Annotated in this window: 33 protein-coding genes and 1 pseudogene; 13 read left to right on the forward strand and 21 right to left on the reverse strand. The window is 56.1% G+C overall.

The annotated features are described in order from the left end of the window. From L6639_RS43395 to L6639_RS40295, 10 genes are all read right to left on the reverse strand, one after another. Positions 1–2,288, reverse strand: a 2,288-nt coding sequence (locus tag L6639_RS43395; protein ID WP_237867010.1) for an Ig-like domain-containing protein, incomplete at its 3' end; no start/stop codon positions are given. Between the two features lie 725 nt (positions 2,289–3,013). Next, complete coding sequence (locus L6639_RS40255) at positions 3,014–3,796, reverse strand: YdcF family protein (protein ID WP_237867012.1); 783 nt, start codon at positions 3,794–3,796, stop codon at positions 3,014–3,016. 61 nt (positions 3,797–3,857) lie between these two features. Beyond that, positions 3,858–5,153, reverse strand: a complete 1,296-nt coding sequence (locus tag L6639_RS40260; RefSeq protein ID WP_237867014.1) for a hypothetical protein — start codon at positions 5,151–5,153, stop codon at positions 3,858–3,860. Between the two features lie 400 nt (positions 5,154–5,553). Beyond that, the gene (locus L6639_RS40265; protein ID WP_237867016.1) at positions 5,554–6,591 is read right to left on the reverse strand and encodes a hypothetical protein; all 1,038 of its coding nucleotides are present in this window, start codon (positions 6,589–6,591) and stop codon (positions 5,554–5,556) included. A 221-nt stretch (positions 6,592–6,812) separates the two neighbouring features. Further along, positions 6,813–7,475, reverse strand: a complete 663-nt coding sequence (locus L6639_RS40270; RefSeq protein ID WP_237867018.1) for a class I SAM-dependent methyltransferase — start codon at positions 7,473–7,475, stop codon at positions 6,813–6,815. Positions 7,476–7,506: 31 nt separating this feature from the next. After that, a complete protein-coding gene (locus tag L6639_RS40275) occupies positions 7,507–8,622 on the reverse strand; it encodes an acyltransferase family protein (protein WP_237867019.1) in 1,116 nt (371 codons plus the stop codon). 88 nt (positions 8,623–8,710) lie between these two features. Then, positions 8,711–10,168, reverse strand: coding sequence for an oligosaccharide flippase family protein (locus tag L6639_RS40280; RefSeq protein ID WP_237867020.1), 1,458 nt, complete (start codon positions 10,166–10,168; stop codon positions 8,711–8,713). Positions 10,169–10,216: 48 nt separating this feature from the next. Beyond that, the gene (gene wecC, locus L6639_RS40285) at positions 10,217–11,494 is read right to left on the reverse strand and encodes a UDP-N-acetyl-D-mannosamine dehydrogenase (RefSeq protein WP_237867021.1); all 1,278 of its coding nucleotides are present in this window, start codon (positions 11,492–11,494) and stop codon (positions 10,217–10,219) included. Then, the gene (gene wecB / locus L6639_RS40290; protein WP_237867022.1) at positions 11,487–12,605 is read right to left on the reverse strand and encodes a non-hydrolyzing UDP-N-acetylglucosamine 2-epimerase; all 1,119 of its coding nucleotides are present in this window, start codon (positions 12,603–12,605) and stop codon (positions 11,487–11,489) included. The genes wecC and wecB overlap by 8 nt, the downstream gene beginning before the upstream one ends. A 13-nt stretch (positions 12,606–12,618) precedes the next feature. After that, a complete protein-coding gene (locus L6639_RS40295) occupies positions 12,619–13,386 on the reverse strand; it encodes a WecB/TagA/CpsF family glycosyltransferase (RefSeq protein WP_237867023.1) in 768 nt (255 codons plus the stop codon). A gap of 180 nt (positions 13,387–13,566) precedes the next feature. Between L6639_RS40295 and L6639_RS40300 the strand changes: the two genes are divergently transcribed. Further along, on the forward strand, positions 13,567–14,487 hold the full coding sequence (locus L6639_RS40300; protein WP_237867024.1) for a glycosyltransferase family 2 protein: 921 nt from the start codon (positions 13,567–13,569) through the stop codon (positions 14,485–14,487). A gap of 19 nt (positions 14,488–14,506) precedes the next feature. Here L6639_RS40300 and L6639_RS40305 read toward each other — a convergent pair whose 3' ends face one another. Next, positions 14,507–15,649: a hypothetical protein gene (locus L6639_RS40305; protein WP_237867025.1), complete on the reverse strand. Its 1,143-nt coding sequence runs from the start codon at positions 15,647–15,649 to the stop codon at positions 14,507–14,509. 468 nt (positions 15,650–16,117) lie between these two features. On the opposite strand from L6639_RS40305, the gene L6639_RS40310 reads away from it, so the two are divergent. Beyond that, positions 16,118–17,155, forward strand: a complete 1,038-nt coding sequence (locus L6639_RS40310; RefSeq protein ID WP_237867027.1) for a glycosyltransferase family 2 protein — start codon at positions 16,118–16,120, stop codon at positions 17,153–17,155. A 53-nt stretch (positions 17,156–17,208) separates the two neighbouring features. On the opposite strand, the gene L6639_RS40315 is transcribed toward L6639_RS40310, so the two are convergent. The 3 genes from L6639_RS40315 to L6639_RS40325 all read right to left on the reverse strand — a co-directional run bounded on the left by L6639_RS40315 (position 17,209) and on the right by L6639_RS40325 (position 19,479). After that, positions 17,209–18,066 (reverse strand): polysaccharide deacetylase family protein, encoded by an 858-nt coding sequence (locus L6639_RS40315; protein ID WP_237867029.1) that lies wholly within the window; start codon positions 18,064–18,066, stop codon positions 17,209–17,211. A gap of 215 nt (positions 18,067–18,281) precedes the next feature. After that, positions 18,282–18,686 (reverse strand): hypothetical protein, encoded by a 405-nt coding sequence (locus tag L6639_RS40320; RefSeq protein ID WP_237867031.1) that lies wholly within the window; start codon positions 18,684–18,686, stop codon positions 18,282–18,284. A 46-nt stretch (positions 18,687–18,732) separates the two neighbouring features. After that, positions 18,733–19,479 carry a hypothetical protein gene (locus L6639_RS40325; protein WP_237867032.1) on the reverse strand — a complete coding sequence of 249 codons (747 nt, stop codon included), beginning with the start codon at positions 19,477–19,479 and terminating at the stop codon, positions 18,733–18,735. Between the two features lie 441 nt (positions 19,480–19,920). Between L6639_RS40325 and L6639_RS40330 the strand changes: the two genes are divergently transcribed. Together L6639_RS40330 and L6639_RS40335 are read left to right on the forward strand one after the other, a co-directional pair. Continuing rightward, positions 19,921–21,855, forward strand: coding sequence for a non-ribosomal peptide synthetase (locus L6639_RS40330; RefSeq protein ID WP_237867033.1), 1,935 nt, complete (start codon positions 19,921–19,923; stop codon positions 21,853–21,855). Beyond that, entirely contained in the window at positions 21,855–22,778 is a 924-nt protein-coding gene (locus tag L6639_RS40335; protein WP_237867034.1) for a thioesterase domain-containing protein, read from the forward strand. The genes L6639_RS40330 and L6639_RS40335 overlap by 1 nt, the downstream gene beginning before the upstream one ends. Before the next feature lie 152 nt (positions 22,779–22,930). Here L6639_RS40335 and L6639_RS40340 read toward each other — a convergent pair whose 3' ends face one another. After that, complete coding sequence (locus L6639_RS40340; protein ID WP_338076580.1) at positions 22,931–24,052, reverse strand: acyl-CoA dehydrogenase family protein; 1,122 nt, start codon at positions 24,050–24,052, stop codon at positions 22,931–22,933. 662 nt (positions 24,053–24,714) lie between these two features. Here L6639_RS40340 and asnB point away from each other — a divergent pair. Further along, a complete protein-coding gene (gene asnB, locus L6639_RS40345) occupies positions 24,715–26,382 on the forward strand; it encodes an asparagine synthase B (RefSeq protein ID WP_237867036.1) in 1,668 nt (555 codons plus the stop codon). A 201-nt stretch (positions 26,383–26,583) separates the two neighbouring features. Here the strand turns inward: asnB and L6639_RS40350 are convergent, their stop codons facing one another. Continuing rightward, positions 26,584–26,829, reverse strand: coding sequence for a hypothetical protein (locus L6639_RS40350; protein WP_237867037.1), 246 nt, complete (start codon positions 26,827–26,829; stop codon positions 26,584–26,586). Between the two features lie 306 nt (positions 26,830–27,135). On the opposite strand from L6639_RS40350, the gene L6639_RS40355 reads away from it, so the two are divergent. From L6639_RS40355 to L6639_RS40365, 3 genes are all read left to right on the forward strand, one after another. Next, complete coding sequence (locus L6639_RS40355; RefSeq protein WP_237867041.1) at positions 27,136–29,451, forward strand: polysaccharide biosynthesis tyrosine autokinase; 2,316 nt, start codon at positions 27,136–27,138, stop codon at positions 29,449–29,451. 161 nt (positions 29,452–29,612) lie between these two features. Continuing rightward, a complete protein-coding gene (locus L6639_RS40360; protein ID WP_237867055.1) occupies positions 29,613–30,842 on the forward strand; it encodes a polysaccharide biosynthesis/export family protein in 1,230 nt (409 codons plus the stop codon). Between the two features lie 113 nt (positions 30,843–30,955). Beyond that, complete coding sequence (locus L6639_RS40365) at positions 30,956–32,956, forward strand: hypothetical protein (protein WP_237867042.1); 2,001 nt, start codon at positions 30,956–30,958, stop codon at positions 32,954–32,956. A 288-nt stretch (positions 32,957–33,244) separates the two neighbouring features. Here the strand turns inward: L6639_RS40365 and L6639_RS40370 are convergent. Beyond that, positions 33,245–34,389 (reverse strand): annotated as a pseudogene (locus tag L6639_RS40370) (IS3 family transposase); the annotation flags it as partial. A gap of 257 nt (positions 34,390–34,646) precedes the next feature. On the opposite strand from L6639_RS40370, the gene L6639_RS40375 reads away from it, so the two are divergent. Continuing rightward, entirely contained in the window at positions 34,647–36,119 is a 1,473-nt protein-coding gene (locus L6639_RS40375; protein ID WP_237867043.1) for an undecaprenyl-phosphate glucose phosphotransferase, read from the forward strand. Here L6639_RS40375 and L6639_RS40380 read toward each other — a convergent pair. Beyond that, on the reverse strand, positions 36,116–36,319 hold the full coding sequence (locus L6639_RS40380) for a hypothetical protein (protein WP_237867045.1): 204 nt from the start codon (positions 36,317–36,319) through the stop codon (positions 36,116–36,118). The genes L6639_RS40375 and L6639_RS40380 overlap by 4 nt on opposite strands. A gap of 616 nt (positions 36,320–36,935) precedes the next feature. On the opposite strand from L6639_RS40380, the gene L6639_RS40385 reads away from it, so the two are divergent. Next, positions 36,936–37,274, forward strand: a complete 339-nt coding sequence (locus tag L6639_RS40385) for an H-NS histone family protein (protein ID WP_237867046.1) — start codon at positions 36,936–36,938, stop codon at positions 37,272–37,274. 126 nt (positions 37,275–37,400) lie between these two features. On the opposite strand, the gene L6639_RS40390 is transcribed toward L6639_RS40385, so the two are convergent. Beyond that, complete coding sequence (locus L6639_RS40390) at positions 37,401–38,171, reverse strand: metallophosphoesterase (protein ID WP_237867047.1); 771 nt, start codon at positions 38,169–38,171, stop codon at positions 37,401–37,403. A gap of 676 nt (positions 38,172–38,847) precedes the next feature. Here L6639_RS40390 and L6639_RS40395 point away from each other — a divergent pair. Beyond that, on the forward strand, positions 38,848–39,792 hold the full coding sequence (locus tag L6639_RS40395) for a GNAT family N-acetyltransferase (protein WP_237867048.1): 945 nt from the start codon (positions 38,848–38,850) through the stop codon (positions 39,790–39,792). A 60-nt stretch (positions 39,793–39,852) separates the two neighbouring features. Further along, positions 39,853–40,710, forward strand: a complete 858-nt coding sequence (locus L6639_RS40400; protein WP_237867049.1) for a thioesterase domain-containing protein — start codon at positions 39,853–39,855, stop codon at positions 40,708–40,710. Between the two features lie 43 nt (positions 40,711–40,753). Here L6639_RS40400 and L6639_RS40405 read toward each other — a convergent pair whose 3' ends face one another. Further along, complete coding sequence (locus L6639_RS40405) at positions 40,754–41,941, reverse strand: glycosyltransferase family 4 protein (protein ID WP_237867052.1); 1,188 nt, start codon at positions 41,939–41,941, stop codon at positions 40,754–40,756. Between the two features lie 1,061 nt (positions 41,942–43,002). Next, on the reverse strand, positions 43,003–43,224 hold the full coding sequence (locus L6639_RS40415; protein ID WP_237867054.1) for a hypothetical protein: 222 nt from the start codon (positions 43,222–43,224) through the stop codon (positions 43,003–43,005). A 1,008-nt stretch (positions 43,225–44,232) separates the two neighbouring features. On the opposite strand from L6639_RS40415, the gene L6639_RS40420 reads away from it, so the two are divergent. Further along, positions 44,233–44,460 (forward strand): transposase (locus L6639_RS40420; protein ID WP_476727271.1); only part of this gene is annotated, 228 nt, incomplete at its 3' end.

Below are 44,460 nucleotides of genomic sequence, written 5' to 3' on the forward strand. Positions count from 1 at the left end.
GCAGACGTCGATGCGACCAGCGTCGGCACACCCGGCGCGTGCGTATCGATGGTGACGGCCAGGGCCGTGGACGCGACGCTGGTGCCGCCCGAGGTCGTCGCCGTCGCCGTCAGCGAGTGACCGCCGTCGGACAGCGCCGCCGTGGTCAGCGTCCAGGCACCGCTCGCGTTCGCCGTCACGGTCCCCAGCACGGTCGAACCGTCGAGCACCTTCACGGTGCTGCCGGCCACCGCCGAACCCGTCAGCGTCAGCGTGTTGTCGTTGGTGATGTGGTCACCGACAACGCCGCTGTCGGTCGTGAACGAGGCGATCGTCGGCGCCGCAGGCGCCGAGGTTCCGGATCCGGCAATGACCGCGCTCACAGCCTGCGAAGGCGCGCTGACATAGCCGAAAAAGTTGTTTGCCTTTGCTGTAAGGCTGTGCGTCCCGGCAGATAGCGTCGCCGTAAAAGTCCAGGCACCGGATGAATCGGTGTCGACCAGACCGATCTGCGTCGAGCCATCGAAAATCTGTACGGTGTAGCCATCAATCCAGGAACCAGAACTTGCCTGCCCCTTCAGCGTGACGGCGCTCCCACTTACTGTCTCGCTCGTGACAGTTACGGTTGGCACCAAGGTTGAATCCGTAACAACAGGTTTTGCGGCGCTCGCCTGAGCCGCGACAGGTGCGGTTGGCGAAGGCGTGACGTTCTGAAAATACAGACCGCCCGTCTCCATGTTAGTGTTGTTGTAGTACTTTCCATTCGAGGAATACGTCGGATCGGAGAAGAAGCTTTCGTTGCCGAAAGTGCCCCCTCGCGTATCAGCGAAATTGTCGTGGACGAGCACGGTGCCAGCCAGACTTGATCCGCCCGTGACCGTCGTCATGACGCCGACCTTGGAGCCCGGAAGAGCTATGATCGTATTATAAGCCAGTTCCGCGCTCGTGACCGTCGAACCGTTGTCATTGAGCATGAAGCCTTGTGTACCGTCCGAGTTTGACACGACGGTTTGGTACACAGTGTTGTACATGATGGTTTCGGTGAAGGGATTGCTCCCCATCGTCTGAAGCCAATCGGGATGCGCATTAACATTCCCGTTGTCGTTCAGCACATTATACTTGATGGTGACCTGCCCACCACCCTGGGCCTGGATAAAATCGGAATAGGCATTCTTGAGCAGCGTATACTCAACGGTTAGGCCCGACGTACTTGTGTAAATCAGACCGTTGTTGAGCTGATCCGACTGCATACTGCCGTCGATGACGCAATTCTTGACCGTCAGATTTGAAGAACCGTTGTCTCCATAGATTGTGAAATTGCCGTTCGATCCAATCTTGAAGTTGGAATTGGAAATCGTCGTATTCGCAGCCTGAGTGATGACGGACCAACCGCCGGCAAGCGAGAAGTCGTAACCGTCAAGCGTGACATTGGCCCCGGTGACGGTGACCTGGTGGAGCGAGGTGTTAATCGAAACACCGGCCATGTTTATTGTTGCTGGGTCCTTCAGGACGGTGCCCGCGGTAATGCCGACGGCATAGTCGACGCCGGCCACTTCCCAGGAAGGGCGCACAGCATAGCCGTCTAATATGCCGGCCAGTTGCGGGGTTCCCCCAGGCGCTCCAACCGAACCATCGCCAACCAGCGGAGGATCGACGATCGAGGTGCCACCATGACCGTCGCTTGAAGCCGTAAAGTTCGCGAGCGAATAATTGCCAAGCAGTTCGATACTAGCCGTATGCGAGCCGTCGCTGACGGTGAGTATGCCTGGCGAGTTGTTGCCGGTGTAACTGATCTGCGCGTTCGCGCCAGCTGTGATGTCCGCGAGATCGATGACATCGCCGATAGCAAGCTGACCGGCGATTTTGCCGGTGAATGTCGAAGAGTCGTCGATCTTGAGGGTGCCGGTCGCTCCGTCGAATGCGACGGTGCCCGAGAATGAAGACGAGAGCTCAAGAGCTCCGCCATCAGAGACCACGGCAACCTGAGGGACGGCATCAGCAGACGCACCGGGCTCGCCTCCAGTAACCTCGACGATCGGCGCCATGGCATGAGCGGGCGCGTCGATGGCCGCGGCGTCGCTCAGCAAACTTGAGCCCACCTCGCTATTTGCGTCCAGAGAAAAACCCGCTCCCTGGTCAAGCTCGGTCGAGTGCCCGTGGTGAAACACGTCTCGATGAAGAGACTGGGCGATTGCCATCCGTGATGCAGCACCTGTCGATCGGATGGCCATCAATGCATCAGCCGCCGCGGCCTCAATCGACGCGATGATATCTGAAGAGCTATGGCGCTCGGCGTGATCAAACTGCACGGATGGATGCGTTCTGCGAGTCAAATTCGGCCCCTTTGTTCACGCGCCTTTGGGAATATCAGCAATTACCGCTCAAGTTGCGCACCCCCTGCGCATCAAACCTGATGAGCTGTCACCCCAAACCCAACTCCTCGACTGATCCTCGGTCTGGTCTTTTTTAAGACGATTTCTAGGACTTCCCACGAAACGTGGCCGAGAATATTTCGCACAATTGAATCATTGAACGAACTAAAAAAGGGCAATAACGCCGCCAATCCGCCGAGCTCGCTAAAAGCGCCTAAGCGGAATAGGTTCTTTTTTACCGAACGGGTCGAATTAAATCACCGTTTTAAATCCACTTTAAATCAGGCGGCCTCTTGAAAGTATCGCGCCCTGCCAAATCGCCAATTCAGCGGAAAATGCCCGATTCAGCCCCATCGCGAATCAGAGCATACCGGCGCCCGCACGGTGGTTTGGGCAATGTTGATGATTCAAATTGTCGCGGGCTATTTACGGGCGTCCGCCGCTCTTCATGGAGCTCCCCTTCCCGTCCCCTTGACCGAGAGGGATCTCGACCGCCGCACCTTCGTGAAATTCATAAGGGAAATCGCCGATGCGACGCGGCCTACCAGGAGCCAAACACACCAACAGTCGCCTTAAACAGCGCGGTCCGACCAAGCATGAGGGCCAAACCCAGCCTTCAAAGGAGGGTAGCCTACCGTCCCTGTAATCGCATGGATTGGCGGTCATCGCGCAAACAACTCATCGGACCGGCCTGATAACCAATAGAACAGCAATCCCAACCATTCGTGGACAGCTATATCGAGACGTCGCAAATTATCCGTCGCCGTGTCTTCCGGCACCCACATCTCTTGCCAGCCATGGGTCCGGGATCCTACCGAGAAGGCGAACACATCAAAGCCAACCTTTCGGAAGGCACCGATTGCTCGTGGCATATGATAGGACGAGGTTACAAGTAGCCAATGCGATCCCGGCGGTGGATTGATGAGTTGCGCCGTATAACGCGCATTCTCCGCCGTCGTCAGCGAATTGCCTTCGACCAGAATGCGATCTGGCGCAATTCCGAACGAAATGAAGTACTGCTTGACGACCGATGCCTCACTTGGGCCGGCGGCGCCATCTGTCCCACCGGAGAAGATGATCTTAGCCGCGGGATATCTTTTGGCCAGGGCAACCATGACCGCCATCGGCTCTGTATCTTCTTGGAGAACGATGGTGCTGAGATAGCCGTGACTTTGTGAGTCATACGATCCGCCAAGCACAATGATCCCGTTGATTTGCTCGCCTGGAAGCATCATCTCCGGGAATCGCTGCTCGAGCGGGGTCAGGAGGATGTTTCCGATCGGTGACAAGCCTCCCGCCACCAGGACAAACAGGGATAGTCCAGCAGCACACATCGCGCTTCGGCGACGAAAAATGATCAAGATCAGCGTCAGCGCCGCCAGCGAGGCGATGACATTTGAAGGGACAAGAAAGAAGCCAATCAACTTCGAGAACGTAAAGTGCATCGCGACATCCTTTCAAGCCGTCGCGGCGCACCGCCCAAGAGGCTCGCAACGATTCGGACTTTTACGAGAGCTCTCTGGACGCCAAACCGGGGCCGCGAGGATCAATTAATCTATTCAGTTCCGTCAAATGCGCCTTCAGACCAATCAGGAGGGCCGTCAAAATCCAACAGGATCCCCAGATGTGCACTGTGAATGCAATATAGAGAGTAAGGAAAAGCACGATCCCGACGATCGTTGCGAGCTTCTTCTCGGTCGACGTCAGGTTTTGCCCGCGGCTCCCTATTGGAGCGGCCCCCAATAATGAAAGGCCGACCAGCACAGCTCCGGGATAGCCGGATTGGATCGACAGCACGAGCCACAAAGAATCGATGGAATGGTCTATCTCTTCGGGGAGCTGGCCAAACCCAAGCCCGAACCAAGGTGATTGTGACACGTACAGAGTGACCATGTGCCAAGTCCATTCGCGGTAGTAACCGGACTCGGGCGAGAAAGTCAGGTTCGAAATTATGAACCCGACGGGATTATTGCTGATCACGAACGCAGCGCTAACGGCAAGTATACCTATCGCCACCAGAACCAACCAGCGGCCAGCCATACGTGAAAACATCGAATTATAAGCAAGCAGAACGAACCCGATAATCATTACCTGAAGTGGAGCCGACGAAAAGGCCAGGACGGCTCCGAGCCCGCACGCTCCAATGACGAAGAACCGCCCGCGGACAGGGACCGAGGCCGCGATAAGTATGCCGATCGTGCATGTAAAGCCGAACAGAATAGGATGCTCGATTGGTCCCGTCGCCCTCAGCAAGCCGAGGCGATAAGCGTCGTCCCAGGAATCAATGCTATGCATTGGGGCAACTATTGCGGCGGCCAAGTCGTGCGCGAACCGATGGTTGGTTATAGGATCGAGTGCCCCGACGAGCGCAACCACCGCAATTGCCCGGCAGAGCAGATTGGCGAAAGCCAACGCATGACCGCGCTCCGACAACAGGATTCTGGTCCCCATGTAGGCGACGCCAAACTCAAGAATTGTGGGGCCGGCATGATTGAGCGCCGAGACCGGATCGTCAACGTTGGCGGGTCCATAAACCAGCCAAAACCCGGCCAGGAGTACGAGCAGATCTGACAGAACAAATTTGTAACGTCCAGCCGATGCTTTCTGTAGCCCCTTCACAATTAGGACCGGTGCCAGCATCAGACAGAGCAGCCTAACGAACGTCAGCCGCAGCCCAAACATATAAAAGGAAAGCTCCTCGGGCAGGAACAGGCCGACGACAATTGCAGTGACCATGAACGGAAGCGTAGAAGAAGCTTCCCCCGACATCGAGGCAAGTTGCCTGCCTGGAAGATGGGTCAAGACTGCGGACGCCGACGGTCTCATTTCACTCGATATCCGCGGTTAACGGTATCTCCTGGTAGCAGCCAGAATATCACGCGAGCGAGCGACATCGTCAAATCTAATCGGTGCAGGCGCTTAAATAATATCATTAATACAGCTCTCCACCCTACATGGTCGGGCAATGCGTTCGGCGACCGCTTCGAGGTCATTGCCGCAGTGAGCCTGGTAAGCCCAGGCCCGCCGCAACCCACTACGCGACGCCTGACCGATCCTGACGAGAGCAACCGTGGTAGGAGCCCGGCCCGGCCCTTCGGGTTTCCTCGAAAGGACTTGCAGCCCGCGGCCGGATCGGCACGTCCACCGCAACTGTGAGGCCGCAATCGAGCGCTTCTTCAAGCACAGGCAACTGTATGGCGCCCTAGAAGCGCTGTCCGGATCTCAAGAGGGTGTTGCCGCTCTTACGATATCCTCGGCCCGGCGATGGGGTCGTTGACATAACGCCGATCATGTTCGTCAAATCCGCAAAATTATCATGGACATAAGCGTCCACTATCGTGCCTTTGACCTGAGATACACGGAAAAACGTACTCCCCCTAAGTCCGCCGATCGCCGTATTCGAGGCGGTATTATACGCAACTTCCGGCCCATTCATCACTTGCGTCCCGGTCCCAAGCTGCGTTTCGAGGTCAATAAAACTGCTCGGACTCGCCTTGGTCGCAACCATATGAACGTAGGTATTGAATAGGATCTTTATGTTGTTGGCTGTGCCGTCGCCCGCAAATTGTATCGCATCGGCGTGAGCGCCGGCTTCATAGCCCATCGTGTCGAACAGATTGAAGCGCGCATCGATATCTGACGTCGCCAAGTCGATGAAATCGTTTTGCGCGCTATGTAACCAGTTATATCTCCAGGTGGACGTTACGCCGGTCCGTAGAAACGCCAAGCAACCGAAGATCGTTTCTCCTTCGGCGCCCAACCCGTCGATCTCACAATATTTAACTGTCAAGGGGCCAGTGTCTATATCGATACAGAGGTTTTGAAGCCTGGAGTTCGAGATCGTTAGATTAGCATGGCCATTGCTCCTAATTTGCCACCAACCCCCCATCGTAAAATCGTAACCATCGAGGACAACGTTGTCAGCTTCGAGCCGAAGCACGATCGGGTTTGTCCCCGAACGCGAGGCCACATTTGGCTGGATAATTGCCGGATCCTTCAACCTGACACCAGCATTTACGCCCACTCGATAATCCACGCCGGCGACGGGCCAGGGTGGACGGACCGGATACGGCGAAATTCCGTTCAAGCTGGTGAAGTATGTTGGATATTGCGCTACCCCGGCCGGCGCATCTTGGCTGCCAGAATTCAAGCTCAATGGGACAGCCGCTTCATCCGACGACAAGGGTACCGCCGCTCGCACGATTGCAGGGGCAGCGACCAGATTGATCAAACCCGTCAAGACGCTTCGTCTCTTGATACGTGAACAAGCGTCCATAACGTGTCCCTTCAAAGCCAATATTCGCTATCGGGCCAGGCTAGAACGACAACTCGGCGACCAACAGAGTTGGTTTCCGCCTGATCGAAGCCGACAAGTCAAACTTTTGGCGAACGAGAAGCTGCAATAGCTTCTCGGAGCGAGAAAAAACGACCGAACGCAAATCAAATTAAGCCTTGCGGGCCTCACTTTGCGATTTTCCAATCCACTGGCGGCTGCGAAACCTGACCGGCGGTCTGTTGACCAAGCATGATGTACTGCTTGGCCAAGTGATGCTGAAACCCGCCCAAGGAAAGCATATTGATCAGCCTCGCCCGCGGTCCTTGCATTCCGGACATCAGACCTGCGGTCACTGTCAAACTTGCATCATTGAGGAGCTTCACCGCCGTACTTTCCACGAAGAACCTCAGATGCGTACGGTCAAGGATACCGGAATCCTGATAAGTGAAACGTCGCGTCAGCAGCAGGGGCAGCGACACACTCAAATGCGCAATATTCGGCACCGAAACGATGACATGCCCTCCGGGGACCAGAAGGCTTGAGAGCTTTCGAAGCACCCCGACCGAGTCGGTCAGATGTTCCAGCACGTCAAGGAGCAAGATCAGATCGTAAGTTTTCAGTGCGGGCAGGACCTCTTCAATCGGACCGATAAGCGCGACATCCACGTTCCGCGTCAGCTCTTCGCGCAGCTCCGAATTCAGCTCGACTGCGGTAGTCTCTGCACCTGGATTCTGGGCTTTGAGCCACTTGAGTGTGCCCCCCGCTCCCGCGCCCACCTCGAGGATCCGAGTCGGATTAGGTGGCAGTAGCGGTTCGATCTCGCGCCGAACAAAATGATAGTAATTCATGTTTCAAACTCGCCTTACGAGGGCGCCACTATTAATGCCCACCGCTTTGCCCCTGCTGCGAGCGCCTCACATAGGTCGCGCTTATGCCTCGCACCAACCAATTGGCCACGGCCCCTTTTTGCGCGAGAGCTCTCTCTTCCACGAAATGCCACGAAGCAATGGCCAGGACTATCGTTATCGGCATGGACATCGCGACCATCATGACCGGGGTACTCTTGACGTAAAGAGACGCAACGATTTGCTCGACTGGAAAAGCGTAAATATACATGCCGTAGGAGTAATCGCCTAATCGGTTATATGCAAACAATAGTCGGCACCTCAGAAAGCCGACGTAGAAGATAGTGTACGACCACCATACAACAAACAACTCGTGAAACCACGGCCGGCCGTATGAGATAGCTGTAGCCAATGCCAGTAAAATGACGAAGGGAAGCCGCAGCTGCAATCGGTCACGGAATTGGAAGATCGTCATGCCCACGACGAAGGGCAAGGACAGCAAATGAAGATTTCGAAGGATGGTGATGTGCGGGTAGTCTTCCCGAATTAATGGGAGGCTCCCAATATACCAGAAGGCATACACGGCCAAAAAAAGTGCGTAGCGGCGCCAATTCGAGGTCAGACCGGCGAGACCCACCACCGCGAGCATGACGTAGCAAAGCACTTCGTAAACAAGTGTCCAAAGCGACCCATTGATCGCCAAGGGATACGGATTGTCTACAAATACGCCAGGCAAACCGAACTGCATTGGCCAGAGGGCAAGATTTCTCGGTATGTACAGAAAGGTCTCTTGGTTCAACAAATAGCGAGGCAATTCAATTTTGGTGGTTGCTGGACCGAGCACGAGCGCGGTGAGTACCAGCACGCAAAGCAACCCCGGGTATATTCTCAACGCCCTCGCGGTTGCGAAGTGCACCAAGCTCCGCCGGTTGTGGAAGCTCAGGGAAATAAAGTAACCGGAAATAGCAAAAAACGTCAGTACGGCGAGCGTGCCTAACGTCATCCCTATGGCTGGCTCGAGAGGCTCGAGCGTCCCGAAACCGAACGAGAGTGGATAGGCGTGCGAGATCAAAACCGCGCCAGCGGCGATCATTCTCAGGAGGTTGAAGCTATTGTCCCTGCCTTCGGTGACGCTTGACTGCAACAACATCGATTGATGGCCTCTGATGGTACCTTACCCGGAGGACCGATCGTCTGCAAAGATTCGGGCGTCGAATGCTTAACCCAAATCCGATCCTCTATGTCTGAATAGACCGGCGCCGTACGAGCCAGCCGCTAATCGCATTAGAAAGCGCTTCGCGAAGGCTACGGTTGGTGTACAGCTCCAACCAGACTTGCGAAACAATGAGCCCGAGCCCCAGCAGAAAGAGCATTCCGCGGGCTGGCCAAGTCGGAGCCGGATCGAGCGCAAGAAGAGCAGCAAGCGTCGCAGGCACGAAGATCGCTGATATCACGTCCCGCACGACAACCGCCGGCTCTCGCGGAAATTGCTTATCGCCCAGTGACGTAAAGAAGACCAGGAAAGAGATGAACTCTCCGATCGCTATTCCCACGAGCATGGATTCCAGACGCGGCCAAATCGCTATGCAGCCTGCAGCGATCAACAATCCGAAGCCAGATGACAAGTTCAAGACCGCGAGCTGCTTCGTACGGCCACTCGCCAAGAGGAGCGAGGTTGGCGCCCCGGAGCGCTGAAGTCTCAGGCAGGCAATCAGCACGAAGAGAACGTGAGCCGGCGCGCTGATCGCAAACGACTTGCCGTATATGAGCGGAATGATCCCGTCGAGAGTCAGCACCATCCAGAGCGCGTAAAGACTTGTTAAAACTGAATAGACGCCCTGGAGGATACGATAGCGTTCCCGCCGGCGCGCCGCGTCAGGATTATCAGCCAGCAAGAATGAAAAGCCAGGGCCGCTCAGAACGTTCACGATCAAGTGCGTCGGAATCACGCTCATACTGAACATGACGGCGTAAGTTCCCAACTCCCTCACACCGAACCAATATCCGACCAGGACGCGGTCGAGTTGGGACATGATGGCGAGACCAATCCCATTGAGCGTCAAAGGGAGTCCAAACGCGAGAGCTTGCCGTAGCTTGGCCTTGTTATAGCGAACCCGGTATGGAGAGCGGGCAAGCATATGAGAGAAGCCGACATAGACGATCCATTGGAACGCCATACTCACGATGATCGCCCAATGATTGCGCAGCGTTGTTGCAGCGAAAAGCAGCACGACGACCGAGGTCAGGTTGGCAACGACCTGGGCAATGGTGTCCGGCCCATAATTATAGGTCCGCTGAATTTGTTTAATACCCAAGTGACCAAACGCTCCGATTATCGAAATGCAGGCTGCCCAGGCAAAGCTCGATGAGAAATCGGGCACTCCGAACAGGCGAGCGGATAACGGCGAGCAGACCACGAGCAAAATTGCAAGCAATACGCCATTGGTTAAAGACAACAAGTGCGCTGCCGCCAGCGCTCGCGCCGATCCATCGATCATGACGAACCGGTCCAGCGCAACGTCGGTCGCAAGACTGCCAAGACTCAAGACGACGCCGATCGCGATTGCCGTTCCGAACTCGTCTGGCGCAAGCAATCTCGACAGTATGATATTGCCCGCAAACCGCGAGCCGAACACGACCAGCGGCGCCAAGCCACCGACGAAGACACGTTCCGTCCACGTCCTAAGCAGTGTCACGCTCGTCTTTCCATACCGTGCGATCCGATGCGCGGTGAACTCTAGATTTCACCGAGACACGCCCGAGCCCCTATCAGGCATATCCTGCCAAATTCCGCGCATATCGATCACTGCGAGGTGGCGTCGCTCGGCGATGGGAACGAGCTTGAAATCGTCGTGGTCGACCAGGACGAGCGCTATGTCGCACGTCTTGATGGCTTCATTGAGGTCGGTCAGCGTGGCGCCGTGTTTAGAGATACTCGCGGGCAGCTCCCGAATATTCGGTTCGACGATTTTCACACGATCTCCATAACGCTCGGCAAGCTGATGCGCCACTTCCAGGGCCGGACTTTCCCTGAGATCGTCTACGTTCGCCTTGAATGCCAAACCGCAACACGCCACGTTTGCGTAAGGATGCTCTTCGATCAGGGCGATGGCTCGGTCCACGGTCCACGAGATCTTTGAATCGTTGACTTCACGGCTCGTTCTAATGAGGCGCGCGAGATCGGGGGCCGAGTCGACGATAAACCACGGATCGATCGCGATGCAGTGCCCGCCAACCCCAGGACCCGGGCGCAAGACATTAACGCGGGGATGCCGATTGGCGAGATCGATGACCTCCCAAACATTGATTTTGTAGCGATCACAGATGAGGGAGAGCTCGTTTGCGAACGCAATGTTCGTATCGCGGAACGCGTTTTCAGTCAGCTTGACCATTTCCGCGGCACGGGCACTGGTCGGAACGCACGCGCCTCTCACAAACGTTTTGTAGAATCGCTGCGCTCTTCGGGCGCAATGAGGAGTCACGCCTCCGATGCATCGATCATTATGGACCAGTTCGGTCAGGATTCTTCCGGGCAAGACGCGCTCCGGGCAATAGGCCACCGAGATTGCCTGTCCGTCCCCATCGGCCAAACCGATTTTCAGGTCAGGCCGAAGATCGGTGATCCGCTTTGCAATCGCCTCGGTTGTCCCGATCGGCACGGTTGATTCCAGGATCACAAGATTGCCGGGGCGTATGACTCCGGCGATGCTTTCCACGGCACTCATCACGCTTTTGAGGTCCGCCCGCTTTTCCTCATCGATGGGCGTGGGGACCGCGATTATGAAGACGTCTGCGTTTTGCGGATCTGTCGCGACCTTAAGCGATCCCGCAGTCACGACCTTCTGAACTAGACCTTCCAGGTCGGGCTCTGCGATGTGGATCGAACCCGAGGCGACCGTCTTAACCACGCGCTCGTTGACGTCGACCCCGACGACCTGCATGCCACGGCTCGCAATGACAGCGGCCGTAGGCAAACCGATGTATCCCAACCCGACGACGACAATATTCTGAAACTCAGCCATTTAGCATTACCTTCACAATTCGCGTGCTGGCGTGACCATCGCCGAACGGATTATGCGCACGCGACATTTCCGAATAGCGGGACGGATCATCAAGCAGTGAGAATGTCTCGGCGACAATCCGGTCCCGGCTGGTACCGACCAGCCGGGCGGTCCCGGCCAGGACACCCTCAGGCCGCTCCGTGTTGTCGCGCATGACAAGGACCGGCTTTCCGAGCGAGGGGGCCTCCTCCTGGATACCACCGGAATCTGTCAACACTATATGAGCCATGGAAAGCAGGCCGACAAAGTCGGCGTACTCCTGCGGCTCAATGATTTCGGCGCGTGGATGCCCCGACAATCGGCCCTGCAGAACGTTTCGAACATTCGGATTGAGATGCATGGGTAGAACGAGCATCACGTCTTCTCGCTCGAGAATCCGCTCAAGAGCATCAGCAATGCAATCCATACCCTGGCCAAAATTCTCGCGCCGGTGCGTGGTCACGAGAACGATCCGTCGGCTGCCCTGCCGCTTCTTGAGATTGTCCCAACGTCGCGACAGTTTCGCATCGGCCTCGACGAATGACTTGGTCGCCACCAGCGCATCGACGATAGTATTGCCGGTGACGTAGATCCTGTCCGCAGGAATATTCTCCTTGAGCAACACGTCGGCAGCGAGCTGAGTCGGAGCGAAGTGCTGATCCGCGATTGTTCCGATGATCTTTCGGTTCACCTCTTCCGGCCAAGGAGCATAAATGTTGCCGCTGCGAAGACCCGCTTCGACGTGCGAAACTGGAATGCGCCGATAGTAGGCCGCCAGAGAACCCATCATTGCGGTGGCCGTATCCCCCTGCACGACCACTCGATCGGGGCGGACCCGGTCGAGCGCCTCGCCAACGGACAGCAAGATCCGGCTGCTCAACTCGTCCAGGGTCTGATTTTTCTTCATCAGATCGAGGTCGATGTCGGGAACGATCTTCACGAGCCGCAACACCTGGTCCAGCATCTCACGATGCTGGGCAGTCACGCACACCGTCACGTCGATCGCGTCGAGGGCCTGAAGCTCCTTTACGACTGGAAAGAGTTTGATCGCCTCGGGCCGCGTCCCAAACAAGACAAATATTCGCTTCGTCACGCGTCACGCCTCCTCAACCCGAACGAGACAGTCGACGGGGACCAATGCTTTGCTGAGTGAGAAAAGCGCGAACGAGTATTGCCGCAAACATGATGTTGGTCTTGGTGTATCGCCACCACATTCGACGCGGCTCCTGATAGACCCGATAAAGCCATTCAAGTCCCATCGACTGCATTAGAGGCGGGGCTCGCCGCACGTGTCCGGCGATGACGTCGAGCGAGCCCCCGACGCCCATGATAAACGGCACAAGCAGACGGTCCTTATGGGCGGAAAGGAACCGCTCCTTGCGAGGCGTCGGCATAGCAATGAAAAGGCAGTCGGCCTTGCTATTGATAATTTGCTGGACGACCTCTTCCTCTTGATCGGCACGAAAGTAGCCGTCTCTCAAGCCGGCGATCTGGATCGACGGGAATTGCTTCTCAATGACGCTGGCAGCCCGATGCAAGACGTCGGGCGTCGCCCCCAAAAGGAATGGCCGGAACCCGTCACGCGCACAAACCGAGAGCACCTGCCAGCATAAATCAATGCCGGTGACACGTTCCTGGACAGGCACCCCGAGCATCCGAAGCGCAAGGACGATGCCCATACCGTCGATGCCGATGAGGTCGCTGCCCAGCACGTCTGAGCGGAGGACGTTATCCGAGCGCATATTTACGAATTTTGCGACGTTCAACGCGACATGATGGAGGCGGCGCCGATCGCGCATTGCGACCTGAGCTCGCTCAACGGTTTCGGTCATGGTCAAAATGTCGACGGAACATCCCAGCAGATCTGCCCGCATGCTAGGCTCCTAAATCGATTAAAACGCGCCCTCGGCGCAGGAACTGATTTCAATAATAATCTATGCCTATCTATTTAATTATATTATTATCTTGTCAACAGCGATAATAATTTTTCGGTTAAAATTGATGACGGGCTTTGAATGCCCCCTTTTGGATGATATGCTTAAAGAAAGCAGACAATGAAGCCGACTAAGCCCTCTATCTCCGTCATCATTCCTCACCTGAACCAGCCCGACCAATTGGCGGCATGTCTTGCAAGCCTGAGCGCGCAAAGCCTGGATCGCACCTCATTCGAAATCATCGTGATCGACAACGGCTCCGCCTCGCTTCCCTGGCAGGTCATCGATCGATATCCGGGAACTCTTCTTCTGCAAGAAGCCAAACCCGGACCTGGACCGGCTCGCAATAAGGGGGTTGAAGCCGCCAGCGGCGAGATACTTGCTTTCATTGACGCTGATTGCCGTGCGCACGCGGATTGGCTCAAGTGTGCCGTTGAGGCCTTGGATCGAGCGCCGGCAAAAACAATTCTAGGCGGCGACGTGAAGATATGGCGCGAGCCCAATCTGCCGATCACCGCCCTCGAAGCGTACGAAAGCGTGTTCGCGTACCGTTTCAAGCTCTACATCGAGCAGCACGGGTTTTGCGGTACTGGCAATCTGGTCGTCAGAAGATCGGATTTTGAGCGGATCGGCCCGTTTCGTGGAATTGATATTGCTGAAGATATTGACTGGGGACAGCGCGCCTGCGCGGCCGACTACAAGTTCAATTACGTTCCCGGCATGGTTGTCTTTCATCCTGCCCGAGAAACTCTGCACGAACTGCTTGTCAAGTGGGATCGGCATATCCAGCACGCGGTAAATGCTGGAAGTCACACCGCAAAATGGCAAGCTCGATGGCTGGTGCGAGCAGCAGCCGTGCTGCTCTCGCCCGCCTTCGATTGGATCAAGATTTTTGCCAGCGACCGTGTCGACGGTGCAATACCGAAGGCGAAGGCCCTAATGGTGCTGGTAATCGTGCGGGCATATCGCGCGTACAAGATGGTCCACCTGCTGGTTTCGCGCAGGGAGGTCCAATGGAATCGCAAGCCGCACCCCGGCTAGTACCGGGGCGACAGGCAAATTAAGTCTGGTTCGCCTGCGTGAAAGCTGCGTGATGCGTCAATTCCGGCAGGTCTGAACGACTTCCGAACGACCAGAGGATCCACCCGAGCTCGTAGCTTCGACACTCGAGGCGAAGCTCAATTGCTGCAGGATCGACCAACGAAGCGTCGCGCTGAAGTAACGCATTGCCAATAGCACGCATGACTCTCGGCCTCTTTGACTTCAGTTCCCCTCGTCGAACTTGCGAGCGGATACTCAGGTGCAGGTCGGGCACAAGCATCGACTTGGAGAGCTGATTTTGGCCCAGGACCCACCGAAACCCCTTGCAGATCGCATCGCGAGCCTCTGATAGCCCGTGTCGCTCGGCCATTTCAAGAAACGCCGGAGCCATACCGTATTGGTGAACCGAGTACACCTCGTAGAAGTCGAGCACCCGTCCACTTGCAGCATCGAAGAACCACGGCCATTCGCCGCCGGGCCCCTGAAGTCCGATCAGCTTTCGGGTGGTCGCATTGGCAATCTCGATGAACCGGCTATCATTTGTCAGCTCACCATAAGTGTAGCAAGCAAGAAGCAAATAGGTTTGGGTCGCAAAAGACGCAAACCGACGCCTTGGTCCCTGGGCCGCGTCGAAAAACAGACTCGATGGCGAATGGTATTGATCGAGCAAAAACTGAACCAGCTCAGCAGCCTTCGGCGTCCACTTTCTATCGGTCTTCGCCTGCGCCACAACACCGGCGGTGATCATACCGAGATCTTGCGCTCGAAAGGTCCGCCACTGGTTCCGGTCAGCAAGGAGCCCCTCAATATGGCGAAGAATTTCGTCGGGCAACGTCACGCCCAGTTCCGCTGAAGTCCAGAGTGCCACTCCGAACGCGTATTTGGAAACTGGGAGCGCCTTCAACTGCCGCGCATTATGCAAGAAGATCTCGCGCAGGTTAACGTGAGCCGGGACTGACGGCACTCGCGTCATCCCCAGGAGCACATTGAGAGTATAGAATACATCACTTGGAGGAACCGATTCATTTGGCTCGCGGCGCCCGTCCAAATGATAGATATGAGACCAGCGACCGCTTTCGCCGAGCCAGCATCGATCCAGACCCTTCAGGGCGTAATCCACCAGCGGAGAATTTGCCGGTGTCAGAACATCTCGGACATTCATAATGGATCCGCTAAAAATTAACGATATTGATTGAGTCGACCTCTTGCGCATCGATTATTTAGCCGACTTGTCCGAAAACGCAAATCAAGCGAGTGAGTTTACTTAGACATCGTAAGTGCTCAGGCTTGTATCGGCGCCCCCTCTTCTGGCGCGGTACGCACAGAAGCCGGATCGTCGTGATGTGGCAACGGAAGGGCAGGTCCCGAACGCTCGTTTACCAGTACTGCAGCAAGTGCGACGCGTTGATTGTCCACTGCACGGCTCGGTCTTACAAAGCCCGTTCAACCCCTCGCGGAATGCTGCGAAGAGTGCGGAACAGGAGTTACATGTTGCAGTTCGGTGAAGGATCTCTTTAATTCTGATGGGCCAGACGCCCGAATGTGTCCCATCCGGCGTTCCCGCGCTTCAGCTTGCATTGGCTCTAACGTATCGATTTGTTCTCCGCAGGATTTTTTTGAGTGAAGGTAAATGACCCTGGATCAGCACCGCATTGCGATCATTATCGTAGGCTTCCGCAATCCTGAAGACGTACGGGCTTGCCTCGCCGCGCTATCGCGCTCGACACCTGAACCGCACTTTGACGTTTTCATTTGCGAGAACGGCGGGGATCGAGCATTTGCTCTATTGTGCGATACACTGATCGGGCCGGGGGCGCCGTGCACCAGGGGCTCGGATGCGCCCCCAGAAGCGCCGGCGGCCGTTTCGTCCCGACAGATTGATGTCGCCCGGTTTGCGCTCAAGGGGCGCAACACACGTGTGTGGGTTGGCTGCGCAACGCAAAACTTGGGGTACGCTGGAGGCACCAACTTCTGGATTCATCGCGTGTTACCAAACCCAGAATGGGACGGAGTGTGGGTGCTCAATCCAGACTCAGAACCTGAACCAGACGCACTAAAGGCTCTGGTGGAGCGCTCTTCGGCTGGCAACAAGGGAATGGTAGGCAGCACAATCGTGCCCAATGTCCACAGTACGTATGTTCATTGCCGCGCCGGTCATCGATGGCGGAAGTTTCGAGCAGATCTCGAGTTGATCGGCCTCGGAGAGTCCGTCAACGCTCCCGTGGACCTCAAGTCGATAGAGGCTGACCTCGACTGCATCGCCGGCGGATCGATGTACGTCACGAGGCGCTGCCTCGAGGATATTGGCCCCATGGATGAGCGCTTCTTCCTCTTCTACGAAGACGCCGATTGGTCTCAGCGAGCAAAAAAGCACGGCCTTGGATACGCGCCGGATTCGATCGTACCGCATAAAGGGGGTACGACAATCGGATCGGCCCGTCGTCGAGCACAAAGATCCTATCTTTCGGTCTACCTTGAAAGCCGTAATAATCTAACTTTCGTCCGGATGCACTGGCCTCGCTACGTGTTGCTGGCGGGGCTGTTCGGTTGCATCCACGCGACGATGTACCTCTTCGCGCGCTCGCCAAGAAATTTTCAAGCAGCTGCGAAGGGCTTGTTCGCGGGGATACGAGGCGAAACAGGCCAGCCGCAATTTCACGACCATTGAATATGATCGCCGTGCTCGCTGCGGCGATATAGGAGGGGACGGGTTCCGCCCCTTCAACGCGACGTGGCTTGGTCGCGTGCCGCCCCGACCTTCATTGATCCCAAGAAGCGCTTGAGCGGGGTTGTGAATCTCGTCCAGTGATAGGCGCCGTTGAACTTCAAGAAGAACTCCAGCGGGCCGTCGGACGGATCCACCTTCGTCCGTCCACGCAACAGATCAGGAGCGGTTGTATCGATCTCCTGCGAAGATATTGAATACACGGCTTCATAGCCTGCCGCCCTGCAATCGGCGAGCATACCAACGTCATACTCTCCGTAGGGAAATGAGAAATCAAGAATCGGCCCCTTGTTCAATTGCATCAATCGAGCCTTCGAGTCCTCGAGCTCCTCACGCAACTGCTTCGGGCTGAGAGACGGCATTGACGGGTGGCTTATCGTATGTGACCCGAGCGAGACTAGCGAGGCACTGAGGGCCTGCAATTGTTCGCGGGACATGACCACTTCCAAGCGCTCCGAACTTCCGCCGGCACCGGTTGCGCCTTCGATCTCGTTCATAACCCATCCCGGCGCGCGCCCAAGCCAGCCTACGGGCACGAATATTGTGGAGTGGAATGCATACCGAGCAAGCTCGGGAAGGGCATTTTGAGCAACGCTGACGAACGCGTCGTCGAACGTGATTGCAACACATTTCTTCCCTTCAGGGAGCGGGCCGCGGTGCGAGGCCGGCACCACCTGGGCTCCGCGATGAAGAGCTTCCATCTGACGCGCGAAAGCCGACCGATCTTCAGCCGAGATACCGTGATAGTAAAGCACGGTAAGGCGTTGCGCGGACGACTGCCCCAAGATGAAGCGCAAGATCGCGCGACCAGCAAAATAAGTCAGACTGATCAGGATCTTCACGTAGCGGCGCAATTCTATCGCTCTCATCGTGCAGTACTTGGGAAATGACGAAAGGTCATGTTGCTCCATATCAATAGACCAGTAAAAACATTACTCCAAACCCGCTCAGAATTAGGCTCCGAGTCGAGAAAATAGGGCAAGCTGCTCCGGAACGAAGCTTTATCGCTCTTTCAGCCGGGCTCGCCGGAGGGGCGTTTGGGCCGAAGCATCGGACGCTCATAGGCTCCTCAGGTCGGCTCGAGGGAGCGCAGCATGCTCCATGGCAATTTGTCAGTCTCACAAGAGGCAGCGATAGCGAGGACGGGGGGAACGCGCGACACGAATCCGAGTTCGCGGAGGAACCTGAACCAAATATAGTTCACAACCGTCAGGTAGACGGGTTGGTCCGCATAGACCACTCTTCTAAACACATAATACGTACGACCGTTCGGCTCGTTCAACCTGCGAACGAGATCCGCCTCGTGGCCGAGCGGCGAGATCCTGGCTACGCGCATATGGCACGAGGGTGATCTCGCATCCACGATATGCATGTATTCCAGATTCTCGTTGCTGACCGTGACCTCAAACTTCTGCTCGGCGAGAAACGCGGCAATCGCATTTTGTATCTCCACCGGATCCTCCGGCTTCAACATCAATTTCCACCCGATTGTCAGCGGGATCAATACGATGAGCATGCACTTAAGCGCGGGAGAATATGTCACGTCTAAGGCCTAGCATGCTGATCGCAGCGACGACGATTAAAATAACGACATTCACAACCAGCTCGGATAGCGGGCTGTGAAGCATCGAGTAATGCGCATAACTCAACCCCATGAGGCTCATGCGAAGGACGTTCACCGCAACGACGCATGCGCATACAATCCCGCACCACAGGATATCTTGCGCGCGCCTTCTGTGGCCGGCCATTTCGCTGATCGTGATCCAACACAACAGGCCAAGCGATACATTTGCAAGCGACGAGCACGACGGGAAGATAGCGAGTGTTCCTGAGTGATCGGCAAATTCGACCATATTGGCGTGCCGATCCGTTCCCAGCATCCATCCGACAAGCAACGCATCGATTGCCAGCACATATTTTGCGAACAGATCAAAGATGAGGCGACTCCACAGCATAGGAACCGTGGTGGCCAGGAGAATGACTGCCCCGCGATGCAACGATCGAGATCCCTGCTGGCTCGACAACACGTAGAGGCTCAGCATGGCAACAGCGATCCAACTTGCCGCGCCAATGGGAAGCGCGATGGCCAGCAAGAGAAGGACCGCAAGGGCGACGTCGACGGGACGCACCAGTTCAGTTCTGTCGGATAGGACCAGCGAAATGCCTGCAAAGCATGCGGCAACAACCACGGCGCTGACGTCGAACGTGCCCAGAACGGCATTCTGCCATCCAATCCGATGCACCGACGAAATGGCTTTCGCGGCCAAGCCATTAACGCAACCGATTATGAATACACCTGCATAGAGCTCGCCGCGGGTCGGGCGAGATCTCAAGATAGCGGTCAGACCTCTAGCCATGTCGTTCGATGACTTGCTTCTTTGACTTCAAATTCCAGGCGCGCCCCGGTTATAACGGATCCAGCTTCGGAGCGACGATTGGGAACCAAGGCCGAACTCTAGAATAGCGGGAAGACCGACTTCAGAACAATGAAATTAAATAGCGACAAAAAAGCAAACAACCGCCATGGGACGCCGGGTAGATTGATTTGATTGTCTTTTTCCAGTAAAATAATTTACCATAGCAATACTATTTAATTAAATTCGGGAATGTCCTATGATTATTTCGAGGCTTGGCGGACGCGTTCCGGGACGCGGACAGTTTAGGTAGACGAACACTTTGTACGGTTGCGAGATACCGGGAGGCGATTTGTGTCATTGATAGAAGGGTTGCCAAATCCATCGAAGGAATATCGCCCCGACATTTGGGGCAGCTTGCCCGACAAGGAGCGAGCGAAACTGCGGGCGTGGAATGACACTCGTGCTGATTTCCCGCAAGTTTGCGCGCAAGAATTGTTCGAGGCTCAAGTCGAGCACACACCGGATGCAATTGCGGTGAAATTCGGAGAACGCCGCTTAAGCTATCGCGATCTAAACGAGCGAGCTAATAGCGTCGCTCATTATCTCCGCAAGCGTGGAGTTGGTCCCAACACGCTAGTGGGTGTGTGCTTTGAGCGCTCTCCCGAACTGGTTGTGGCTTTGTTGGCCGTCTGGAAAGCAGGCGGCGCATACGTTCCGCTCGATCCAGCCTATCCAAAGGAGCGGTTGTCCTTCATGATCGAGGACGCGAACCCGCTGGTCCTTCTAACGCAAAAAGGCTGCCTGTCGCTCTTATCGACGCCCGCAGACAAGACCATTTGCCTGGACGTCGATTCGCCAATTTTGAGCGGCGAGTCCAAGTCCAATCCCTCGTCGGCGACTGCCCCTTCAAATTTGGCCTATGTCATGTACACGTCCGGCTCGACGGGTAGGCCCAAGGGGGCGATGATCTTGCATAGGGGTTTGGTCAACTACCTGTGGTGGGCGATCAAGACTTACCCTGTGGCAGCCGGGCTTGCCGTTCCGGTCCACACATCGATCTCGTTCGATTTGACGGTCACTAGTCTCTACACCACCCTATTGGGCGGCGGGACCGTTGAACTTTTGCCAGAGGATGTCGGTGCTCAAGAGCTCCTGGCCGCCCTCAAGGCCCCCGGAAAGCGAGGTCTCGTCAAGATCACGCCCGCGCATCTCGAGTTGCTTAACGCGCAAATCGCGCCCGAGCAGGCCGCAGATGCAGCTAGTGCATTTGTGATCGGCGGCGAAAACCTCGTTGCCGAAACACTCCGCCTCTGGCGCGAACATGCCCCTGCCACGCGTTTGTTCAATGAATATGGTCCGACCGAAACGGTCGTTGGCTGCTGCGTGCATGAGGTTCAGATTGATGATCCGACAAGTGGCTCCGTCTGCATCGGACGCCCCATCGCCAACACACAGCTTTACGTCCTTGACGAGAACATGACGCCGGTCGCGCCTGGCGTGGCGGGAGAGCTGTTTATCGGTGGGACTGGCGTTGGCCTCGGTTATTTGAACCGGCCCGAATTGACCGCAGAACGGTTCCTGTCGGACCCATTCAGCACGGAGACAGACGCGCGTCTTTATCGAAGCGGAGATCTGGCTCGTTTTCGCAACGACGGCGTCCTGGAGTATCTCGGCCGAGCGGATGATCAAGTGAAAATTCGCGGCTACCGCATCGAGCTCGGTGAGATCGAAGCCAATCTCGCGGCTGAACCTAGCGTGCAAGCGTGCGCTGTGATTGCTCGCGAGGACGAGCCCGGGAACCGTCAGCTAGTAGGATACATCGTCCCGCGCAACGGTGCGTTGGACACCAACGAGCTAAAGGAATCGTTGGGGACCCGCCTACCCGAATATATGGTCCCTTCACAATTCGTGCTGCTTGATGCCCTCCCGCTCACCCAGAACGGGAAGATCGACCGAAAGGCTCTCCCGGCACCTGCTGATGCCAGCAGGGGCGAGGGCGGCCCCCCGCGAACCGAGACTCAAAAGGCCATCGCCACTGTCTGGTGCGAACTCTTACGGACAGAAGGAATCGGCATTCAGGATGACTTCTTCGATCTTGGCGGGCAGTCGATGACAGCCGTAGGCCTTGTTACGAGACTGCGCGCGCTCTTCAATATCAATCTCGAGATTGCTGTTTTGTTCGAGCGACCGACAATCGCCGGGCTTGCCGAGGCGATCGATATGCTCGTGATCACCAACCAGAGTACCAGTTCTTCTTCAGGCGCACGGGAAGAGTTCAATCTGTGATGGATGATGCAGCCCTCCTTTCGACGCTTCGCGCCCGCGACGTCCGCCTGTGGATCGAGGATTCACATTTGAAGTGCAGCGCCCCCGTAGGGGCGTTGGATGCAGAGCTAAAGCACGCACTTGCCAGCCGCAAGCAAGCGATCATGGCAATTCTCCGGCAAGCGGAGGCCCGCAATGTCGAACGGGCCTCGATCGTCCCTATCAAGCCAGACGGATCGAGGCCTCCGATATTTGCAGTTTCCGGCCACGGCGGAGACATCTTTTGTATGCTCCCGTTGGCGCGACACCTGCACGCGGAGCAGCCGATGATCGGCATTCAACCGCCTGGTCTCGATGGCAGTGAGCCGCTCTCAACGGTCCAAGACCTCGCACGCTATGAAGTCCAGCAAATACGCAAGTACCGTCCGGAAGGCCCCTACCTGATTTCAGGGCACTGTGCAGGAGGAGCTTTAGCCTTCGAGGTCGCACAGCAGCTCACAGCGATGAGGCAGAAAGTTGCCCTGCTTGCGCTCATAGGCAGTGCGTATCCGACGATGTTCAATCCAACATCGCTGTTGCTTGTACGCCTGTCCAGCTATTTAAAAGTGCTGACCCCGAGCGCGTTCAAACGTCGCCTTCAACTGAGGCAGGAACGACAGAAGGGCGCGGAGCTCGTCGGCGCCAGCAACCTCGCCGCCAGGAGCCGGGTCGAGAACGCGACAGTTGCGGCAGTCTACAACTATACGCCACAAGTCTATGACGGTCATGTCGACCTCTTTATTACAGCCGACTGGTGGCATCGCGCACACCTTTGGAAGCCGCTCGCTCGCTCGGTGAGCGAACACCACCTTGAGAGATTTGAGGTCAATGACCTATTGATCGGCGAGCACGTCGGCGTCCTCGCCGCAGCACTGCAAGAACGGCTGAACCAGATCGGCGTCTGAGGCGCCGATCCGCGCTTGGCTGCGAGAAGCCACCAAGATCCGGAATTCCCTTGCCGGTCCCAATTGCAAGAACTACAGCCAACGGTGACACCAGGTAACGATGATTGTGATGTGCAGCCCACCTGCTACCGTATCGGAGTGCCTAAGTTGGCTCAGAGCGAGGAGCCGATCATTTCCTTCAAAACCTCGTTCGCGCCGCCGTATATGCGCTGGACCCGGCTGTCGGTCCACAAGCGCGCAATTGCGGATTCCTGCATGTAGCCATATCCGCCGTGCAGCTGGACGCATTCCTCGACGATCCGACACTGGCTATCGGTGAGCCAGTATTTGGCCATCGCCGCGGTAACAGCATCTAACTGACCATGGATGAACTGCTGGATGCAATTATCCACGAACACTCGACCGACATGCGCCTCAGTTCTGCATTCGGCGAGCTTGAAGCGCGTGTTCTGCAGGTCCAGCAGGGGTCTGCCGAATGCCTTGCGGTCCTTTACGTAAGCGGTAGTGATTTCGATCGCGCGCTCCGCTGCCGCGACTGCGCTCAGTCCGATCGACAGCCGCTCGTATCGAAACTGATCCATCATTTGAAACAGGCCGCGCCCTTCGCTCGCGCCAAGCAGGTTTCCAACGGGGACACGCACCCCGTCGAAAAACAGTTCACAGGTGTCCTGAGCGTGGCGACCGACTTTTTCGAGGGGTTGGCCTACCCGGTAGCCTGGGAGATCTTTCGTTTCAATCACAAGCAGTGAGAGGGCCCTCGGCCCGGATAATCGAGGATCAGTACGGACGGAAAGACAAACAAGGCCGGCCTGCCAGCCGTTTGTGATGAACGTCTTCGAGCCGTTGATCACATAATGCTCACCATCTTTTCGTGCCGTGGTTCTGGTGCCCTGGAGATCAGATCCCGAATTGGGTTCTGTCAATCCGACCGCACCGACCAGTTCGCCAGCGGCCATTCGTGGCAGCCAACGAAGTTTCTGCTCTTCGCTTCCATAGGCAAGAATATAATGTGCAACTATGCTCTGAATGTTGAAGCCGAAGTGGACCCCGCTCCGGGCCAGCTCTTCGATGATAACGGCCTCATAGGCGAAGGTCCCACCTCCCCCGCCATACTTCTCGGGCACGTCCGGAAGTAACAAACCAACCTGACCTGCCTTGAGCCAGGCCGAAGCGTCAGGGTAGCCTCGCTCGGACCAACGCGCATGGTTTGGGACAAGCTCCGCTTCGATAAATTGTCGAACCGAGTTCTGAAATATTCTTGTCTCATCGCTCATCCAAGGCGACTCAGCACGTGCCGGCATCATTTTCTCATCTCACATTCGGGTCGCACACCCGACGTTGCAGCATCGGCTGAGCGTTTGGCAAGAGCCGCAGGCGGCATTTATTGAATGGATCAAGGTAGATAGTAAAGGCGGAGAGAGATCAAATTTCAGAGCAATGCACTTTTTGTGACATGATGATTGGCCGAGGAATTCGCATGAAAATCTACGTTGACCGGCATGCGGTTCATCAAGCAAGACAACCGCCCTCATTGGGCCGAGGCGCGTTGCGTCGCGTGAATGGCCCTTGGGCATCCGACCGACGGCCATGGCATTCAGCAGACCGCCGATTTGGTAAGCCGGAGCTGCCATTTCGGCCTCCTGCGAGGCCGAGATAGGCGTCTCCCGGCGACCGACTTCGGCAAGGGACCTTGGCCGAGATTGGTCCTATCGTCGAAGAAGTGGCAGTGCGCCCCCTCTTCTCCCGCGGCAGTTACAAGCGGTCCGGTCACATTAGAATGCTCCGAAAACGGAACGCACCGCAAAATAAATGATATTGTAAATCTTTCTATTTTATATAATAACGTCTTTTAATTTAATGCGGCCTGTTTTTACTTTCTCAACTGGATAGTGGATTTCAGACCCCACGCGGGCATTTATATAACGGAGTAATCACATTGTGCGGTTTCGTTGGCATTTTCGAATTTAAGGACCCCCTCGAAACAGCGCGTCATCGCGCTTTGGAAATGTCCAAGATGATCAGACATCGCGGACCCGACTGGAGCGGCGTCTATGCGAACGAAGGCGCAGTGCTCGCCCATGAACGACTTTCAATCGTCGACGTGGAGCACGGGGCCCAGCCCCTGATAGACGATATGACTAGTCGGGCGCTGGCTGTAAATGGCGAGATCTATAACCATGTCGCGCTGCGTGAAAAACTGAAGCAACATCACGCCTGGAAAACGAAATCAGACTGCGAGGTCATTCTCTATCTTTATGACGAATATGGCCCCGCTGTCTGCAACATGCTCAGCGGGATTTTCGCGTTCGCTCTGTTCGACGAAAAGAAGCGTGAGTTTTTCGTTGCACGAGACCACATCGGCATCATTCCACTTTACATCGGGTGGGACCGCGACGGCGCAACTTACGTCGCAAGCGAGATGAAGGCCCTGGACGCCGCCTGCGAAACGATTCAGGAGTTTCCGCCAGGTCATTACTATACCGGGCGGGACAGGACTTTCGTCAAATGGTATAATCCATCCTGGGAGCACCAGGCGCCCACGGAAAAGGTTTCGCTCCAGAAACTCCGGTCCGCACTTGAGACTGCGGTCAAGCAGCAGCTCATGTGCGACGTTCCCTACGGAGTCCTGATATCCGGCGGGCTGGATTCTTCTCTCATCGCCGCTATCGCCTCGCGACACCGGTTCAAGCGAATAGAATCGGGCGATACCGAGGAAGCCTGGTGGCCTCGCCTTCATTCCTTTTCCGTCGGACTCGATGGCGCTCCGGATATGCGCTTCGCGCGAAAGGTGGCCGAACACATCGGAACGGTTCATCACGAGATTGTCTTCACGGTCCAGGAAGGGCTTGATGCAGTCTCGGATGTCATCCGTCATCTCGAGACGTTCGATGTTACGTCAATTCGTGCGGCAACGCCCATGTATCTGATGGCGCGAAAGATACGCTCAATGGGTATCAAGATGGTGCTTTCGGGAGAAGGTGCGGATGAGGTGTTCGGTGGATACCTGTATTTTCACATGGCGCCGAATGCACAAGAATTCCACGAAGAGACCGTTCGAAAGCTGTTCGCTTTGAGCAAATACGACTGCTGTCGCGCTAACAAGGCGACAGCCGCCTGGGGACTTGAAACGCGCGTACCATTTCTGGACAAGGAATTTCTCGACTATGCCATGTCGATAGATCCGGCAGACAAGATGTGCCCGGGGAAAAAGATCGAGAAGAGTATCCTGCGAGAAGCCTTTCCTGACCTTCTGCCCGAGGAGATTCTGTGGCGTCAAAAGGAACAGTTCTCGGACGGCGTCGGCTATAGCTGGATCGATTCCTTAAAGGACTACGCTAACAACAAGGTCACTGACGGAATGATGTCCACCGTCGAGCAGAAGTTTCCGAACCAAACGCCGACTTCGAAGGAGGGCTATCTGTACAGGACCATCTTCGATCGTATTTTCCAAAACCCGACTGCCTGCCTCACCGTTCCGGTCGGCCCGTCGATCGCTTGCTCGACACCCACGGCATTTCGCTGGTCGCAGGAATTCGCGAAAATGGATGACCCGTCAGGAAGAGCTGTGCGGAGCGTGCACCTTCAGGCAACCGAGTCGGTCTGATTGTCCTTGAGCGTCGTGGCGCAATGGTCGCTCCGTGGCTCAACGAGAGTGGCCAAGGAGGCGGCTAGAGGGTCGGGAATGTCGAGAGTGGAAGACCGAATGCATCTGCTTTCGGCCTCCCTTTCGTCAACAGTAAAACAGCGATGGTCGCGCTCAATCGAATGACCCGTTCCCGTTGGAGCACCGAGGGAATTTGTATGCTCAGTCCTGCTTGCGACGTCGCCTCATCAGCCAATAAACGCCATATGCCGCGGCCGCGAGCGGAATACCGGCACCGGCGACGGGCCCCGGAGCACCGTGAACACCACCGTTGGCCCAATTGGCGGGAGTTCCGCCGCGGTAGACCCAGTCGTTAGACGACAAAGCGGCGTTGTAGAATACATAGCCGCTGGTTGCGGTACCCGATACGGCTAACAAGACCAGGACAATCTTCAAAATCGCGGACATGCTTCAACTTCCCGTCACCCTGTTACAATTTGAACATTATAGCACAAAATATATGCTTCATATATATAAATAAAAAGCACCGCGTCATTTGATCGCATTTATTTTCAAATGCCCTCCATGACTTAGAGTTCCAGGTTCATAGTCCGACCCACGCGATTCACGATTAATTTTGTCTCTCGTCGATTTAAATTTTGACGTGCACTAACTTATCGATATGGTTTGAAGGGGCCTGTCCGGATCTCACTCGCGAGTTTTAACTTTGCGGGTGTTCTTGATCGAGGCGCCACGGATTGCGGGAAAGACCGAATGCTGCAGAACACCGACAGATCGAGGACTGCGCTCGGCAATGCCGACGGCCCGCCGCCGGGGGGCGCAACCGGAATCGGTCCGCTGGTGAGTTTTGCACGCGGATTTTTGCGCCGCCAGTATGCTGTCGTGATTTTCGGCGCGGTACTCGCTGTTGCTGCTGGCCTGATCTACCTTCGCGTCACGCCGCCGACTTACACAGCTCAAGTGCGCATCCTGCTGGGAAATCAAAAGGCGCAGTTTATTCAGCAACAGTCTGTCGTTGCCGAACCGTCCTTTGACCCGAGAGAAATAGAAACACAGCTTCAGATCCTCCGGTCCAAAGCTATCGCAAGCGACGTCATCGATAAGCTCGACCTCGCCGCCGACCTGACGAGGAACAAGGACTCTCCGCTGACAGCAGTGGTGCGCCGCCTTCGCAAGTGGTTCGGAGGCACGCAAGGCTCCGATGAAAGCGAGTCACAGGCGCGCCAAGCTGGCGACATCATGACGGCGTTCCAAGAGCGGCTCACGGCAGCGCGCGTGAACTTGAGCAACGTGATCGAACTGACTTTCAGTTGGAACGATGCGGCACGTGCGGCCCAGATCGCCAACGCAATTGCCGACGCCTACATCGCAGACCAGCTCAACGCCAAATTCGAGGCCAATCGAACGGCAACTCTCTGGTTGCAGCAAAGAATAAAGGCGCTGGGAGATCAGGCCGAAACTGCTGAGCGCGCGGTCAACGCCTACAGATCGCAAAACAACATTGTCTCGACGGAAGGAAAACCTATCGACGAGCAGCAAGTAACTCAGTTGAATAGTCGCATCGTGGCCGCCCGAGCTCAAACCGCGGAACTCCTCGCGCGCCTGAACCGCTATGAAAGCATTCTCAAGGAGAATCCCGCCAAGGGGGACTCAATAGGGACGCTCGACGCCTCTGGGTCGGACGCGCTTGCGAGCCCGATCATCAATAGTCTGCGCCAACAATACCTCGAGCTGGTCAGGCGGGAGAGCGAATGGTCGGCGCGGTTCGGTAAGGATCACCTGAGTGTCGTCAATCTGCGTGCTCGAATGCGCGAAATTCGCGCGTCCGTTCTCGATGAGGTCCGCCGCCTCGCCGAAACTAGCCGCAGTGACTATGAAGTTGCCAAACAAGGCCAGCAAGATCTGGAAAAGCAATTGTCGGAGGCTGTCTCGCTGTCCAGGGCGACGAATTCAGCGGAAGTCACTCTTCGGGAGCTCGAAAGCCGGGCGAAGGGCTATCGAACGCTCTACGACACGTTCCTGCAGCGATATATGGGATCGGCGCAGCAGGAATCTTTTCCCATTTCAGATGCCAGGGTAATTTATCCTGCCTCCATTCCGCAGAGCAAAAGCAAGCCCAAGACGACAATCATACTTGCGATCGCCTTATTCGGAGGTCTTGGTCTTGGCGTTGGACTGGGTTTGCTCCGAGAAACGATGGACCGGGTCTTCCGAACCCCTGATCAGCTCGAAGCAGCTCTGTGCCTGCCCTGCCTTTCCGTCGTGCCGCTCCTGCAAGCTGCCAGACTTCGAAAGCTGAAGACCAGCTTCCTGCCGGACCGAGAAACCGGCAGGAGAACGGTTTCCACGCATTCACCTTCGCATTGGGCCGTGATGAATATGCCGTTGTCGCGGTTTGCGGAGGCGATCCGTTCAATTAAACTGGGCATCGACCTCAATCCAACGCAAACGACAAACAAGGTCATTGGAATAACGTCCTCACTGCCCCATGAGGGTAAGTCGACGATCGCAGCGTCTCTTGCCCAACTGATCGGACAGGGGGGTAAAAGCGTGATCCTCGTGGACTGTGACCTCAGAAACCCGTCTCTATCAAAGGCTCTCGCACCGGACGCGAGCGCTGGGTTGCTTGAGGTCATCTTCGAAAAATGCTCCTTGGAAGAGGCCATCTGGCAAGAGCCAAAGACCAATTTGGCCTTCTTGCCAGTGGTCAAGAATCGTCCATTGCTTCACAGCAGTGAGCTTCTGGCAACCGAACACATGCGCAAGTTGTTCGCCCGCTTACGAACGACTTACGACTATGTGATCGTCGATTTGCCGCCTCTGACCCCCATCGTTGACGTCCGCGCCACGGCGACGCTGGTCGACTGCTTTATGCTTGTCGTCGAATGGGGGAAAACCAAAATCGACGTGGTGCAGCATGCCTTGCACACCGCCCCGAATGTCTACGAGAATCTGATCGGTGTTGTACTCAACAAGACAGATATTCGGTCGATGCTTCAGTACGATTCCCATAGAAGTGACTACTACAGCGACGATCATTACGTGCACTACGGTCTTACCGACAATTAATGCTATCTTTGCAAGCCTCGGGCGTGTTGCAATTTAGCTACACACGCCGGCTGAGTTGCTTGCAGCCTCGATGTTGGCCTGTCCAGAATCCTCACAAGATGTCATTCTCCGAAGGCTAATTCAGAGAAGCTTGCGGGGATCTCCTGGCTAACGTTGTGAAAATGATGGCGAAGCGAACCGCCATGCTTCTGGTGCTGTGCTGCGCCGGGTGCTCCATCGTGCCGACGACCGGCCCGCAGGGAACTGACGTCCTCAACCAGTCGGAGGGCGGAGCGCCGGTCAGTGTTCCGTATGCGCTCGTAAAAGTCACTCCTGAAGTAGTTCAGACGCTCGGTCAGTATGTGCCGAGGCTGTCGACGGCTTTTGCCGATCGGTCGCCGCCGAAGGCCTTCCGCTTTGGCATTGGCGATATCGTGAGCGTCACTATCTTCGAGGCCGCCGCCGGCGGGTTGTTCACCTCCGAGAATGGCGTTCGCGCTGGAAACTTTGTCACGGTTCCCAATCAGGCGGTCGACGAAAGCGGTAACATTGCGGTTCCGTATGCTGGTGAGGTGCGAGCCAAAGGCCGCACGCCCACCGAGGTGCAGGCGGACATTGTCAACAAGCTAAAAGCTCGCGCGCTTGAACCGCAGGTTGTCGTCGCGGTGGCCCAGCAAAACACATCGCTTATCAGCGTTCTGGGTGATGTGCGGACCGCGGGTCGCTTCCCCGCGAGCCCGTCCGGAGAGCGCATTCTCGACGCAGTCGCGAGGGCCGGAGGCCCAAGCACTCAAGGCTACGACATGTGGGTCTCGCTTGAGCGGGCAGGCCATCGCGCCAGCGTCCCATTCGGCGCGCTGATGTATGAGCCAGCCAACAACATTTATGTGCTCCCAAACGACGTAATCTACCTATTTGGCCAGCCACAGACATTTGTCGCGGTAGGGGCGGCCGGCGCATCGGCCTCCGCGGGTCAAGGTCTGTATAAGTTTGATGCGTGGAGGCTTTCGCTGGCAGAAGCCGTCGGCAAGCAGGGCGGGCTGAATGACTCCCTCGCCGAGCCGAGTTGGGTATTTTTGTATCGGGGCGAGACGCGTGAAGTTGCGGCGCGACTTGGCGTGGATTGCACGAAGTTCGCAGGGCCAATTATCCCGGTCATTTACAATGTGAACTTGCGCGATCCGTCGGGCTATTTCCTCGCGCAAAATTTCGAGATGAGAAACAAGGATGTGATCTACACGTCTAATGCCTCTTCGGTTGAGACGACGAAATTCCTGACGTTCCTGCGGACCATTATGGCGACCGCGAACGATCCGATCACTTATGCGACGAATGGCCTGGTCCTCCGGAATACCATTCAAGGAACCGGTTCTGCCACCGTCATCACGACACCCACACCGATATCGCGATGAGGCGGGCCATCTAGTTGATGGCGCGCGCTCATCGAGCATCGCCTCAAGGCCTTTTCCCTGTGCCTTGACTAAGTGGGAGCGCATCGGCCTCCGCCTTTGTCTTGAGGCAATGTATGTTTATTTGGCTTTACTTCTGGACGGCTTTTGTTGCCTTCGTCGTGGCTTTCAATGCAGTTCGAGCCGAAATTGCGACTGGCTTCGGTTGCGCCATTATGGCGGTTGCTCTTATCCGCCTTGCCTTAAGTTCACGCCTGGGTGTCATTGACAGGTTGTGTCGCATCACGCGCCCGGCTGCGCTCATTGCGCTGATAGTCCCGGGCTTGTGGATATTGCTCCAGGTCGTACCAGCTCCTTCACCCTGGCCGTCTAACGGCATCTGGTCGACAGCATCGAGCGCCCTGCGAATGCCGCTTAGCGGGACGATATCGATCGACACCGGAGCTACACTCCTGTCCTTCGCCCGGTATTGCGTTGTCATCGCAACCGGCATTGCGGTCAGCGCGGCGGCCGTAGATCGACAATCGGCAGGGAATTTTCTCTATCTCCTGACTGCTGTTGCAGCGTCTGTCGCAGGACTTCAGCTCGCTTCCGAGCTGGGCTACGTTCACAGCCTCGATACCGACGCCGCGGGAGCCGTCCTTGTCTCTGCGATCGGGATCATCCTGTCGTGCGCTTCTTTGCTTCACGTCCAGGAGCAATATTCCAGCAAACGTCGCCAGCCAAATTCCGGGTTCCACGCAGTCGTCGGGCTTGGGGCAGCTACCGCGGCATTCGCCTTAGGCACATTGTCAATCATGATGCTGGGCGATCAGACGCTTGCCTTCGCAGCGATGTTTGGCATGAGCGTCCTGGTCAGCATTCACGTCGTCCGAAAGTGGCGCTGGGGAAGATGGGGCAAGGCCGGGGTTTTGACCACGGGCGTGGTTGCCCTTCTTGCTTTCGTGGCCATCGCGCCGCTCAAAACGGACGTGGATATCACAAAAGTGCTGTCATCCCAAAACAGCTGGAACGCAACAGACCTTCTGCTGTCAGATGCAAGAACATTTGGCTATGGAGCAGGCGCCTTCGAGGACGTCCTTCCGGTCTATCGTGACGTTGGCGACGCTTCCCGCCACGTCTCGGAAACCGCAGCGACGATAGTCACTGTTGAAATGGGGCGAAGCTTCCTGCTCGCAGCGATCCTCGTTATGGCTGCAGCGTCCATTGTTCTCGCACGGAGTTCCCTGGCTCGCACGCGGGACTACGTCTACGCCGCTGCGGGCGCCAGCGTTTTGGTAACGACTGCGATTACGGCGTTTGTTAACAGTGATGCGTTGAGTTTTTCAGCGTTGCTGATCATCAGCGCGTGCATTGGCCTGTCGTATGTTCAACGCCGAAGCGCAAGCGAGAACGTCGTCTCAACGCCGCGAACTCACGACCTTGACAGGACGCGTCCAGTTGTTGCCGGACTGACTATTGATAGACTCTTGGTACGGTCATGCTGCGCCTTGTTTGGATTATTGCTGGCAGTTCAGGCAATCTGGGTATTGATTCCAGCATACCTCCTGTGGGGAAACGGGACGGTTACTTTCGGAGCGACATCTCCGCCGGTCTCGGTCCGTGAAAAGAATAACCTTGACCATGCGACTTCGTTTGCCATCGCTCGTGGCGATCTATGGGCAGAATACGGGTTTGCAGGCGCGGCGTTGTTGCAAGGGACGCCGACACGAAATGGATCAGATGAAGGCGTGCGCCATGACCTTCTCGGAGCCCTGAGATTTTCTCCTTATCGAAGTGACGTTTGGCTGACGTTCGCATTGCTCGCGGAGCAGTATAAGTGGAGCGCCTATGATCCAGCGGCCCTGCTGAAGATGGCGTACTACACGGCACCCAACGACGTTGAACTGATACCGGCAAGAATCAAGCTTGCGCTGCGATTGAGCAGCGCGGTCGCCGATCTCGAGCTGCAGGACATGATCAAGCGGGACGTCGGTCTGATTGTGGGCCGATTGCCTGCTCTGAGGCCGGCGCTCGTCGAAGCATACGCTTTGGCCAGTGCTGACGGACGGCGACTTGCCGAACGACAAATCGCCGAGACTGACCCGGTCTTTCTGAAGGAAATGCGGCCACGGTGAAGCTATGCCTATCCACGCGAGGGCAGAACGTGCAGGACTCCTGCGCGCTCGAGTTTGGTTCGAGCACAAAACCCTGTGAAGTAGCCAAACTGAAGCAAGGTCTCCGCGGTCAATCCCGAGAGAAAAGCTTCACGCGACCCGTTCGACACGGCCCAATAAAGCGCCCCAACGAATGCAAACAGCGCCAAGAGCAGGGAGAGCAGGTGGAGTTGCCCCCGTTAAACCGGACACTCGGCTGGTGATGCAACTCTCCCGCGGTGAGCGGTAGCCCGGTCGGGAGTGTAGTTATTCTGAGTTGTAATCCTCCATCCATTGGTCGATCCGCTGCAGTGCGGTGCTCGCGTCAGGAATCGGGTTCACACGAACTTCACGCGTGAAGGTCTTCAAGAACGCCTCGGCCATGCCGTTGCTCTCGGGGCTTTCGATCCGCATGAAGCAGGGCTCGAGGTTGAGGGCCGCGGCGATCTCAAGGGTGCGATAAGCGGCGAAGATGGATTCATTGTCGGTCAGCCATTGCACCTTGTGTGGAGCCCGGATGTCGGCGAACCGCTGCTCGACACAGGGGACCATTATGCCTCGGATCATCTTGCCGGAGATCCCAGCCGTTGTGGCCACCCAGTTGATGACCTCGCGGTCATGGCTGTCCAGGGCAAAGGCAACCCGCACGATCTCACCATTCCAGCAGGTGAACTCCAGCGCGTCCGAACACCAACGCTCGTTGGAGCGGCTTGTCATGATCGTTCCGTCATGGGCCCGCGGGAGGTGGCGCACTGTATGCCGGGCCAGCAACAAGCCACACTTCTTCATCAGCCGGTAGATGCGCTTGGCGCTGACGGGGTCGTGGCCGACGGATCGCCGCTCGCGCTTGAGGAGCGCGCGATCCGCCGGTATCCATATAGCTCGGGCGGCTATCCACTAGGCGCCGGATATCAGACGTGAGTTTCGCGTCCCCGACGCGAGTCTGCGGACCGCGGTTCGAACGCTTGCCACCCGTTCGGTCAACCAGATTGGAACGGGCCACCCGGAGGGTCTCTGCGATCCGTTTCACAGGGTATCCTCCGGTGCCTGCGATCGCGACAGCAGGGTCGGTTCTCTTACCCGTGCAAGATCAAGAGCCTCCTTGAGGATCTCTACCTCCATGGTCTTGCGGCCCAGCAGGCGTAGGAGTCTCGATCCCGTTCCTCGAGCCGCCGGACCTCGGAGGCGGCGATCACATCCTTGTCGGCCCGCACCGCCTCCTTGCCCCCTTCACACATCAGCCGTCTCCATCCGAAGACCAGGCTCCGGGAGAGCCCATGGCGACGAGCAAAATAGCTGATGGACATGCCCGGTTGCAGAGTCTCGATGACGACCACGAGCTTCTGCTCCGCCGTAAACCGCCGCCGGCGGGCAACGCCGGTGATGGCTTCCACCTTTGAAAACGTGTCGGACATAGGCGTATGCCTAGGACTAGGCCTAGCTCCTCCGGCTAACGCCGGTGTCCGGTCAAAACAGGGGTAGTCTTGTATTTCCTATATCGCACAATTTAAGAGCGACCCTCGCGGGTACAGAGCCCCCAAAACCGGGCGGCATACAGTCAGCTTAGGCCTTCGTTTCCGGCTCTATTAATTTGACTGCCATGCCAGCATGAGTTATTAATTTATAAACTTTAATTTTTGGTTAATTAATCAAGTTGGAAGGCTTTAATCCAATGAATTTCATTGACCAGCGCCTCCAGGCAAAATTACTCCAGAGCTCGATTTTTCAAGAGCGCGAACTTCCAACGGCTCCGGTTCGAAAATGGCCTATTCGCTACCATTCCGTTGAGGCCGCAACGATTCTGCTCGACATCGCAACGATTGCCTTGGCGAGCGTCCTGGCAACCTGTGCGCATCATGTCCACGAAGGCATGCGCGTCGACCTGGGGCAGCCGATCGGTTCTGCCATACTCGTCGCAACGCTGTTTACGTTGTGCCTGAAATCGCAAGGTCTATACGAGCCCACAGCCCTTCTCGCGTGGCGTCGCCAGGCCCGAATGATTTTTGCGACGTGGGCGGGCGTATTTCTGCTTTTGTCAGGCATAGTTTTCGCGCTGAAAATCGGTAGCGAGCTGTCGCGCGGTACGAATATGCTCTTCGCGGGACTAGGCCTTGTAGCGCTCCTGGCCAATCGAATTCTGGCAAAGCGCCTCCTTGCAAAGGGGCTTGCCGAGCGTCGCTTCTCCGGGCTCAAGGTCGTGTTGATCTCCGGCAACGAAGCTGCAGGCCTTGATTTCTCCGATACCTTGGCCGCGGTTGGTCTCGACATCAAGGAACGTTTTTCGCTGCCGCGCCCGGGCGTAAACGCGAACATTCGCCGAAGACTTGCAGCCAATGTAATCGAGCGCATCAGGGGCTCCGACATCGAAGCGGTGGTTGTTGCAGCCGATACAAATCAGTGGCCCGAACTCCGCGACTTCGCGGCTGAACTCCGGGCCCTGCCCTTTCCGGTCACGTTCGTTCCAACTGGCGCAGCCGCTGAAGCTTTTAAGCGCCCCTCCAGGGATTTTGGCGACCTGGTCAGCATTGAGCTGCAGCGAGGTCCTCTCAGTGCCGCCGAGTGCACCGCAAAGCGATGCGTCGACCTCTTTGGCGCGGGATTAATGTTGATCCTCATAGCCCCGATGCTCGTCTTTATAGCGGTGGCGATCAAGCTTACCTCGCGAGGCCCAATTCTGTTCAGACAGCGCAGGCTGGGATTCAACGGCCGAACCTTCCAGATCTGCAAATTCCGAACGATGACGGTGCTCGAGGATGGATCCTCTGTGGTCCAAGCGCGCGCCGTCGATAACAGAGTTACAGGTGTTGGAAAGTGGCTTCGCCGTACAAGTCTTGATGAGCTACCGCAGCTCTTCAACGTTCTACATGGCAGCATGTCGCTGATTGGTCCGCGGCCGCACGCGGTTGCGCACGACAATCAATTTGACAAGCTTGTAAGGAACTATGGCTTCCGCCAGTGCGTCAAACCTGGGCTAACCGGCTGGGCTCAGATTCACGGTTACCGCGGGCCGACGCCCACAACCGAGTTGATTGAGCGGCGCGTGGAATGCGATATCTGGTACATCGAGAATTGGAGTTTCAAGTTAGATCTCTGGATTCTACTTCGAACTCCGTACGAAGTGTTACGCGGCCGGAACGCCTACTAGTCAGCCTGCGCCTCGATTCTTCCGTCCTCAAGAGCCCTTGCGATGTGCTCCAGCAACGTTTCTGTCGTTTGCAGAGACCGACCACGTAAGCCCCTGATTGAGTCGTTGTCCGGGAGAAAATCCAACTGATCGATCGAAGGTACGATGCCTGGCATCGCCTCTGCCAACTCTCTCTCGACGCGCTCCCAATCCTGGCTCATAGCAATTTCCTGAAATGAATCGGATACTGAGGTTACTCCGGCCAACCGACCTTGGAAAAACAAAGTCGGTCGCATGGTTAAGGACGAAATAATCGCTGCAGTGTCCCGCCAGCCGGCTCTGCAGAAGACGCGTTTCAGCTCGGCAGAATCTGTCGTGTCCTTTCCAAGCAATGACCTATTTCGATCGGCAGATGGTGTCTTCGACAAAAATCATCGACGAGATCTTCTCGGGTGACGTACAGCAGCCTTGAAGCACCAATAGCTCCAGGAGGGCCCACCTTGTTCATCAAACTCCACGCAGGCGCGCCGTCTAGGCTGTCGAAGGTCAAATCTACCCGAGCGACGACATCGGGTGATGAAATTCGGACCTCCCTTAAGTTGCGCTAGAATCAGGAGAAGAACGACCTGTACGTGTGGATAGCGGTTTTAAATGCGCTTCCCGATTGGAATCGCACGCAAAATCGCCGATTAAACAGAAATAATCCCTTTTAATGCCCCAGAAAATTAAGTAAAATCAATTTGATTTCGAGTCCCATTTTAAAGTCGCCCCAAAGCCTAGTTTCTGCGGGAAGGCAAATTTTTGACACAGGGCGTATCCTTGTTGGATTCAGAGCGCATGACCAAATTGGCTTTTTTGGAAGCGATGAACTTTGATGAACTTTGGGTCTTGCACGAGCAACTCACAAAGATCCTCTCGGACAAGATCACCTCAGAAAAGCTCGAGCTGGACAAAAGATTGGCGCAGCTGAGTGGTGCGGATCCAGGCGAGGGTCAGGAGACGCAGCCACGGCGCCGGAAGTATCCGAAGGTTTTGCCGAAATACTACAATCCATTAGTGCCTGACGAGAAATGGTCGGGGAGAGGCAAAATGCCTCGATGGTTGGTCGCCGCAATTCAATCCGGCCAAAAACTTGAAGACTTCAGGATCGAAACAGCCGAGAAGTCCGATAGCTGAATCGTCCGGGCAGCGCGAAAAGCCGCCAAAAGAGAACCCAAAATACGCGCGCAAGGTTTGTTGCAACCACGCCGATCGGCCGGCGGGCCAAGTATACAGCCTGCGTACATTCATACTACTTCCCGTTCAGGATCTTGATGAATGCGACCGACTGCTCGAATGAAATTCGACTTTATCATCTTGGATCGACAACACTGTGAGTAACCCGGTTGCATACGCTCCGGTGTCAATGTTGATGCGATGGCTTCGAATCTCGGGCTCCAGGCTTGGAGTATGGCCATGGACGACTATCTTGCCGAAATCTCGATCGCTGCTGAGAAAAGGCTCGCGAATGCACATCAGATCTTCTTCGCTTTGCTTGTCCAGCGGAACGCCAGGCCGAACCCCAGCATGAGCAAAAAAGTAGTCTCCGCAGCTGAAACAAGGAACGAGGTTCGCCAAGAAGTTAGTGTGGGCAGCAGGGATTGCGGCCGCCAACGCGACGCTAACTTCCCGCCCTCTCTGCAGCAAGTCCTTGGTGGAAGTTGTTATTCCGTAGGACATCAACGTCGTCATGCCGCCCAATTTGATCCAGTTGGAGAGCATCTTTGGGTCGTCCAGCAGGCTTAACAACAGCGCTTCGTGATTGCCTCTAACAAAAACGGTCTCGTGCCTTTGCGCCCGGTCAATGAGAAGGTCAATTGTGCGCTTCGCATCGGGGCCTCGATCGATATAGTCTCCGAGAAAGACTTGGATTGCCTGTTCTGGCCTGGAACGAGCCAAATCGGCATCGATGAGATCAAAGGCACCGGCCAGCAGATCAGCGCAACCATGAAGATCGCCCACTGCGTAGATGCGGACCCCTCTTGGCAGGCGCGCGCGCCTATCGAAACGAGAAAAGACAGTCCTCAGCAACATGGAAGCTCATCAACAGCTCAGATGCCGGTCGCGCCGAGACGTTAGCGAAACGATCCTGAATACGCGCCCCAGAATGCCGACCCGCCGTAAGGTCCATAGGCGCCATACAGCGCATAGCAAGAATAACCGTCCGGACACGCGTGACGACGCCGTACGATCGGATACCGTACTTCGTGGCCCGCAACACGATCGACCCTCGACGTCCGAATTGGCAGAGCTGCATCCGCAGCCTGTATCGGATCAGGGACTGATGCGACGGCAACCGCTCCTAGGAACGCTCCCCTCACAAGCCATCCAGCGAAGTTGATCGCCGCCGACATCATTTACCCTCGCAATAACCTAAGACTTGCCGATGAACCACATTACGGCGAAAACGAGCGATATCACAGCGGACAGCGAATATCTATCCCGCCGAATGTTCCGGGTCGTCACACCCTGGGCTCAACAGGTGTGACGGGAAAAACATGCAATTTGCACCCCGCAGCAACTCAACGTTGATCAAGTGCACGAGCGACCAAAAAGGGCGTTTGGTTAACGGCCGTATCGCGAGTTCCGTGCGTCGAAAGGTCGCGCAACTTTCCTGCCCGACAAAAATCATGGAGGAATGCTATATTCACCCTTCCATTATGCGCACCGATCTCCAGACAAACTATTTTATCAACAATAAGAACTCACTTTGAAAATCACAGTATTTCATGAACCGTGGTGGTTATCCGCTGTGAGCGGCGGCCTTGTTCAAGAATCCGTTGTCAAGCGCGGCAACTATGTGGTCGGCCGATTGCCTTACGTCTTCTCGCGCAGGGGGCCCTTTCGTCTCCTTCGCATGCCAGCGTTCACACACGTGCTAGGCCCCGTCGTCGATTCCGGAGACGGAAAGCCGCAGACGCGCCTCACGCGACGACTTGCAATTACCCAGCAGCTAATCGACCAATTGCCCTCAACGTCAGAGCTCAAGCTTTGCCTGGATCCGTCTTTGGATGACGGTTTGGCCAAGATTGACGGTCTTGCCTTTCAGGATCGTAAGTGTTCGGTGACGCCTCAATTTACCTTCGAAATCGACTGCCGGAGAAGTCTGGACGATCTCTTGGCTGCTCTGGATCTGAAGACCCGGCAGCACATACGCCGCGCCGAAAAGAGCTATCACGTTCGAGCTCTGGACAAACCGGATGTCTTTATCGATTTCTACTTAAAGAATCTTGCCGCCTTCGGTCGGGTCAGCCGCATCGATTTTGACAATTTTCCGGTCCTGTTCTCGCAGTGCCGCGTCCGCGAGTGCGGAGTTATTCTGTCGTTGTTCAATGAAAACGGCGAGCCCATCGCAATGACCTTTTTGGTATGGGGGCACGGCACGATGTACTATTTGCTCTCCACGCGCTCCCGTCACTCCCACGACTCCGGCGCGGTCAGTCTATTGCTATGGTCGGCAATTAAGAAGGCTCACGACTTAGGGGTCTTTCTCGACCTTGACGGTATTTACTCAAGCGGAACTGCTCGCTTCTTAGCCAACTTTGGCGGCAAGCTGAAAACGCGTCTCGTTGTCCGGCGCAGCCGGATGCCTTACCGCGCGCTGCAATATGTGAAGGCGCAATACTCGGATAACGAAAGCAATTTTTTCACTTGATGACCTTCTTCGAGTGCAACGCCCAAAGTCATTTTGGACAACGCTAGGTAAGTCTACGGAATGTTCGACAGCGCCGAAAATGCCCGCCGGTATCTTGTCTCGCTGCGAGCTTCTGGCGCCAGGCCGCCCTTGTTTTGCCTTCCTGGTTCGGGCGGCGATGTCAGTATTTTCCGAGACTTGGCTGAAGCGCTGCCGCAGGCCCAGCCCGTTTATGGGCTCGACATGGAATGGTTATGCGAACTTACCGAACATTTTTCCGTAGAGCAGATTGCGTCCTTCTACCTGCGCATTGTCAGAGCCGTTCATCCGAGCGGACCATACCAGTTTTGCGGTTACTCGTTTGGCGGTCTTGTCGCCTACGAGATGGCTTCGCAATTGGCAAGAGAAGGCAGCAGCGCGAGCTTGGTAGCCCTGCTCGACGCTCCCAATCCCGCCCAGCTCGCGACCTTGCCGGAAGCGGATGCGACGAACTATCGCAAAGCCTATTTGATTGACCGGCTCAGCAAGTACGGACGTGATCTGGTAAGGGGCAATATCAAGAGCTTCCTCAACCGCGGGCTCGCCTTTGTTAGCTCCCGCAGCAGAGGACTATTTACACCCTGGATCAAGAAGGGGTTTCGGATGATCGGCAGGCCCCTGCCCGCCAAGCTGCGAGGTGACGATCCGGGCTTCATAAAAGCGTGGCACACTTACGTTCCGAAGTCTCATCCGATGAGCGTGGTCTGCTTTCGTGCCCAAGATCGTGGCCCGGAACATGATCTTGATCCAACAATGGGATGGGGTAAATGCGCGACATCTGGCGTCGCCATCCACCTTGTCCCGGGAAGACACGTCGACATGATGAGAGAACCCTCAATATCCGCTGTGGCCTCAAAACTGAGCGCGCACTTGCTCGAAGAAATAAGCAATTCACGGTAGGGCCGCAGGCTGGCTGCTCATCATGCCGCGGCCAGGATATTGGCTAGATCCGTCTTGAAGTCATTCGCGCCGCCTCGTACGCTTCGGCGTAGGCACGAGCGACCGCACTCGCACCATAGCGCGACTGAAACCGAACTAGGGCACTCGCTCGTGTGCGCTCCAGAAAGTCGACATCAAGGAGAAATTTCTCGATGGCTCGTGCGAGCCCCGTCAGATCGCGCGGCTCGACCAGGATTCCGGTTTCACCGTCAGCGATGATGTCCGGGATTCCGGCAATGCGGGTGCCAATCGCGGGAAGACCAAGCGCCATGCCTTCCAACAGGCAAAGAGGAAACATTTCCCCTTCCATATAGCTTGGCAAAACCACCACGTGTCCTGTTCGCATGATCGCAGGAACTTGCCTGTGGTCGACACGTCCTCGACACTCTACCACCCTGCTCAAATCCAAGCGAAGGATCTCTGCCTCAATTTCTGGTCGCGTCGGTCCGTCGCCGATCAAGATTGCGCGAAGCATTGGGTATCGGGAATGAAGCTGCGCCATGGCGCCGAGCAATTCCATATGGCCTTTGCCCCCAAACATGCGCGCCGACATGATCAGCGTTAGCTCTCCCCGCGGGGGCCTCAGTGCGACGCCCTCGAAGGCGGTTTCATCGACACAGAACGGAATAACGGTCATTTGGCTTCGCGAAATGCCGCGCGCGATCATTTCCTCGGCTGCAGCCGAATAAGGAAACACAACTCGGTCGGCGTGTCGCCTCTCTAGCCAAAAGGTGATCGAGGACAATACATTCCAATACTTCAAATACCAGCTCAGCGTCGCGTGATGCGTGACTATCAGCGCCGTACGATGCGAGGACCAACTGGCAAGAAACCCTTCAAGGCCCGCTATTCCGACCGCGTGAATATGCATGACGTCGTGGAGCAGCGATAATTTGCGCAGAGCCCGCGCGCGACGCAACCGAGTCAATAATTTTTCCAATCTTCGCTGCCGACCGCTCGCCAAACTCTCGCCCTCCGCGAGATCGAAGACAGCTATTCCGTTCTCCTTGGCGATTGTGCCTACTTCTTCCCGAGAGCGAAGGTCAATTGCAATAGTGGACAGAATTCCCAACCTCTTTTGCGCAATGCAAAGTTGAAGAATAAACGTCTCCACGCCTGTCATTCCGAAATTTGTTGGCATGAAGTGCAGGACCCGAATTGACGCGGTGCGCGAATCCTTGATGCATGTCATTCTCCAAGTCCCTCCTGTCCTTCTCAAGGACCTTCTAATCTCTATGCGAGTAGAGAAAATTGCCTTACAACGCTCAAGTCGCTAAGATATTGGTCTTGCCGCGCCTGTTGGTGAAGCGCACCTCTGGGAAAAGCACCGCTGTCGCCGCGTTAGGTTGGCAGGCCGCTTATATTTCAAACTCGCACCGCCGGAACGACCGCAACTTCGGGCCATACGAAAATTCCAACTACTGCGAATTTGGTAACAGCCTCTCGCAACTCTGCTGGGATCTCGATGCGGTGAGAGTGGCCGCATACCGGCGTTTTGTCGGCAGAATAGGTATCATTCTCAACGGAAGGCGCCCCCTCCCTCAACTGCGCGTTTTGCGAGTTTCGAACCGGAAATCAACCGTATCCTAACATTTCGGCAAGATCCTGCGGCGATTGGAGTAGAGCGCGATCCCCATCCTTCGATGTTAATCAGCACAGCGCAACTGCCCACCAAAACAAATCTCTTTTTATGATGGAAAGCGATCGAATTGCGCGTCAACAAAGTTACTTGGGACAAGATTGGCTATGTCACCGAGCCAGGTCGATACACGTACACATTTGGCTTTTTGACAATAACTAGAGCTGACATAGAGGTATGGACGCAATGGCCGAACGCCGTTTTCACTTTAGTCGCGCGGGCACCAACTGAGATGTCCGTAGGCGAAGAGTATTTGCTTGGTGCCTTCGATATCGGCTCTCCACAGACCGACAATTGACCAAGTGCGCGTTTCGCTACAACAGTGGCGGCGCAATCGACCAATCCAGTCAGATGGCGTCTTGAGACGCTTTGCGCCCAAACCGTCACGGCCGACGAGCGGACTATGCAACGCGACTAATCCTCTCGCACACGGCTCAACGGTGAGCCGCCGCGTGAAATCAATCTCGAACGAATTCGGACAAGTCCGGAACTTGTCGTGCCGTACTCCACCGTGAAGCCTGCCTCATAGGCCGCAGCGAGAATGCAACGCACTCATTTGGAGCACTCTGCCAAGATCGTGCAACTGATCGGGCCTGACGTGCCGTGGCCCGTTACTACCACTGACTTTCCCTTAAACTGATCGGCTGAAACACGATACGGCGCCTCGACAGCTCAAGCTCAACCTTCTGCGAATGCTGTTTCCAGCCCACAGTCGTTCGTACTTTAAATTTTGGTTCCTTGCCTTGCTCCTCCGCGGCATCATCAGCGGCAAGAGCGCCGCGAGCCGCCTCGTACATCATCAGAAGGCTCGGCGTCGTGAAATCCGAATAATCCATACGCAACCCGTGAAAGAGCTTCACTCAACCGTAGCGGCGATAATCGCCGTGCTCCCTGAAAATAATGGGCGCAGCCTACCTAAGGCCCTTTGGGGAGCGGGTATATATTAACCATTTCGATCGACTTGGCTAGTCGTTGACGCCCAGCTACAAAGTCCTGTAGCGCCATAGTCTTCGTGCCGACGCTTGCGCGGCTCTCAGTTATTTAATTCCATTTAATATTTGATTGTTTTGGTTATCCGGCGCGGGGTGAACCGGGGAGCGAGAGTCCTTCGAGCTAATCTTGCGCGTGAAAGTCCCGAGCCTAGTCGAAGAAGACTGAGGCGACTTCAACGGGACCAATACGAGCAATTGTCTCGCTATTTCGATGCTAGAGGGCAATTGTCAAGAAGACGGGGAGTAGCTCGGCCAGAGGCCCCATTGGAGCTCACCAAGCCCCGCCGGCGCCGCCTTCGCTCAGAATAGCGATTGGGCCAGCTCGTCATTTGTTATCGCTCAAAACACGTCGGCGCCCTCTCAACGCGCTAGTTGCGTGCGCGGCGCGCCGAATGTGATGCATGTCACAGTAATTTTGGGCGCCTCCGACGATGGAGTATCTGCCCGCCGCCCGTGCACAACCAATGCGCAAACACGGTCGCCTTGCTGGCGTCGAGCGCTCGTGACGTGATTGCATCGTGTCTATACTCATTGAAATATTGAGCTGAGCAGCTGAGCGACGAAGTCTCTTTTTGACTGAGGTGAAATCACTCAGATGCGGAATTGATCGTAAGCGCTTAGCCGGAACCCTTGCTTCGGGATCTGGATATCTATGCGAAGAAGCCTCCGGCTTGGACGGAGGTTTGAGATGGGATTGGACAGCAAAAAGGACGTCCGTTTGGACGTCTCATCGGCAGGGTCGGTGAGCCGGTTTGAGATCCTTGAAGGGCCGTCAGGACGTCGAGTTCGGTCGGAAGCAGAGAGAGCCCGGATCGCTGCTGAGAGTCTGCTACCCGGTGCCAGGTGTCCGAGGTGGCGCGCAAGCACGGAGCGACGCGCTGGCAGATCTACGATTGGCGACGGCGGTTTCGACAGCGAGGCATGTTGCCGCCGTGCGAGACGTCCCCGCCGACATTCGCGCCGCTGGTCGTGGACCGTGCGTTGGAGGAGCGTCAGGCTCCGGCGATCAAGCTTGAGATCGCGATCGGTGATGTCGTGCTGCGGACGGATACGGCCATTGATGCCGAGCAGCTGTCCCGG

It is taken from the genome of Bradyrhizobium zhengyangense (assembly GCF_022012555.1).
GTDB classification, from domain to species: Bacteria; Pseudomonadota; Alphaproteobacteria; order Rhizobiales; family Xanthobacteraceae; genus Bradyrhizobium; species Bradyrhizobium zhengyangense.

Coding starts and splice junctions, on each gene's coding strand:
- L6639_RS40255 (WP_237867012.1), bottom strand. CDS start 3,796: ATGCACTTTACGTTCTCGAAGTTGATTGGCTTCTTTCTTGTCCCTTCA.
- L6639_RS40270 (WP_237867018.1), bottom strand. CDS start 7,475: ATGAATTACTATCATTTTGTTCGGCGCGAGATCGAACCGCTACTGCCA.
- L6639_RS40275 (WP_237867019.1), bottom strand. CDS start 8,622: ATGTTGTTGCAGTCAAGCGTCACCGAAGGCAGGGACAATAGCTTCAAC.
- wecC (WP_237867021.1), bottom strand. CDS start 11,494: ATGGCTGAGTTTCAGAATATTGTCGTCGTCGGGTTGGGATACATCGGT.
- L6639_RS40295 (WP_237867023.1), bottom strand. CDS start 13,386: ATGCGGGCAGATCTGCTGGGATGTTCCGTCGACATTTTGACCATGACC.
- L6639_RS40300 (WP_237867024.1), top strand. CDS start 13,567: ATGAAGCCGACTAAGCCCTCTATCTCCGTCATCATTCCTCACCTGAAC.
- L6639_RS40305 (WP_237867025.1), bottom strand. CDS start 15,649: ATGAATGTCCGAGATGTTCTGACACCGGCAAATTCTCCGCTGGTGGAT.
- L6639_RS40310 (WP_237867027.1), top strand. CDS start 16,118: ATGACCCTGGATCAGCACCGCATTGCGATCATTATCGTAGGCTTCCGC.
- L6639_RS40320 (WP_237867031.1), bottom strand. CDS start 18,686: ATGTTGAAGCCGGAGGATCCGGTGGAGATACAAAATGCGATTGCCGCG.
- L6639_RS40335 (WP_237867034.1), top strand. CDS start 21,855: ATGGATGATGCAGCCCTCCTTTCGACGCTTCGCGCCCGCGACGTCCGC.
- L6639_RS40340 (WP_338076580.1), bottom strand. CDS start 24,052: ATGAGCGATGAGACAAGAATATTTCAGAACTCGGTTCGACAATTTATC.
- L6639_RS40350 (WP_237867037.1), bottom strand. CDS start 26,829: ATGTCCGCGATTTTGAAGATTGTCCTGGTCTTGTTAGCCGTATCGGGT.
- L6639_RS40355 (WP_237867041.1), top strand. CDS start 27,136: ATGCTGCAGAACACCGACAGATCGAGGACTGCGCTCGGCAATGCCGAC.
- L6639_RS40360 (WP_237867055.1), top strand. CDS start 29,613: ATGATGGCGAAGCGAACCGCCATGCTTCTGGTGCTGTGCTGCGCCGGG.
- L6639_RS40365 (WP_237867042.1), top strand. CDS start 30,956: ATGTTTATTTGGCTTTACTTCTGGACGGCTTTTGTTGCCTTCGTCGTG.
- L6639_RS40375 (WP_237867043.1), top strand. CDS start 34,647: ATGAATTTCATTGACCAGCGCCTCCAGGCAAAATTACTCCAGAGCTCG.
- L6639_RS40380 (WP_237867045.1), bottom strand. CDS start 36,319: ATGAGCCAGGATTGGGAGCGCGTCGAGAGAGAGTTGGCAGAGGCGATG.
- L6639_RS40385 (WP_237867046.1), top strand. CDS start 36,936: ATGACCAAATTGGCTTTTTTGGAAGCGATGAACTTTGATGAACTTTGG.
- L6639_RS40390 (WP_237867047.1), bottom strand. CDS start 38,171: ATGTTGCTGAGGACTGTCTTTTCTCGTTTCGATAGGCGCGCGCGCCTG.
- L6639_RS40400 (WP_237867049.1), top strand. CDS start 39,853: ATGTTCGACAGCGCCGAAAATGCCCGCCGGTATCTTGTCTCGCTGCGA.
- L6639_RS40405 (WP_237867052.1), bottom strand. CDS start 41,941: ATGACATGCATCAAGGATTCGCGCACCGCGTCAATTCGGGTCCTGCAC.
- L6639_RS40415 (WP_237867054.1), bottom strand. CDS start 43,224: ATGGATTATTCGGATTTCACGACGCCGAGCCTTCTGATGATGTACGAG.